Source organism: Rhodococcus sp. DMU2021 (assembly GCF_019641445.1).
In the GTDB taxonomy this organism is placed as follows: domain Bacteria; phylum Actinomycetota; class Actinomycetes; order Mycobacteriales; family Mycobacteriaceae; genus Rhodococcus; species Rhodococcus pyridinivorans.
Genome location: NZ_JAIFKB010000006.1, coordinates 1 through 56,423 on the forward strand (window position 1 = coordinate 1; position 56,423 = coordinate 56,423).

General features: G+C 68.0%; 54 protein-coding genes and 1 pseudogene (1 of these 55 running past the window's edge). 26 read left to right on the forward strand and 29 right to left on the reverse strand.

Annotation, left to right across the window (positions count from 1 at the left end; translation table 11 throughout):
• Positions 1 to 107: 107 nt before the first annotated feature.
• Positions 108 to 305, reverse strand: a complete 198-nt coding sequence (locus K3M35_RS11435; RefSeq protein ID WP_019291151.1) for a hypothetical protein — start codon at positions 303 to 305, stop codon at positions 108 to 110.
• 449 nt (positions 306 to 754) lie between these two features.
• On the opposite strand from K3M35_RS11435, the gene K3M35_RS11440 reads away from it, so the two are divergent.
• Positions 755 to 1,111 (forward strand): hypothetical protein, encoded by a 357-nt coding sequence (locus tag K3M35_RS11440; protein ID WP_019291150.1) that lies wholly within the window; start codon positions 755 to 757, stop codon positions 1,109 to 1,111.
• A 137-nt stretch (positions 1,112 to 1,248) separates the two neighbouring features.
• Positions 1,249 to 2,502, forward strand: coding sequence for a glycosyltransferase (locus K3M35_RS11445; RefSeq protein WP_019291149.1), 1,254 nt, complete (start codon positions 1,249 to 1,251; stop codon positions 2,500 to 2,502).
• Positions 2,503 to 2,534: 32 nt separating this feature from the next.
• Here the strand turns inward: K3M35_RS11445 and K3M35_RS11450 are convergent, their stop codons facing one another.
• Positions 2,535 to 3,026, reverse strand: a complete 492-nt coding sequence (locus tag K3M35_RS11450) for a hypothetical protein (protein WP_006553573.1) — start codon at positions 3,024 to 3,026, stop codon at positions 2,535 to 2,537.
• 187 nt (positions 3,027 to 3,213) lie between these two features.
• Positions 3,214 to 3,657, reverse strand: a complete 444-nt coding sequence (locus tag K3M35_RS11455; RefSeq protein ID WP_006553574.1) for an STAS domain-containing protein — start codon at positions 3,655 to 3,657, stop codon at positions 3,214 to 3,216.
• Between the two features lie 308 nt (positions 3,658 to 3,965).
• Between K3M35_RS11455 and K3M35_RS11460 the strand changes: the two genes are divergently transcribed.
• Positions 3,966 to 4,385, forward strand: a complete 420-nt coding sequence (locus K3M35_RS11460) for an ATP-binding protein (RefSeq protein WP_064061982.1) — start codon at positions 3,966 to 3,968, stop codon at positions 4,383 to 4,385.
• On the forward strand, positions 4,382 to 5,164 hold the full coding sequence (locus K3M35_RS11465) for a SigB/SigF/SigG family RNA polymerase sigma factor (RefSeq protein WP_006553576.1): 783 nt from the start codon (positions 4,382 to 4,384) through the stop codon (positions 5,162 to 5,164). The genes K3M35_RS11460 and K3M35_RS11465 overlap by 4 nt, the downstream gene beginning before the upstream one ends.
• A 43-nt stretch (positions 5,165 to 5,207) precedes the next feature.
• Here the strand turns inward: K3M35_RS11465 and K3M35_RS11470 are convergent, their stop codons facing one another.
• From K3M35_RS11470 to aceA, 4 genes are all read right to left on the reverse strand, one after another.
• Positions 5,208 to 6,266: an NAD(P)-dependent alcohol dehydrogenase gene (locus tag K3M35_RS11470; RefSeq protein WP_039585432.1), complete on the reverse strand. Its 1,059-nt coding sequence runs from the start codon at positions 6,264 to 6,266 to the stop codon at positions 5,208 to 5,210.
• A 79-nt stretch (positions 6,267 to 6,345) separates the two neighbouring features.
• Positions 6,346 to 8,646, reverse strand: coding sequence for a 5-methyltetrahydropteroyltriglutamate--homocysteine S-methyltransferase (gene metE / locus K3M35_RS11475; RefSeq protein WP_121209265.1), 2,301 nt, complete (start codon positions 8,644 to 8,646; stop codon positions 6,346 to 6,348).
• A 105-nt stretch (positions 8,647 to 8,751) separates the two neighbouring features.
• On the reverse strand, positions 8,752 to 9,648 hold the full coding sequence (locus K3M35_RS11480) for a 3-hydroxybutyryl-CoA dehydrogenase (RefSeq protein ID WP_019291147.1): 897 nt from the start codon (positions 9,646 to 9,648) through the stop codon (positions 8,752 to 8,754).
• A gap of 168 nt (positions 9,649 to 9,816) precedes the next feature.
• Positions 9,817 to 11,106: an isocitrate lyase gene (aceA, locus tag K3M35_RS11485; protein ID WP_006553580.1), complete on the reverse strand. Its 1,290-nt coding sequence runs from the start codon at positions 11,104 to 11,106 to the stop codon at positions 9,817 to 9,819.
• Positions 11,107 to 11,640: 534 nt separating this feature from the next.
• On the opposite strand from aceA, the gene K3M35_RS11490 reads away from it, so the two are divergent.
• The 3 genes from K3M35_RS11490 to K3M35_RS11500 are packed head-to-tail and all read left to right on the forward strand — an operon-like array spanning position 11,641 to position 14,673.
• Complete coding sequence (locus K3M35_RS11490; RefSeq protein WP_006553581.1) at positions 11,641 to 12,786, forward strand: globin domain-containing protein; 1,146 nt, start codon at positions 11,641 to 11,643, stop codon at positions 12,784 to 12,786.
• Between the two features lie 53 nt (positions 12,787 to 12,839).
• On the forward strand, positions 12,840 to 14,252 hold the full coding sequence (gene ramB, locus K3M35_RS11495; protein WP_006553582.1) for an acetate metabolism transcriptional regulator RamB: 1,413 nt from the start codon (positions 12,840 to 12,842) through the stop codon (positions 14,250 to 14,252).
• 19 nt (positions 14,253 to 14,271) lie between these two features.
• Entirely contained in the window at positions 14,272 to 14,673 is a 402-nt protein-coding gene (locus K3M35_RS11500; protein WP_024101771.1) for a PPOX class F420-dependent oxidoreductase, read from the forward strand.
• A gap of 67 nt (positions 14,674 to 14,740) precedes the next feature.
• Here the strand turns inward: K3M35_RS11500 and K3M35_RS11505 are convergent, their stop codons facing one another.
• Complete coding sequence (locus tag K3M35_RS11505) at positions 14,741 to 15,634, reverse strand: type IV toxin-antitoxin system AbiEi family antitoxin domain-containing protein (protein WP_232512577.1); 894 nt, start codon at positions 15,632 to 15,634, stop codon at positions 14,741 to 14,743.
• A gap of 332 nt (positions 15,635 to 15,966) precedes the next feature.
• On the opposite strand from K3M35_RS11505, the gene urtA reads away from it, so the two are divergent.
• The 8 genes from urtA (at position 15,967) to atzF (ending at position 23,865) form a co-directional block, all read left to right on the forward strand.
• Positions 15,967 to 17,241 carry an urea ABC transporter substrate-binding protein gene (gene urtA / locus K3M35_RS11510; protein ID WP_220666434.1) on the forward strand — a complete coding sequence of 425 codons (1,275 nt, stop codon included), beginning with the start codon at positions 15,967 to 15,969 and terminating at the stop codon, positions 17,239 to 17,241.
• A gap of 26 nt (positions 17,242 to 17,267) precedes the next feature.
• Positions 17,268 to 18,152, forward strand: a complete 885-nt coding sequence (gene urtB / locus K3M35_RS11515) for an urea ABC transporter permease subunit UrtB (protein WP_039585437.1) — start codon at positions 17,268 to 17,270, stop codon at positions 18,150 to 18,152.
• Positions 18,152 to 19,288, forward strand: coding sequence for an urea ABC transporter permease subunit UrtC (gene urtC / locus K3M35_RS11520; protein ID WP_121208865.1), 1,137 nt, complete (start codon positions 18,152 to 18,154; stop codon positions 19,286 to 19,288). The genes urtB and urtC overlap by 1 nt, the downstream gene beginning before the upstream one ends.
• Entirely contained in the window at positions 19,285 to 20,067 is a 783-nt protein-coding gene (urtD, locus tag K3M35_RS11525) for an urea ABC transporter ATP-binding protein UrtD (protein WP_033096148.1), read from the forward strand. The genes urtC and urtD overlap by 4 nt, the downstream gene beginning before the upstream one ends.
• On the forward strand, positions 20,067 to 20,759 hold the full coding sequence (urtE, locus tag K3M35_RS11530) for an urea ABC transporter ATP-binding subunit UrtE (RefSeq protein WP_121209263.1): 693 nt from the start codon (positions 20,067 to 20,069) through the stop codon (positions 20,757 to 20,759). Before urtD ends, urtE begins: the two co-directional genes overlap by 1 nt.
• Positions 20,759 to 21,445 carry a GntR family transcriptional regulator gene (locus K3M35_RS11535; protein WP_064852214.1) on the forward strand — a complete coding sequence of 229 codons (687 nt, stop codon included), beginning with the start codon at positions 20,759 to 20,761 and terminating at the stop codon, positions 21,443 to 21,445. The genes urtE and K3M35_RS11535 overlap by 1 nt, the downstream gene beginning before the upstream one ends.
• Positions 21,446 to 21,499: 54 nt before the next feature.
• The gene (locus K3M35_RS11540) at positions 21,500 to 22,030 is read left to right on the forward strand and encodes a carboxymuconolactone decarboxylase family protein (RefSeq protein WP_121209262.1); all 531 of its coding nucleotides are present in this window, start codon (positions 21,500 to 21,502) and stop codon (positions 22,028 to 22,030) included.
• A gap of 110 nt (positions 22,031 to 22,140) precedes the next feature.
• A complete protein-coding gene (gene atzF, locus K3M35_RS11545; RefSeq protein ID WP_050993574.1) occupies positions 22,141 to 23,865 on the forward strand; it encodes an allophanate hydrolase in 1,725 nt (574 codons plus the stop codon).
• Between the two features lie 74 nt (positions 23,866 to 23,939).
• Here the strand turns inward: atzF and K3M35_RS11550 are convergent, their stop codons facing one another.
• The 4 genes and pseudogenes from K3M35_RS11550 to K3M35_RS11565 form a co-directional block, all read right to left on the reverse strand.
• The gene (locus K3M35_RS11550) at positions 23,940 to 25,376 is read right to left on the reverse strand and encodes an acyl-CoA desaturase (protein WP_308257072.1); all 1,437 of its coding nucleotides are present in this window, start codon (positions 25,374 to 25,376) and stop codon (positions 23,940 to 23,942) included.
• Positions 25,377 to 25,404: 28 nt separating this feature from the next.
• A complete protein-coding gene (locus K3M35_RS11555; protein ID WP_220666435.1) occupies positions 25,405 to 26,502 on the reverse strand; it encodes a ferredoxin reductase in 1,098 nt (365 codons plus the stop codon).
• Positions 26,503 to 26,570: 68 nt separating this feature from the next.
• Positions 26,571 to 26,903, reverse strand: coding sequence for a hypothetical protein (locus tag K3M35_RS11560; protein WP_006553595.1), 333 nt, complete (start codon positions 26,901 to 26,903; stop codon positions 26,571 to 26,573).
• Positions 26,903 to 27,717 (reverse strand): annotated as a pseudogene (locus K3M35_RS11565) (methyltransferase domain-containing protein). Before K3M35_RS11565 ends, K3M35_RS11560 begins: the two are co-directional and overlap by 1 nt.
• 179 nt (positions 27,718 to 27,896) lie before the next feature.
• On the opposite strand from K3M35_RS11565, the gene K3M35_RS11570 reads away from it, so the two are divergent.
• A complete protein-coding gene (locus K3M35_RS11570; protein WP_259443927.1) occupies positions 27,897 to 28,586 on the forward strand; it encodes a metalloregulator ArsR/SmtB family transcription factor in 690 nt (229 codons plus the stop codon).
• A 74-nt stretch (positions 28,587 to 28,660) separates the two neighbouring features.
• Here the strand turns inward: K3M35_RS11570 and lpdA are convergent, their stop codons facing one another.
• The 3 genes from lpdA to K3M35_RS11585 all read right to left on the reverse strand — a co-directional run bounded on the left by lpdA (position 28,661) and on the right by K3M35_RS11585 (position 31,902).
• A complete protein-coding gene (gene lpdA / locus K3M35_RS11575) occupies positions 28,661 to 30,064 on the reverse strand; it encodes a dihydrolipoyl dehydrogenase (protein WP_006553599.1) in 1,404 nt (467 codons plus the stop codon).
• A 63-nt stretch (positions 30,065 to 30,127) separates the two neighbouring features.
• Positions 30,128 to 30,949, reverse strand: a complete 822-nt coding sequence (locus tag K3M35_RS11580; protein WP_006553600.1) for an ABC transporter permease — start codon at positions 30,947 to 30,949, stop codon at positions 30,128 to 30,130.
• Entirely contained in the window at positions 30,946 to 31,902 is a 957-nt protein-coding gene (locus tag K3M35_RS11585) for an ABC transporter ATP-binding protein (protein WP_248690854.1), read from the reverse strand. The genes K3M35_RS11580 and K3M35_RS11585 overlap by 4 nt, the downstream gene beginning before the upstream one ends.
• A gap of 103 nt (positions 31,903 to 32,005) precedes the next feature.
• Between K3M35_RS11585 and K3M35_RS11590 the strand changes: the two genes are divergently transcribed.
• Both K3M35_RS11590 and K3M35_RS11595 read left to right on the forward strand, forming a co-directional pair.
• The gene (locus K3M35_RS11590) at positions 32,006 to 32,731 is read left to right on the forward strand and encodes a TetR/AcrR family transcriptional regulator (RefSeq protein WP_259443928.1); all 726 of its coding nucleotides are present in this window, start codon (positions 32,006 to 32,008) and stop codon (positions 32,729 to 32,731) included.
• A 146-nt stretch (positions 32,732 to 32,877) separates the two neighbouring features.
• Positions 32,878 to 33,537 (forward strand): hemerythrin domain-containing protein, encoded by a 660-nt coding sequence (locus tag K3M35_RS11595; RefSeq protein WP_033096360.1) that lies wholly within the window; start codon positions 32,878 to 32,880, stop codon positions 33,535 to 33,537.
• 13 nt (positions 33,538 to 33,550) lie between these two features.
• Here the strand turns inward: K3M35_RS11595 and K3M35_RS11600 are convergent, their stop codons facing one another.
• Genes K3M35_RS11600 through K3M35_RS11615 form a run of 4 tightly spaced genes read right to left on the reverse strand, consistent with a single transcriptional unit; the run spans position 33,551 to position 37,153 of the window.
• A complete protein-coding gene (locus tag K3M35_RS11600) occupies positions 33,551 to 34,189 on the reverse strand; it encodes a response regulator transcription factor (protein ID WP_220666436.1) in 639 nt (212 codons plus the stop codon).
• Complete coding sequence (locus tag K3M35_RS11605; RefSeq protein ID WP_051121656.1) at positions 34,186 to 35,421, reverse strand: sensor histidine kinase; 1,236 nt, start codon at positions 35,419 to 35,421, stop codon at positions 34,186 to 34,188. The genes K3M35_RS11600 and K3M35_RS11605 overlap by 4 nt, the downstream gene beginning before the upstream one ends.
• 26 nt (positions 35,422 to 35,447) lie before the next feature.
• A complete protein-coding gene (locus K3M35_RS11610; protein WP_220666437.1) occupies positions 35,448 to 36,248 on the reverse strand; it encodes an ABC transporter permease in 801 nt (266 codons plus the stop codon).
• Positions 36,245 to 37,153, reverse strand: a complete 909-nt coding sequence (locus K3M35_RS11615; protein ID WP_085469682.1) for an ABC transporter ATP-binding protein — start codon at positions 37,151 to 37,153, stop codon at positions 36,245 to 36,247. The genes K3M35_RS11610 and K3M35_RS11615 overlap by 4 nt, the downstream gene beginning before the upstream one ends.
• Before the next feature lie 181 nt (positions 37,154 to 37,334).
• On the opposite strand from K3M35_RS11615, the gene K3M35_RS11620 reads away from it, so the two are divergent.
• Entirely contained in the window at positions 37,335 to 37,625 is a 291-nt protein-coding gene (locus tag K3M35_RS11620) for a hypothetical protein (protein WP_059384294.1), read from the forward strand.
• A gap of 43 nt (positions 37,626 to 37,668) precedes the next feature.
• On the opposite strand, the gene K3M35_RS11625 is transcribed toward K3M35_RS11620, so the two are convergent.
• Positions 37,669 to 38,514 carry an SDR family oxidoreductase gene (locus tag K3M35_RS11625; RefSeq protein WP_220666438.1) on the reverse strand — a complete coding sequence of 282 codons (846 nt, stop codon included), beginning with the start codon at positions 38,512 to 38,514 and terminating at the stop codon, positions 37,669 to 37,671.
• Positions 38,515 to 38,544: 30 nt separating this feature from the next.
• Positions 38,545 to 39,879 (reverse strand): wax ester/triacylglycerol synthase domain-containing protein, encoded by a 1,335-nt coding sequence (locus tag K3M35_RS11630; protein ID WP_220666439.1) that lies wholly within the window; start codon positions 39,877 to 39,879, stop codon positions 38,545 to 38,547.
• Here K3M35_RS11630 and K3M35_RS11635 point away from each other — a divergent pair.
• Entirely contained in the window at positions 39,878 to 41,896 is a 2,019-nt protein-coding gene (locus tag K3M35_RS11635) for a prolyl oligopeptidase family protein (RefSeq protein ID WP_121208858.1), read from the forward strand. The genes K3M35_RS11630 and K3M35_RS11635 overlap by 2 nt on opposite strands.
• Before the next feature lie 52 nt (positions 41,897 to 41,948).
• Here the strand turns inward: K3M35_RS11635 and K3M35_RS11640 are convergent, their stop codons facing one another.
• Positions 41,949 to 42,953, reverse strand: a complete 1,005-nt coding sequence (locus K3M35_RS11640; protein WP_121208857.1) for a LacI family DNA-binding transcriptional regulator — start codon at positions 42,951 to 42,953, stop codon at positions 41,949 to 41,951.
• A 101-nt stretch (positions 42,954 to 43,054) separates the two neighbouring features.
• Between K3M35_RS11640 and K3M35_RS11645 the strand changes: the two genes are divergently transcribed.
• The 4 genes from K3M35_RS11645 to K3M35_RS11660 are packed head-to-tail and all read left to right on the forward strand — an operon-like array spanning position 43,055 to position 47,572.
• Positions 43,055 to 44,413 carry an MFS transporter gene (locus K3M35_RS11645; RefSeq protein WP_064852224.1) on the forward strand — a complete coding sequence of 453 codons (1,359 nt, stop codon included), beginning with the start codon at positions 43,055 to 43,057 and terminating at the stop codon, positions 44,411 to 44,413.
• Positions 44,410 to 44,880: a type II 3-dehydroquinate dehydratase gene (gene aroQ, locus K3M35_RS11650; protein WP_220666440.1), complete on the forward strand. Its 471-nt coding sequence runs from the start codon at positions 44,410 to 44,412 to the stop codon at positions 44,878 to 44,880. Before K3M35_RS11645 ends, aroQ begins: the two co-directional genes overlap by 4 nt.
• The gene (locus K3M35_RS11655) at positions 44,877 to 45,743 is read left to right on the forward strand and encodes a shikimate dehydrogenase (protein WP_220666441.1); all 867 of its coding nucleotides are present in this window, start codon (positions 44,877 to 44,879) and stop codon (positions 45,741 to 45,743) included. The genes aroQ and K3M35_RS11655 overlap by 4 nt, the downstream gene beginning before the upstream one ends.
• The gene (locus K3M35_RS11660; protein ID WP_220666442.1) at positions 45,743 to 47,572 is read left to right on the forward strand and encodes a sugar phosphate isomerase/epimerase and 4-hydroxyphenylpyruvate domain-containing protein; all 1,830 of its coding nucleotides are present in this window, start codon (positions 45,743 to 45,745) and stop codon (positions 47,570 to 47,572) included. Before K3M35_RS11655 ends, K3M35_RS11660 begins: the two co-directional genes overlap by 1 nt.
• On the opposite strand, the gene K3M35_RS11665 is transcribed toward K3M35_RS11660, so the two are convergent.
• Positions 47,558 to 48,415 (reverse strand): alpha/beta fold hydrolase, encoded by an 858-nt coding sequence (locus tag K3M35_RS11665; protein ID WP_220666443.1) that lies wholly within the window; start codon positions 48,413 to 48,415, stop codon positions 47,558 to 47,560. The two genes, K3M35_RS11660 and K3M35_RS11665, sit on opposite strands and share 15 nt — an antisense overlap.
• Positions 48,416 to 48,583: 168 nt before the next feature.
• On the opposite strand from K3M35_RS11665, the gene K3M35_RS11670 reads away from it, so the two are divergent.
• Entirely contained in the window at positions 48,584 to 48,925 is a 342-nt protein-coding gene (locus K3M35_RS11670; RefSeq protein ID WP_006553618.1) for a hypothetical protein, read from the forward strand.
• Positions 48,926 to 48,938: 13 nt separating this feature from the next.
• Here K3M35_RS11670 and K3M35_RS11675 read toward each other — a convergent pair whose 3' ends face one another.
• On the reverse strand, positions 48,939 to 49,787 hold the full coding sequence (locus K3M35_RS11675; RefSeq protein ID WP_220666444.1) for an NADPH-dependent oxidoreductase: 849 nt from the start codon (positions 49,785 to 49,787) through the stop codon (positions 48,939 to 48,941).
• A gap of 197 nt (positions 49,788 to 49,984) precedes the next feature.
• Between K3M35_RS11675 and K3M35_RS11680 the strand changes: the two genes are divergently transcribed.
• Positions 49,985 to 50,188: a PspC domain-containing protein gene (locus K3M35_RS11680; protein WP_006553621.1), complete on the forward strand. Its 204-nt coding sequence runs from the start codon at positions 49,985 to 49,987 to the stop codon at positions 50,186 to 50,188.
• Positions 50,189 to 50,806: 618 nt separating this feature from the next.
• Here the strand turns inward: K3M35_RS11680 and K3M35_RS11685 are convergent.
• From K3M35_RS11685 to htpG, 5 genes are all read right to left on the reverse strand, one after another.
• The gene (locus K3M35_RS11685; RefSeq protein WP_006553622.1) at positions 50,807 to 51,826 is read right to left on the reverse strand and encodes an alpha/beta hydrolase family protein; all 1,020 of its coding nucleotides are present in this window, start codon (positions 51,824 to 51,826) and stop codon (positions 50,807 to 50,809) included.
• A 259-nt stretch (positions 51,827 to 52,085) separates the two neighbouring features.
• Positions 52,086 to 53,711, reverse strand: coding sequence for a chaperonin GroEL (gene groL, locus K3M35_RS11690; RefSeq protein ID WP_024101799.1), 1,626 nt, complete (start codon positions 53,709 to 53,711; stop codon positions 52,086 to 52,088).
• A gap of 280 nt (positions 53,712 to 53,991) precedes the next feature.
• Positions 53,992 to 54,516, reverse strand: a complete 525-nt coding sequence (locus K3M35_RS11695) for a DUF6764 family protein (RefSeq protein WP_016691625.1) — start codon at positions 54,514 to 54,516, stop codon at positions 53,992 to 53,994.
• Positions 54,517 to 54,657: 141 nt separating this feature from the next.
• Positions 54,658 to 55,434 (reverse strand): HAD-IIA family hydrolase, encoded by a 777-nt coding sequence (locus K3M35_RS11700; protein WP_024101800.1) that lies wholly within the window; start codon positions 55,432 to 55,434, stop codon positions 54,658 to 54,660.
• A gap of 44 nt (positions 55,435 to 55,478) precedes the next feature.
• Positions 55,479 to 56,423, reverse strand: partial view of a molecular chaperone HtpG gene (gene htpG, locus K3M35_RS11705; protein ID WP_033096166.1) — the 3' end only. It continues 981 nt past the right edge of the window; the window shows 945 of its 1,926 coding nt (coding positions 982-1,926); its start codon lies off the right edge, out of view — the gene reads right to left on this strand; the stop codon is at positions 55,479 to 55,481.

Here is a 56,423-nt window from a genome sequence, read left to right on the forward strand (position 1 = left end):
ACACACTCTTTCCCTACACGACGCTCTTCCGATCTCTCCGACATCTGTCGGAAGAGGACCCGCACGCTCCGCACCTCGAACAGCGACAGACCCGAAGGAATGCGGACCTACCCGCTCGGCTGCGGCACCTCGCACTCGACCTGGGGATTGACGCCCGCGTAGTTGAGCGGCCCGGCCACCACCGTAACTGCCACCGTCGCGAGACTGCTGCAATTCTGGTCCGAGTCGCTGAAGTAGCCGCGCTGACCGGCCGCCACCGCACCGATGATCAACCAGATCAGGACCACGAGACTCACCAATCGCACGACCTCACCTCGATCCGTCTCATATGCCGGACCGTCCGGCCGGGTAGCAATACCCGAGGGGGAAACCGAACAAACGCACCGAGCGCCCTGATCCGGCCTTAACGGACAAAACTCTCCAAGGCCGGATCGGGCGGGGATGAATCCGGGTCCGGCGGCGCCTGGCGCTCGCAGGAGACGGACGTCGAACTGCGGGCACTGGCCGAACGACTCGTACACGAGATCACGTCCTTGCCGGCCCTCGCCGAACAGCATCGGAGTCACTTCGACCACGTCTTCATGACCGTGCACCAGCACGCCTGACGCCCGGCTCACCCCACCTCTCGTGGGGCGACCACCGCACATCCGGATTGGGCGACCTAGCCGGGGGTACTCGGAGAGCGAGTCACGCCGGCCGTTACGCGCGTGCGCCGCCATCGCGCGTGCACCGTTCGGCCACGAGAAGGAGAGCCATGACCCAGGATGTGGAGAAACGCTGGAACGACCCCCGGACGGCCCGTAAGGCCACGATGTACGCGGGGGGCGTGATCGTCGCTGCGCTCGTGGTGATGGGCGTCGCCATCCTCTGGGGCACGAACTCCGGACAGGACTGCAGCGACGCCGCATTCGCGGTGTGCACCGATCCCGCCCGCCAGATCCTGGTCTTCGGACCCACACTCGTGCTCCTGCTCGGCGGACTCGGCGCACTGCTGACGGCCTACCGCACGTGGAAGCGCGGCGGTCGCTGGCCGATCTGGCAGGGTGCGGGATGGGTACTGCTGGTGCTGATGGTCGTCTACGCCACCATCTCCGCCCGCGCCATCATCTGATCCGGGACCGGTCGTCCCGGCCCGGTGCGGCCGGAGCCACCGACCCACACGAACGAACAGGTGGGGCAGCAGCGTATTCCGGTTCGTACCGGCGCGCCGTGACCGGTTTATCCCCCACCACACACGGGAATACCGCTGTGGTGAAGATCGCGATGGTTGCCGGACAAGTGAATCCCCTGCTCGGTCACGGCGCGCACGCAGATGCGCCGCCGCAAGGACTTCACGTCCACCTGGCCGAACTGTCGTCCGCCCTCGCCGGGGCCGGTCACGAGGTGGTGGTCTACACACGCCGCGAGGACCGCGACGACCCCGACCGGATCTCCGCCCCTGGTGGATACGAGGTGGTGCAGGTACCGGCAGGACCACCGTCCCCGCTGCGTCCCGACGAAACCGCCTCTGCGATGGGGGAATTCGGGAGTTTCCTGGATCGGGAGTGGCGCCAGCGGCCACCGGACATCACCCACGCCCACTACTGGCTGTCCGGACTGGCCACGCAGCTCGCCACCCGTTCGCTGGGCATCCCCACGGTTCAGACCTTCCATTCCCTCGGCACGGTCGAGCACCGGATCCGGGAGAAGACTGCGATGGACGCGTCCGCGCGCGACCGAATCCGCTTGGAGCGGCTCCTCGCCCGGGGCGCGACACGCATGATCGCGACGAGTTCCGACGAGGTGTTCGAGCTGGCGCGCATGGGACTTCCCCGCACGCGGACCACGGTGGTGCCGAGCGGCGTGGACGCCGTGCACTACAGCACCGCTGCCGCTCCCGACACCACGAGGACCCGCAAGCATCGTCTGCTCGCAGCCGGCCCTCTCGAACTGGGCTCCGGATTCGACATCGCCATCGAAGCGCTGGCGGGCATTCCCGACACCGAGTTGATCATCGCCGCGCATCCCGCTCCCCCGTACTTGTCGCGCCGAGCGGACGAGCAGGAGAAGTCCCGTCTCGTGAAGCTCGCACGCGTACGCGGTGTGCAGGGACGCGTCCGGATCCGCCGCGATGTCGGGCGGGACGAGATGCCCGGTCTGCTCCTGTCCGCCGACGCCGTGGTCTCCACTCCCTGGCACGATCCGTCGGGGATGCTCGCCCTGCAGGCGATGTCGTGCGGTCGCCCGGTCATCGCAACTGCTTCCGGTGGAATGCTCGACACCGTGCTCGACGAGGCGACCGGCCTTCTCGTGCCCACCCGCTCCCCCGAGGCCGTCGCGGCCGCCGCGCGCCGGCTTCTCTCCGATGCGACGACACGCGCCACCTTCGGTATCGCCGGACGCGACCGCGTTCTCGCCCGGTACACCTGGGATCGCGTGGCGGAGGACACCCTTCGCGCCTACGAACGCTGCGTGCCGGTCCGGCGTACTGCACACCGGACCGCACGGACCGGCGTGCAGTAGCGCCCGTCGAACCTCTACAGACGCCGGAACGATCAGCGACGGAAGTCCTGATCGTTCCGGTGTGCGCCCGCTGGGCCGGCCTCGTCGCCCGGCACGGTGTTCGGGACCTGATCCGACGAACCTGCCGTCCGCGGAACCGGATCCGCGCGGTGATCACCGCGCTCGGCGTGTTCCGCCGAACGGGGATCCAGCTCTTCCGCCCGGCGACGACGCTCGTCGAGTTCGGCTCGTGCCGCTTCGGCGGTACGACGTTCCTCCTCGGAGCGGGCGCGCAGCCGCTCCGCCTCGGCCGCCTTCGCTTCGGCGTCCGCCGCGGCGCGACGGGCCTCCGCTTCGGTGCGTTCGGCCGACGCCGCCCGCTGTTCGACTCCCGGCCTGTTCTCCTCGACGCTGCGACGCAGACGTTCGGCTTCGGCACGCCGGCGCTCGGCACGCCGGTTGCGGAGCGTCCACCCCAGCACCGCCACTACCACCAACGCGACGACCACCGCTATCACCAGCAGAATCCAGTCGTTCGTGCTCATCTCGACCTCCTCGGGTTCACCAGCGGGTTCCCCCGGGTCGAAGTGACGAAACGGGCACCTCGGGCCGAGCGGCGGATCGGAGATGCCCTCCGAACAGAACCGTTGCCGCCCGGGAAACCCGAACGGCAACGGTATGGAGGGGCGTGGCGGATTGCGGCCACGCCGTATGGTCGGCTCTCCCGGCCTGTTACTTCACGCGAGCGAGCGCAGCAAGCGCTGCTTCACGTGTTCTGCATGCCTTGGAAGCGATGGTCGCGTCGGCGACCCGGAGCAACCGTTCCACCGGTCGCCCACTCAGAAGTGCCCAGCGGACGTTCAGGGCACGCGCACGTTCGTCGAGATCGTCGAAGACCGACAACCCGGCCGCACCGAAGAATTCGACTGCTCCGAGATCGACGACCATACGGATCGATTCTTCGAGCTGCCGATGGGTGAACGCGTGTAGAGCGTGTGCGTTGCGGATGTCGATCTCGCCTCGCACGTCGATCCAGACGAGGTCCGGTTCGATCTTCTGCGCGCTGAATTCTGCGCCGACGACCCGTTCTGCGGGAATGTCGGACCTGATCGGCCGAGCCGACCACCCGGATGGGACGGAATCTACCTGTGCGGCAATTCGCTGAGGAACTGTCATAGCACTTCCCAACATCGAAAATTGCAGGAAGCACGACCTACGAGACAGGCACAACCGGTGACCGATCGGAACCCTCCCGAAACAGGGGTGCTTCCGTGTTCTCGGCTGTGTGCTCAACCTTCTGCCGCCACAGTAGTCCACGAACCACGGGCACTCAACACGCCGATCGTGCATTTCGGGAATGTTGCGGCCCCCTGCCCAGGTCACGGTGGATGGATTGAATTCGCGGTATCTGGGTAATCTCTCCGACGACCAGACAGACACGACCCGCTCGTACCCCCACTCCCCGTACTGGAGACATCAGGCTCATGGCAAAATCCGCGTCGATCGAATCGGCACGCGACCACAATCCCCCGGTAGTCGAACTTCGAGTAGAGGCCCATCCCGACCAGCTCGCAGTGCTCCGAGCGGTAGCCGCCGCGATCGCGCTGCAGCACGACTTCGACCTCGATACCGTTGCGGATGTGAAGCTCGCCGTCGACGAAGCGGCCACGCGGCTGATCATGGGCGCACCCGAGGACGCGATCCTGGCGTGCTCGTTCCGGGCGGCTCTCCCGCTGCTGCAGATCAGCCTGTCGGCGCCCACGAACGACGCCTCCGAGATCGGGCAGCCGCGCTCCTTCGGATGGCACGTGCTCAACTCGCTGACCGAGTCCATCTCGGTGACGAGCGACGACTCGCGCGCCACGATCGACATGTCCATCGCCGAAGGCAGCGCCGATCGGTGACGCGCAACACGGGTAGGTCGAGCGACGAGTACGCCGACGTCACCGAAACGTTGAGAACACTCCTCGCACTCGAGGAGGGCGACCCCGGTCGCATCCGCATCCGCGACGCAGTGGTCGAGCGGTGCCTGCCGCTCGCCGAGCACATCGCCCGGCGCTTCGACGGCCGTGGTGAGGCCTTCGAAGATCTGCTGCAGGTCGCGCGCCTGGGCCTGGTGAACGCGGTCGACCGTTTCGACCCCGAACGCGGTTCGGATTTCGTCTCCTTCGCGGTCCCCACGATCATGGGCGAGGTGCGCCGGCACTTCCGTGACGCCGGCTGGGCGGTTCGTGTGCCGCGACGCATGAAGGAACTGCATCTGTCCCTGAGCAAGGCCACGTCCGAGCTCTCCCAGCAGCTCGGACGTGCACCCACCGCCTCCGAGCTCGCCGAGGTACTCGGCATCGATCAGGAGGAGGTGCTGCAGGGTCTCGTGGCCGGCAACGCCTACCAGACCGTGTCGGTCGACCGGTCGTCCCCGTCCGGCGACGACGGGCTCACCCTCGCCGACACGCTCGGCGACTACGACGCCGCGCTCGACGAGGTCGAGAACCACGAGGCGCTGCGTCCGCTGCTCGAGGCCCTTCCGGCCCGCGAACGCACGGTCGTGCTGCTGCGCTTCTTCGGCAACATGACGCAGACGCAGATCGCCGAGCGCGTGGGTGTCTCGCAGATGCACGTGTCGCGTCTGCTCACGAAGACCCTCGCGCAGCTCCGCGATCAGCTCGGCGACAACTTCTGACGGGTCGACGTCCCGGGCTCCCGTGCCCGGGACGTCGACGCGGTCAGAACGTCGAGGCGTCGATCACGAAGCGATAGCGCACATCACTGGCGACCACACGGTCGTATGCCTCGTTGATACGGTCCGCGGAGATCAGCTCGATCTCCGCACCGATGCCGTGCTCTGCGCAGAAGTCGAGCATCGCCTGCGTGTCGGGGATTCCGCCGACATTCGATCCGGCCATCGCACGATCGTTCATCGCGAGCGAGAACGCCCGCACCGACAGCGGCTTCTCGGGCAGGCCGAGGCCGACGAGGGTGCCGTGCAGCCGCAGCAACGACAGGTAGCGGTCGAGGTCGAGGTTGACCGAGACGGTGTTGAGGATCAGATCGAACTTCCCGCGCAACTCCTTGAAGGTCGACTCGTCCTCGGTGGACCGGTAGTCGACCGCACCGAAGCGCAGGCCGTCGTCCCGCTTCGACAGCGAGTGACCGAGCACGGTCACCTCCGCACCCATCGCTGCCGCGATCTTCACTCCGACATGCCCGAGACCGCCCATGCCGATGATCGCGACCTTGCTCCCCGGCCCGGCATTCCACCGCTTCAGCGGCGAGTACAGGGTGATTCCCGCGCACAGCAGAGGCGCCGCGGCGGCCGGGTCGAGTCCGTCGGGAATCCTCAGGACGAAGTGTTCTGTGACGACGATGTGTGTCGAGTAGCCGCCCTGGGTGACGGAGCCGTCGCGGTCGACGGAGTTGTAGGTTCCCGTCACCCGACTGGTGCAGTGCTGCTCGAATCCTGTTCGGCAGGGCTCACATTCACCACAGGAGTTCACGAAGCAACCCACGCCGACGCGGTCTCCGACGGCGTGCTTCGTGACACCGGAACCGACGGCGGCGACGGTGCCGACGATCTCGTGGCCCGGCACGATCGGGTACTTGGTTCCGCCCCACTCGTTCCGGGCGGTGTGGATGTCGGAATGGCAGATGCCGGCGAATTCGATGGCGATGAGCACGTCGAGCGGGCCGAGGGCACGTCGTTCGACGGTGGTCTTCGACAGGGGCGCGTCGGGCGCGGTGGCGGCGTATGCGGCGACGGTGGTCGTACCGGTTGTGGACGTCATTCCTCCACAACTACTCCGCCTCGCGACGACGTGCACCCGCGGGGGACTCCCGCAGGTGCACGTCGTGGAGACGGTTCGACTATCCGGCCTGGTCGGACCGGTGTGTCGCCCGGCGGCGCAGTCGTCGCGCCGCAGCGACGAGGTTGCGCAGCGACGGCTCGAGCTGCCAGTGGTGACGGGTCTTGAGACCACCGTCCGGATTGGCCCACAAGCGGTCGAGTTCCACCGATTCCGCCGCCTCGCTGAGCAACTCGTCGAGCTCGTCGATGTCCGGGATCCGGGCCGAGCGGGACTCGTAGACACCGGGACCGACACCGTGGGACAGCGCGCGGTCCTTGATCGCCTCGAGCACCCAGCGGATCGAGCGTGTCGCCACGATCGCCGTGACGTCGGCGTCGAGCCGCTCGATCGCGTCGACCACCGACACCTGACCCGAATAGGTCAGGTGCGTGTGGATCTGCGTCTCCGGCTTCGCGCCACCGGTGGCGAGACGGAAGGCGTCGACGGCCCAGTCGAGGTACTCGGAGCGCCCGTCCTGCCGCAGCGGCAACAGTTCCCGGATGGCCGGTTCGTCGACCTGGATGATCGCGATGCCCGCCCGCTCGAGATCGGCGATCTCGTCGCGGATGGCCAGCGCGAGCTGGTCGGCCGTCTCGTGGAGCGGCTGATCCTGACGCACGTAGGAACGCGCCAGCATCGTCACCGGACCGGTGAGCATGCCCTTGACCGGCTTGCCGGTCAGCGACTGCGCGAACGAGATCCACTCGACCGTCATCGGCTTCGGCCGCACGATGTCGCCGTAGAGGATCGGCGGACGCGTGCAGCGCGAACCGTAGGCCTGCACCCAGCCGAAGTGCGTGGTGGCAAAGCCCTCCATCAGCTCGGCGAAGTACTGCACCATGTCGTTGCGTTCGTGCTCGCCGTGGGCGAGGACGTCGAGACCGATGTCCTCCTGCAGACGGATGGTGGACTCGATCTCCTCCTGGATCCGCTTGACGTACTCGCCGTACGACATCCGGCCACGACCGAGTTCCGCTCGTGCCCTGCGGATCTCCGCGGTCTGCGGGAACGACCCCAGGGTTGTCACCGGCACCGGCGGCAGATCCAGTCGCTTCTGCTGCGCGGCGCGGCGCTCCTCGTACGGCGCGCGCACCCGATGGGCGGGCGTGACCGCGTTCAGACGTGCACGGACGGTGTGCTTCTGCTTGAAGTGCACCGACACGGGCGGCTTGCGCCACCGCTCCTCGGCTCCGGTCGTGAGCGCCTTGGCAAGGGAGACCACCTCCCCCACCTTCTGCTTCGCGAACGCGAGACGGTCGGCGACGTCGCCGGGGATGTCGTACTCGACGAGCAGGTCGTAGGGCACGTGCAGCAGCGAGGACGAGGTCGACACGACGAGATCCGGTGCGACCGCGGCGAGCGACTTCAGGTAGTCGAGGGTGCGGTGGCGGTCGACCTTCCACACGTTGCGGCCGTCGACGACACCGGCGTAGATGCGCTTGCGCTTGAGTCCGGGCACTGCGGCCAGTTCGTCCGCGCTCATGCGGCCGTTGACCAGGTCCAGGCCGATCGCCTCGATCTTCGACGCGGCCAGGATCGGCAGTGCCTCACCGAGATGCCCGTACGGGCCGGTCACGAGCAGACGCGGACGCAGCGGAGCGTGCGAGAGCGCGTCGTAGGTACGCGCGAGGGCTGCGAGCTCCTCCTCGCTGCGGTCCTCGGTGAACGACGGCTCGTCGAGCTGCACGCAGGTGGCACCGGCACGGGCGAGCTGCTCGAAGAGCTTCTCGTATTCGGGGAGCAGCGCGTCGAGCAGGTCGAGGGTGCGGAAACCCTCCTTCGTCGACGTCGGTGCGATCTTCGACAGCAGCAGCAGCGAGACCGGGCCGAGCACCACCGGCCGCAGCTCGATACCCTCGGCCTTCGCACGCTCGAACTCGTCGAGTACGGCCGCCGAATTCAGCTCGAAGACGGTGTTCTCGTCGAGTTCGGGCTGGCGGTAGTGGTAGTTGCTGCCGAACCAGCGCACCAGCTCGAGCGGCGGGAAGTCCTCGCGGCCACGGCACAGCGTGAAGTACAGATCGAGCGGGTCGAGCTCATCGGCCAGTGGACGGAACCGCTCGGGCAGCGCGCCGAACAACAGCGCGTTGTCCAGGACGTGATCGTAGTAGGAGAACGTGTTGCCGGGTACCTGGGTCAGACCCGTGGCTGCGAGCTCGCGCCAGGTGTTCTCCTGGAGCTCGCGAGCGACCGCGACAAGTTCGTCGCGCGTGCCCTCACCGTGCCAGTAGGCCTCGAGGGCGAACTTGAGCTCGCGGCGGGGCCCGATGCGCGGGTACCCGAGGATGCTCGATCCGTATCCGTCGGCGAGAGTTGCCATGTCGGCGTCGACCTTTCCCTCATGCACGTCGCGCCCGTGCACCGGTGACCAGTGTTCGGAACACTGTCGCCGGGCACGGGCGCCGTGTGCGGTGGTGCTACCTGGCTAGCCGGCCTTCTTGACCGTGCGACCGTTGTCGGCGTACTCGTAGAAGCCGGCGCCCGACTTCTTGCCGACGAGTCCCGCCTCGACCATGCGTTGCAGCAGCGGCGGGGCCGAGTACAGGGGCTCTTTGAACTCCTCGTACATGGAGTCGGCGATCGACTTGACGGTGTCCAGACCGACCAGGTCGGTCAGGGCGAGCGGACCCATCGGGTGGGCGCAACCCAGGACCATCGTCTTGTCGATGTCCTCCTTGGTGGCGAAGCCGGACTCGACCATCCGGATCGCCGAGAGCAGGTACGGCACCAGCAGTGCGTTGGCGATGAAACCTGCACGGTCGGAGGACCGCACGACCTGCTTGCCCAGTACGTCGGCTGCGAACGCCTCGGCGCGCTCGGCGACGGTGGGGCTGGTCTTCAGGGTGGTGACGAGCTCGACGAGCGGGAGCACCGGAACAGGGTTGAAGAAGTGCATGCCGATGACACGCTCGGGCGCACCGGTCGCGATACCGAGCTTCATGATCGGGATCGACGAGGTGTTCGAGGCGAGCACCGCGTTGGGATCGGTGACGATCTTGTCGAGCTCCGCGAGGATCTCGCTCTTGACCTTCTCGTCCTCGACGACGGCCTCCACCACGAGCTGCCGATCGGCGAAGTCACCGAGATCGGAGGTGAAGCGCAGACGCCATGCGGCCTGCTCACGCTCCCGTTCGGTGATCTTTCCGCTGCTCACGCCCCGGTCCAGCGACCGGAGGATCCGGGCACGTCCGGCAGCCGCGAGTTCGCGGGTCTGCTCGAACACCAGTACGTCGACATGAGCGCGTGCGCACACCTCGGCGATACCTGCGCCCATGATGCCGGCGCCGATCACGCCGACGCGCTGAATCTTTTCGCTGGTCACGTCAGCTCCTTCTCGTTGTGGGGGTCGTGGCCGAGGCCGGAAGTACAAGCGAGGACCCGTCGGGTGCGCGCGTTTCGAACTGCTCCGGATACGCACGCACCCCGCGGCAGGACATGGGGACCTGTGGATCCCGCCGCGGGGTGGTGGACCTCGGGGTGGCGCTGGTTCCTAGTGGAACTGGCCTTCCTCGGTGGAGCCCTTCAGGGCAGCCGTGGAGGTGTTGGGATCGACGGTGGTGGCGATGGTGTCGAAGTAGCCGGCACCGACCTCACGCTGGTGCTTGATGGCGGTGAAGCCGCGCTCCTTGGCCGCCTTGAACTCGCGCTCCTGCAGGTCGACGAAGGCCGTCATGCCCTCGCGGGCGTAGCCGTGCGCCAGGTCGAACATGCCGTAGTTGAGCGAGTGGAAGCCGGCGAGGGTGATGAACTGGAACTTGAAGCCCATCGCGCCGAGCTCCTTCTGGAACTTCGCGATGGTCGCGTCGTCCAGGTGAGCCTTCCAGTTGAAGGACGGCGAGCAGTTGTAGGCCAGCAGCTGGTCCGGGAACTCGCTGCGGACGCCCTCGGCGAACTTCTTGGCGACCTCGAGGTCCGGAACACCGGTCTCCATCCAGATGAGGTCGGAGTACGGAGCGTAGGCCTTCGCACGGGCGATGCAGGGCTCGATGCCGTTCTTGACGTGGTAGAAGCCCTCGGCGGTGCGCTCACCGGTGATGAACGGGCGGTCACGCTCGTCGACATCGGAGGTGATGAGGGTCGCGGCCTCGGCGTCGGTGCGGGCGATGACCACGGTCGGGACGTCCGCGACGTCGGCCGCGAGGCGAGCCGAGGTCAGGGTGCGGATGTGCTGCTGCGTGGGGATGAGCACCTTGCCACCGAGGTGACCGCACTTCTTCTCCGACGCGAGCTGGTCCTCCCAGTGGGAACCGGCGACGCCGGCCGCGATCATGGCCTTCTGCAGCTCGTAGACGTTGAGGGCGCCACCGAAGCCGGCCTCACCGTCGGCGACGATCGGAGCGAGCCAGTTGTCGACGGAAGTGTCGCCCTCGACCTTGGCGATCTCGTCGGCGCGCAGCAGCGCGTTGTTGATACGGCGGACGACCTGCGGAACCGAGTTCGCCGGGTACAGCGACTGGTCCGGGTAGGTGTGGCCGGACAGGTTGGCGTCGCCGGCGACCTGCCAACCGGAGAGGTAGATGGCCTTCAGGCCGGCGCGGACCTGCTGGACCGCCTGGTTACCGGTGAGGGCGCCGAGCGAGTTGATGTAGTCCTCGTTGTTGACGAGGTCCCACAGGATCTCGGAACCGCGGCGAGCGAGGGTGGCTTCCTCGACGACGTTGCCCTGCAGCTTGGCGACCTGCTCGGCGGTGTAGTTGCGGGTGATCCCCTTCCAGCGCGGATTGGTGTCCCAATCCTTCTGGATCTCTTCTGCAGTCCTCGGGGTGCCGGTGGTCGACATCAAATCTCCACTCTCTAGATCTGCCCCGCTCGGGATGAAGCAGTACGCGTGTACGACTTCACATCCTTTGCGTGCCGTTCGGATGTACAAGAACGACAATGACACAGTCCAAAAAGCCCGTCTACCTGTTGCTAATGCCAATCTCGGCTATTTTCGTCGCAGCCATTGCGAAGATTGCCAATCGATGGTCGGTCCAACTACCCGAATCGGGCACGGGTTTATTACCCGCGAGTAGTAACTACCTCGGCTTTTGCCGCTGCCGTCCGGCCCACACCGCCGGGACGCCTCATCCCGCCGACTCCCCCACCTCGGGACGGATCGGACACCTGCCTGTGACTGCCTTCACAAACGGTGATCGTGGTTTGTGATCCCCATTGACCCCTGGAATCCCATCCGTAACATGTCTCGGGCCGGATCGGGGCCGGTGCATCGTAGCGCCTTCGTGTCTCAGGGCCCCGGCCGAACAGCCCCCGAACACGAGGAGTCGACATTCTCTCGAGTACGTCGCGGTCGATCGTCGAAGCGACCCTGCCGGTGGTCGGCGCCGAGATCGGCACGATCTCACGTGTCTTCTACAACCGGCTCTTCCGGGCCGTCCCGTCCCTGCGGGACACCTTCAACCGCACCAACCAGGCCAACGGGGCCCAGCAACGGGCGCTCGCCGACTCGGTCGCCGCTTTCGCATCACTGCTGGTCACCCACGCACCGACCGACATCGACCCGATCATGGAGCGGATCGCCGCCAAACATGCGTCCCTCGGTGTACAGGCCGCGCACTACGGGATCGTGCGGACCCACCTGTTCGCCGCGATCGCCGAGGTGCTCGGCGACGCCATCACACCGCAGGTCGCCGTGGCCTGGCACGAGGTGTACACGCTGATGGCGAACTCGCTCGTCGAGCAGGAGACGGAGCTGTACCGGCGGGCCGGTGTAACCCCCGGTGACATCTGGCGTCGGGTTGTCGTCACCGAACACGAGTACGACGGCGCGCACGCGGCCACCTTCCACCTCCGCTCCGTCGACGGTCGGCCGCTGCCGGCCTTCCTTCCCGGCCAGTACATCTCGGTGCGGGTCGCGCTGCCGGACGGCTCCGAGCAGATCCGCCAGTACACCGTCTTCCCGGGCAGGACGAGCGGCGAGTGGGCCGTCACCGTCAAGCGTGTGCCGGGCGGACTCGTCTCCCCCGTGCTGTGCGACGGCCTGGGCGTCGACGATCACCTCCTCGTGTCGCCGCCGTTCGGCAGCGTCGTCGTCGACAGGGGCAGCGAGCCGTTGCTGCTCGCCTCGGCGGGCGTGGGCGTGACGATGACTATCGCGGCGCTGCGCGACATGCAGTCCCGGGGCGACGGCCGGAGCGTCGACGTCGTCCACGTCGACCGCACCCCCTACGAGCAACCGCACCGGACCGAACTCGCCATCCTGGTCGACTCGTTGCCGGACGCCCGGCTGCACGTGCGCTACACCGAGTACGACGAGATTCGCAGCGACGGACGAACTCCACTGTCCGGGCTGACGATTCCGGGCGATGCCCGCACCTATGTGTGCGGTCCGATCACGTTCATGCGTGCCATCCGCTCGGATCTCGTCGCGTCGGGGGTATCCCCCGGGTCGATTCACTTCGAGGCGTTCGCGCCGGGCTCGTGGTTCGGCCTCGAGGCCCCACCGGTATCTGTCGATTAACACGCTGCGAACGCTGCCTTGCGAAGGCTGCGAGGCAGTTCTACCCTGGGCGAATGGCCAAGACCTATGTAGGCGCCCGGCTGCGGCAGCTACGCACCGAGCGAGGACTCAGCCAGGCCGCGCTCGCCAAGACCCTCGAGATCTCGGCGAGTTATCTCAACCAGATCGAGCACGACGTCAGGCCGCTGACGGTGCCCGTCCTGCTCCGGATCAGCGAGGTCTTCGGGGTCGACGCCACCTTCTTCTCCTCGCAGGACGACACCCGTCTGATCGCGGAGATGCGGGAGGTCGCGCTCGACCGGGAGATGGGCATCGAGGCCGACGCCCAGGAGATCGCCGAGATGGTCGCAGCCCACCCCACTCTGGCGCGCGCGATGGTCAATCTCCACCGGCGCTTCCGCAACACCACCGCGCAGCTCGCCGTCGCGACCGAGGAGAGGTACAGCGACGGCAGCGGCAGCGGTGCGATCACCATGCCCCACGAGGAGGTCCGCGACTACTTCTACCAGCGGCAGAACTACCTGCACGATCTCGACACCGCGGCCGAGGAGCTGGCCAACCGCATCCGGTTCCACCGCGGCGACGTGGGGGGCGAGATCGCTCGCCGCATGACCACGGTCCACGATGTGCAGATCGTCAAGCGCATCGACCTCGGCGAGAACATCCTTCACCGCTACGACCCCGAGACCCGTGTCCTGGAGGTCGCGCCGCAGCTGTCCGGCGGGCAGCAGGTCTTCAAGCTGGCCATCGAACTCGCGTACCTGGAGTGTGGAGAGCTCATCGACCGCCTCGTCGCGGAGGGTTCGTTCACGAGCGATGCCTCACGCGCGCTGGCCCGGCTCGGGCTCGCCAACTACTGGGCGGCCGCACTGATCCTGCCGTACACGCAGTTCCACGAGATCGCAGAGGACTTCCGCTACGACGTCGAACGCCTGTCGGCCTTCTACGGCGTCAGCTACGAGACGATCGCGCACCGGCTGTCGACACTCCAACGTCCGAAGCTGCGGGGCGTCCCGTTCTCGTTCGTGCGCGTCGACCGCGCGGGCAACATGTCGAAGCGTCAGTCCGCCACCGGTTTCCACTTCTCCACCAGCGGTGGCACGTGCCCGTTGTGGAACGTATACGAGACCTTCGCCTATCCCGGCAAGATCATGACGCAGATCGCGCAGATGCCCGACGGTCGTCGCTATCTGTGGGTCGCGCGCACGGTCGAGCGTCGCGCCGCGCGTTACGGCCAGCCGTCGAAGACGTTCGCGATCGGTCTCGGCTGCGAACTGCGGCACGCGCATCGCCTCGTCTATGCCGACGGTCTCGACCTCGACGAGTCCAATCCCGGCACGCCGATCGGCTCGGGTTGCCGCGTGTGCGAGCGGATGAACTGCCCGCAGCGCGCCTTCCCTCCCCTGGGCAAGGAGATCGACATCAACGAGCACCGCTCGTCGGTCTCGCCGTATCTGGTGCGCTGAGCGTCGGTAGGCTCGTCGCATGGCACGCACCCCCGACTCGATAGGCGCGAAGGCACTCGAGTTCCTGTCCGAGTACCACCTCGCGACGCTCACGACCCTCCGCAAGGACGGCTCGCCGCACGTCGTCGCCGTCGGGTTCACGTGGGACGGCGAGGCCGGCCTCGCCCGCGTCATCACCTTCGAGGGCTCCCAGAAGACCCTCAACGTCGAGCGCGGGGGTTACGCGGTGGTGAGCCAGGTCGACGGCGGTCGCTGGCTCACCCTCGAGGGCCCGGCCCGCGTTACGCGCGAGCCGGCCGACGTCCGCGAGGGCGAGCGTCGCTACGCCGCCCGCTACCGCGAACCCCGCCCCAACCCCCGCCGCGTCGTCATCGAGATCGCAGTCGAGCGCGTGATGGGCTCGGTCCTCGACCCCATCTGACGCATCCGCTCGCTTGTTTGCCATCCGCAGCGGAAGCAGATGCGGCACATAGCTGGGACGGTAGCGGTTACCGCCACGCACGGGCGACGGCACGGTCGAAGCGAGCGAGGACGACGTCGAACCGGGACAGTTCGGGCCACGTCCGCCTGACCACTTCGAAGCCGAGGTCGCGCAGGGCGTCCTCCCGTCGCTTCTCGTTCCGTAGGGCCTCGACGCCTCCCTCGTCGTACTTGCCCATCCCGTCGAACTCACCGACGACTCCTTCGTCCTCCCAGAGGAAGTCGACCCGGGCGACGAACTGCCCGTCGGGTGTTCGTATCTCCTTCTGGAGCGTCGGTGCGGGCATGCCGGCCTGATGCATCCGGATGCGACTCAGCGATTCTCCCGGACTCTCGCTGCGACCGTCGAGAAATGCAGCCACGCGTCGCGCCGCGGCGATACCCCTACGCGGCCCGGACTCGTCGAGACAACAGAGCAACGCGGAGCCGAACTCGGCATCACGAGCCGCAGCACAATCACCCGCGATCACGGCTTCGTCGAAGTCGAGTGTGCAGGCGAGATCCACGACGGTCCGGGCGAGCGAGGTGCACGCTATGCCCGCGACCTCCGACAGGTCGTGAGGACGCAGAGGGGCGACGTGCAGGTGACGGTTCGCGTTCCTCCGACCACCACCCGATCTGCCGCGGGTGACGTGGACCCGCGTGAGATCCGGCTTCCACAGGGCGAGCCCGTGCAGGACGGCGGCGGACTCGTGGCTGATCACCGTGCCGGGCGCGAGCACTGCCCCGACGGATCGCACGCGCACGCGATAGCGATCGAGTTCGTCGAGGGAGTCGTCGCGGTGGAGGTAGACGCCGGGTTCGAGTCGCTCGAGTTCACCGGCGCGTACCGCACGACGGATCTCGGAGTCGGTCATCCCGGAAGCGAGAGCGGTGGTCCGCAGGAAAGGTGTCGGTCGCATGCGGACAACCGTGCCCGATCGTCGTGGTGCAGACGCGGTGCGAACACCGGTATTCGCGTCGCCTGTGGATGATCTCGCCACCTGTGGACAAACAGTTCGCTACACCGTCAGCTATCCGCCGCAGCGATTGCCGTAGCGGATAGCGAAGGTCGTAGCTGATGCTTGTGCGCACTTTGTAACGCCCACGAAATCTGTGTCACGAGACCGTGACCGGAAGATATTCCCGCGCAACAACTCCCTTCTACTGTGTGGCCTCACGGATACAGCGCTGTATACGCCTCCCGGATACACCGGGGTCCCCTCAGGCCACACCTTCGAAGGAAGGGCTCTACATGTCTGTTGTCAGGTCCAGGCTCGCCACCCGCGCCATCGCGGCCCCCGCAGCACTCGTCGCAGTCGGACTCGTGCTGTCCGCCTGCGGAAGCCGCGCAGGTGACGAGGGCAGCACGGCCGCCTCCGGTGCTGCGTCGTGCGTCGACACCTCGGGCGACACCGTCAAGGTCGGCTCGCTCAACTCCCTGTCGGGCACGATGGCGATCTCCGAGGTCACCGTCCGCGACTCGATCGCGCTGGCCGTCGAGGAGATCAACGCCGACGGCGGTGTGCTCGGCAAGCAGATCGAGATCGTCTCCGAGGACGGCGCATCCGAGCCGGCGGTGTTCGCGGAGAAGGCCGAAAAGCTCATCGGATCCGACTGCGTCGCAGCGGTATTCGGTGGCTGGACATCGTCGAGCCGCAAGGCGATGCTGCCGGTCTTCGAGGACCGCAACGCGCTGCTTTACTACCCCGTCCAGTACGAGGGTCTCGAGTCGTCGTCGAACATCTTCTACACCGGCGCGACCACCAATCAGCAGATCGTGCCGGCCCTGGACTACCTGAAGGAACAGGGCGTGACGTCGCTCTACCTCGTCGGTAGCGACTACGTCTTCCCGCAGACCGCCAACCGCATCATCAAGGCGTACGCCGAGGCCAACGACATCGAGATCAAGGGTGAGGACTACACCCCGCTCGGCTCCACCGACTTCTCCACCATCGTCAACAAGGTGCGCACCGCCGACGCCGACGCGGTGTTCAACACACTCAACGGCGACTCCAACGTCGCGTTCTTCCGCGAGTACACCAACGCCGGCCTCAACGCGAAGGACATGCCGGTCGTGTCGGTGTCCATCGCCGAAGAGGAGGTGGGCGGCATCGGCGCGCAGAACATCGAGGGCCAGCTCACCGCGTGGAACTACTACCAGACCGTCGACTCCCCCGAGAACACCTCGTTCGTCGAGGCGTACAAGGCGAAGTACGGCGCGAACAAGCCGACCTCCGATCCCATGGAGGCCGCCTACACCTCGGTCTACCTGTGGAAGAACACCGTCGAGAAGGCCGAGTCCTTCGAGGTCGACGACGTCGTCGAAGCCGCCGACGGCGTGACCTTCGACGCCCCCGAGGGCACCGTCACGATCGATGGCGACAACCACCACATCACCAAGACCGCTCGCATCGGTGAGATCCGCGGCGACGGCCTGATCTACACCGTCTGGGAGTCCGACGGCGCCATCGAGCCCGACCCGTACCTCGAGTCCTACGACTGGGCGTCGGGCCTGTCCGGTAACTGAGCACGGAAGCCGAAGAGGGAGACGACATGGATGTCCTTGTAGGACAGCTCTTCACAGGATTGAGTATCGGATCGATCCTGTTGCTGGCAGCACTGGGGCTGTCGCTGACGTTCGGCCAGATGGGCGTGATCAACATGGCCCACGGCGAATTCATCATGGCCGGTAGCTACACCGCCTTCGTCGTGCAGCAGGTGATCTCCTCGGCCGGGATGTCCCTGTTCGTCTCCCTGCTCGTCGGCTTCCTGGTGGGCGGCGTGATGGGCGTGATCCTCGAGGTCACCCTCATCCGCCGCATGTACCACCGCCCGCTCGACACCCTGCTGGTCACCTTCGGTGTGGGCCTGCTGCTGCAGCAGGCCGCCCGCGACATCTTCGGCGCCCCCGCCGTCAACGTCATCGCACCGTCCTGGCTCTCCGGTGGTGTGGAGATCTTCGGGGCGGTGGTCCCGAAGACCCGCCTGTTCATCCTCGCCCTCGCCGTGGTGTGCGTGGTCGCCCTGATCGCGTCGATGAAGTACACCCCGATGGGACGACGGATCCGGGCCGTGGTGCAGAACCGCGATCTCGCCGAGACGGTGGGCATCTCGTCGCGCCGCACCGACATCACCACCTTCTTCCTCGGCTCGGGCCTGGCCGGCCTCGCCGGGGTGGCCCTGACACTCATCGGCTCGACCAGCCCGACCATCGGCCAGTCGTACCTCATCGACGCCTTCCTCGTGGTCGTCATCGGCGGTCTCGGCCGCATCGAGGGCGCCGTGCTCGCGGCCGTCGCACTGGGCCTGCTCAATTCGTTCATCGAGTACTCCACGACCGCGTCGATCGCGAAGGTCATCGTGTTCGTGCTCATCGTGATCTTCCTGCAGGTCCGTCCGCAGGGCCTGTTCGCCGTCAAGACGAGGAGCCTGGTCTGATGTCGTCGACATTCTCGGTCCGCAGCTTCACGAAACCCGGGCCCGTCCGCACAGCAAGCGGATTCGCGATCGCCGCGATCGTCCTGTTCGGTCTCGCCCCCGCCGTCCTCTCCGATTTCCGTCTCGGCCTGCTCGGCAAGTTCCTGTGCTTCGCGATCGTCGCCGTCGGCATCGGTCTGGCCTGGGGTCGCGGTGGCATGCTCACCCTCGGCCAGGGTGTCTTCTTCGGCCTCGGCGCCTACATCATGGCGATGCACCTGAAGATCTCCGACGCGCAGCTCCGCGGCGACACCGTCCCGGACTTCATGCAGATCGCGGGCATCCGCGAACTCCCCGCCTACTGGACCCCGTTCGCCTCCCCCGCCGTCACGCTGCTGGCGATCCTGATCGTGCCGGCCCTGCTCGCCGCCCTGCTCGGCTTCGGTGTGTTCGCCCGCCGCGTCAAGGGCGCCTACTTCGCCATCCTCTCCCAGGCACTGGCCGCCGCCTTCGCGATCCTGCTCATCGGCCAGCAGTCCACCGGAGGATCCAACGGCCTCAACCGTTTCCGCACCTTCTTCGGCTACGACCTGTCCGATCCGGTCAACAAGCGGATGCTGTTCTTCATCGTCGCCGCGATCCTGCTGCTCGTCGTCGCCGCGACCCGCCAGCTCATGCAGTCCCGCTACGGCGAACTGCTCGTCGCCGTGCGCGACCAGGAGGAGCGGGTCCGCTTCCTGGGCTACGACCCCGCCCTGATCAAGGTGGCCGCCTACACCGTCGCGGCCTTCTTCGCCGGCATCGCCGGGGCGATGTTCGTGCCCATCGTCGGCATCATCTCCCCCGCCGACGTCGGCATCGTCCCGTCGATTGCGTTCCTCATCGGTGTCGCCATCGGCGGACGCACCACCCTGCTCGGCCCGGTCCTCGGCGCGGTGGGCGTGGCGTGGGCACAGACCACCCTGTCGGAGAACTTCCCGTCGGCCTGGACCTACGCGCAGGGCCTGCTGTTCATCGTCGTCGTCGGCTTCTTCCCCGCCGGCCTCGCCGGAGTCATCACCCTGCTCCGCCGGCGCCGCCGCACCACCCCGACCGAACCCACACCCCCGACCGAACCCGAGCCCGCCGACCTTCCCGAGATGGAGCCCGTGCGATGAGCAAACCCGTCTACGGCGGCAACGCCGGAATGAGCAGCGACTACCTCGAGATCCGCGACCTGCGTGTCACCTTCGACGGCTTCACCGCCGTCGACGGCGTCGACCTCACCCTCCTCCAAGGCGACCTGCGGTTCCTCATCGGCCCCAACGGCGCCGGCAAGACCACCCTCGTCGACGCCGTCACCGGCCTGGTCCCGGCGACCGGCTCGATCACCAAATCCGGCGTCGAACTGCTCGGCAAGAAGACCCACAAGATCGCGCGCCTCGGTGTCGGCCGTACCTTCCAGACCGCCTCGGTCTTCGAGGAACTGTCGGTTCTGCAGAACCTCGACATCGCCGCCGGCGCGAGCCGCTCCCCGTGGCAGTTGCTGCGCCGCCGCAACAACGTTCTGCCCGAGATCGAGGAAACACTCGAGACGATCGGCCTGACCGCCCACCGCGACACCCCCGCGGGCATCCTCGCCCACGGGCAGAAGCAGTGGCTCGAGATCGGCATGCTGCTCGTGCAGAACGCCGACGTGCTGCTCCTCGACGAACCCGTCGCCGGAATGAGCGGCGACGAACGCGAGGAGACCGGGCAGCTGCTGCGCCGTATCGGCGCGCAGCGCACGGTGGTCGTCGTCGAGCACGACATGGACTTCATGCGCGCCTTCGCCACCTCCGTCACCGTCCTCGCCCGCGGCAAGGTCATCGCCGACGGCACCGTCGACCAGGTCCAGAACGACCCGCAGGTCCAGCAGGTCTACCTCGGGACCGCCACCACTGCTCAGGAGGCATGATGCTCGAACTCGTCGACGTCCACGCCGGTTACGGTCGCACCGAGATCCTGCACGGCATCTCCCTGACCGTGCCGACCGGCAAGACCGTCGCGGTCATGGGCCACAACGGTGCCGGCAAGACCACACTGCTGCGCGCCGCCGTCGGCCTGCTGCCCGTCACCAAGGGAAAGATCCTCTTCGACGGTGACGACATCACCTCGCTGCGACCATCTGCCCGCGTCACCCGCGGCCTGGCCTACGTCCCGCAGGGGCAACAGTCCTTCGGTCAGCTCACCTGCCGGGAAAACCTGCAGGTCGTCGCCGACACGCGCCGCAACGGCCGTCAGTTGGTCACCGACATGCTCGACCTGTTCCCCGCCCTCGTCCCGCTACTCGACCGCCGCGCCGGCCTGCTCTCCGGCGGTCAGCGCCAGCAACTCGCCATCGCCCGCGCGCTGATCACCGAGCCGCGCATGCTCATCCTCGACGAGCCCACCGAAGGCATCCAGCCGTCGGTGGTCACCGAGATCGAGAACACCATCGTCGAACTCGGCCGCAGCGGCGACCTCGGGGTGCTGCTCGTCGAACAGCACATCGGTTTCGCCCTCGACAACGCCCTGCACTACTACGTCCTCGAATCCGGGCGCATCACCTCGACGGGTGACGGTGGTGTCGACGCCGCCTCCACCGTCCGTGCGGCGATGGCGATCTGATGGCCGCCGACACACGGCGCGAGTGGGTCTACAAGGCCCTGCGCGATCGTCTGATGTCCGGGACCCCCTCCCCTGACGAACGACTCAGTGAAGAACGCCTCGCCGAACAGTACGAGGTGTCGCGCACGCCGGTACGCGAGGCCCTCGCCCGACTGGTCTCCGACGGGCTCGTCGAACGCCGCGACCAGGGGTTGTACCCCTACCGTCCGCGCTTCGACGACCTCGCGGACCTGTACGAACTGCGGACCACCCTGGAGCTGCGCGGGATTCGCCGCGCACTCGACGGCGAGTCGGTGCGGCACGATCCCGACGTCCTCGGTCCCGAGCTCGACCGCTGGTATGAGATCCGCGAGGATCCGCCCGAGCCCGACGCCGGCTTCGTCACGCTCGACGAGCGCTTCCACATGACGTTGCTCGCCGCCTCCGGCAACCGTGCCCTGTGCGACGCGCTGGCCTCGGTGAACGCCAAGGTACGCCCGGTGCGGATGTTCGACTATCTGACCCCCGACCGCATCGTCGCGACCGTCGACGAGCACATCGAGGTCGCCGAGCTGGTTCTCGCCGACAAGCTCGACGACGCCCACGACCTGCTGCTCGCCCATATCGACACCTCGCGATCGGTGGTCGTGCGCCGGGCCGAGGAGGCACGCGCCTTCGCGCGGATGGCCCGGGCCGTCCGAGACTGACACTTCCGGTCGTGTCACGTGACCGGACGGGTCCGGTGCGGCACACTGGCGCTCATGACACCCCGCATCCCGCCCGGACGTTTCAAGGAACTCGGCCCGATCAACTGGGTGACATGGAAGGCCCTGTCCGCCGCCGGCGGCACCTCGGACGCCCACCTGTTCAGCACCCTCGGCCGCACCGGACGGCTGTTCCGCGGGTGGTTGCACTACGCCGGCATGCTCATGCCGCTCGGCCGTCTCGGCCGGTTCGAATCGGAGATGGTCATCCTGCGCGTCGCGCATCTGCGCGAGTGCGGTTACGAATTCGACCACCACACCCGCCTGGGTCGCCGTGCCGGCATCACCGACGAGGTGCGCGAGCGTATCGTTGCCGGACCCGACGCTCCCGGCTGGCAGGCAAGGCACTGCGCTCTTCTCGCCGCCGTCGACGAACTCGTGGCGACGAAGAATCTGTCCGACGAGACGTGGGCGTCGCTCGCGCAGTTCTACGACGACCGCAGGCTCATCGAGTTCTGTCTGCTGGTCACGCAGTACGACGCCCTTGCCACAACCATCGGTGTGCTGCGGATCGAACGCGACTTCTGATCCGTCCGCACCGGCCGGCATCGGTTCGGCGCGATCCCTAACAAGGCTGTTACACAACGTCACAGCAGCGTCATTGCTGGTCCATAGCGTATACAGCCATGTCCACAAAGATGTATACAGCTGCGGCGCCCGTCTCCCCGGTGAGGGTGTCCGCCACCGATCGCGTTCGTGCCGCACTGGGCCGCATCGACGAGGTGGATCGACCCGAGGTGTGGATCACGCTGCGCAGCGCCGACGATCTTCTCGCCGACGCCGCCGAAGTGGACGCACGGGTCGCCGCCGGTGAGTCCCTTCCCTTCGCCGGTCTGGTCGTGGCGGTCAAGGACAACGTGGACGTCGCGGGAATCCCGACCACTGCGGCATGTCCCGAGTTCGCGTACGTCCCGGAGGAAACCGCTTCGGGTGTCGAGCGTCTGGTCGCCGCCGGCGCCGTCGTGCTGGGTAAGACCAACCTCGACCAGTTCGCCACCGGTCTCGTCGGCACCCGCAGCCCGTACGGGGCGGTGCGGTGCGCGTGGGATCCCGAGAAGGTCTCGGGCGGTTCGAGTTCCGGTTCGGCGGCCGCGGTGGCGCTCGGCATCGCCGACATCGGGCTGGGCACCGACACGGCCGGTTCGGGACGGGTACCCGCCGCGCTGCACGGAATCGTCGGCATCAAGGCCACTCTCGGCGTCATCCCGGCGCACGGCGTGGTCCCGGCCTGCGTCGACTACGACTGCCTCACGGTCTTCGCGACGTCGCTCGACCTGGCGGCGACCGCGGTCCGGATCATGGCCGGACCCGAACCCCGCGACCCGCGCAGCAGGACCTGGCCCGCGGATGTACGACTCGCCGCGCCGAACACTCTGCGCGTCGCGGTGCCGCGCGCCGAGGATCTCGAAGCGTTGTGTGAGGAGTACCGCGACGCCTTCGCCCGCACGGTGACCGCGGCACGCGAATCCGGCATCGAGATCGCGGAGGTGGTCATCTCACCGCTGCTCGATGCTGCCCTGCTTCTCTACGACGGTGCCGTGGTGGCCCAGCGCTACGCGGCCGTCGGCGAGTTCCTGTCGACGGCACCGGAGGGTGCCGATCCCACGGTCGCCGCGATCGTCGCCGGCGCGAAGAAGCCTGCCGCCTACGAACTCGTCGAGGATCTCGACACCCTCATCCACGTGAAGGCGTTCGCGCGTGAACTGCTCGCCGGGTTCGACGGGTTGCTGCTCCCGACGACGACGGAACACCCGACGATCGCCGCGGTGCAGGCCGATCCGATCGCCATCAATCGTCGGATGGGCACCTACACCAACTTCTGCAACCTGCTGGACATGACGGCGGTGGCGGTGCCCGGTGCGCCGACACCGGCCGGTGAGCCGTTCGGGGTCATGGTCGTGGTCCCGGCCTTCGGCGACCAGGTGGCCGTGGACGTCGCGGCCGCGCTGAACGGTGTGGACGCACCGCGCGTGGTCGAGTCCGGCGTCGAACTCGCGGTCTTCGGAGCGCACCTGCGCGGTCAGCCGCTGCACTTCCAGCTCGAGGAACTCGGGGCGCGCTTCGTCGAGGAGGTGTACACCTCCGACGCGTACCGCCTCGCCGCGTTGAACACGACGCCGCCGAAGCCGGGCCTGGTGCGTCACGCACCGGGCGAGGGCGCCGCCATCGTCGGTGAACTGTTCCGGTTGTCGGAGGCCGGACTGGGTCGGTTCCTCGCCGCGCTGCCCGCCCCGATGACGTTGACGAGTGTCGAACTGGCGGACGGACGGTGGGTCGTCGGCTTCGGCTGCACGCAGGACGCAGCCGCCGACGCGGTGGACATCACCGAGTTCGGCGGCTGGAAGGCATACCGGGCGTCCTGACCCCGGCTCCGGAGTGCAGTTCTCATCGGCGAATTCGCGCATCGTCGACGACAACTGCACACCGGACGACGTGATCAGCGGGGTGGCGGATCGACCTTCACGCCGCCGCCCTCGTGTTCTGGTCCGGCGTCGGGATGGTCGGCGGGCAGACGGTCGCGGAACCGCGCGGCCTCGCTGGGAACGGGACCGCCGGTGGGGTCCTGCGAACGACGATACGGTCCGGGCTTCGGACGGGGCTTGCCGCCCGGGAAGGCGAGCCGGGCGATGGTGCGGTGCACCATGAACCACTGCTTGCCCAATCGCCCCGAGTTGTAGGGCAGTTCGTAACGCTCGCAGATGTCCTTGACCTTCGGCGCGACCTCCGCGTAACGGGTGCTCGGCATGTCGGGGAACAGGTGATGCTCCACCTGGTAGCCGAGATTGCCGCTGAGGATGTGGAACAGCGGGGTGCCTTCGATGTTCGCGGCGCCGACGAGCTGCCGCACGTACCACCCTCCACGCGACTCGTTCTCGACCTCCTTCTTCGAGAAGGTATAGGTCTGGTCCGGGAAGTGCCCGCAGAAGATGATCGCGTGCGCCCACACGTTGCGGATGATGTTGGCCGTGATGTCGGCGAGAACCGTCGCGAGGAAGGTCTTCTCGACACCGGGCAGATACCGGTCGGCGAGATGGGCTGCGGTACGAAACTTTCCGGACCGGCCCTTGCCCATCGGTCCCTTGCTCATCGACCGCACTCGCCGGCCCAGACGCGAGGTCTTCGGCTGGGGCAACCGGCCCTGCAGCGCGACCTGCGCGAGACCGAACAGCGCGGCGCTCACCAGCGGCCAGCCGACGTAGTCCTTGACGAACTGCGCGCGGGCCTTGCCGAAGATGCCCTTCAGCTCCTCGATCACCTGACCGGTCGACTTCTCGCCGGCCCACAACGCCTCGAGGTCGAGGTCGTGCAGCGCCACACCCCATTCGAAGAGCACGGTGAGCAGCGCGTTGTAGAGAGGTTGCGCCAGGTAGACGGGGTGCCACTTCTGGTGCGGGTCGATCCGCATGATCTCGTAGCCGAGATCCTTGTCGAGGCCGCGGATGTTCGTGAACGTGTGGTGGATGTAGTTGTGCGAGTGCTTCCACGCCTCCGCGGTGGAGGCGGTGTCCCAGTCCCACACCGACGAGTGGATGTCCGGATCGTTCATCCAGTCCCACTGGCCGTGCATGACGTTGTGGCCGATCTCCATGTTCTCGAGGATCTTCGCCACTCCGAGACAGGCTGTCCCGGCCACCCAGGCGGGCTTGTACGACGACGCGAAGAGCAGTAACCGCCCCGCGACGACCAACTGCCGTTGCGTGGCGATGACGTTCTTGATGTACTGCCGGTCCTTGTCGCCGAGACTCGAGTACACCTCGTCGTGGATGGCGTCGAACTCCTTGGCGATCTGCTCGAGATCGTCGTCGCTCAGATGCGCGAGCGGACTCTGTGGTTCCCGTGTCCCGGTGTCGGTCCTGTCGATGCTTCTCGTCACGACGCCCCCTGCTTCGAAGCCGGTTGCTTCACAGTTCTATTTCGATGTCACCCTCCGCGGTGTGGATACAGGTACGCACCGCAGCCCCGGTGGGCTCGCTCACCTCGTCGGTCCGCAGGTCCCGGAGTTGCCCGGATTTCAGCGTTCCGACGCACGTGTGGCAGATGCCGATACGGCAGCCGTATGGCAACTTCAGGCCGGCGTTCTCGCCTGCGACCAGGATGGGTGTTCCCCCGTCGCACTCCACCTCTTTCTCGCTGTCGAGGAAGTGGATGGTGCCGCCCTCGCCGCTCCCGGCATTCCCACCGATGATCGGCTGGAAACGTTCGAGGTGGAATCTTTCGGGATCACCGTGTTCGTCCCAGTGTTCTTCGAGGGCGTCGAGCAGGTCGCGCGGGCCCGAGCAGAAAGCGTCGCGTTCGCGCCAGTCGGGGCAGAGATCGCCGAGGTCGTCGGGGGTGATGCGGCCGCGGTCGCCGCTGAGCCACAGCTCGAGACGCATTCCGGGATGCCGCTCGTCGAGGCCGCGCAGGGTCGAGCCGAAGATCACCTCGTCCTCGGTGTGGGCGGAATGCACGACGACGACGTCGTCGATGCGGTCGCGGTGGTCGAGGCTGCGCAGCATGCTCATGATCGGGGTGATCCCGCTGCCCGCGCTGATGAACAGCATCTTCGCGGGCAGCGGGTCGGGCAGGGTGAACACGCCCTCGACCTCACCGAGGCGGACGATGTCGCCGGGCTCGAGTTTGCGGACCAGGTACGGCGAGACCACGCCGTTCTCGACGAGTTTGGGCGTGACGCTGATGAGCCCGTCGACCGGATCGGGGTCGGAGGTGAGCGAGTACGCGCGCCAGTGGTAGACCCCGTCGATGACCACCCCGAGCCGCACATACTGGCCCGGCTCGTGACCGCGCCACTCGTAGGCCGGGCGGATGAGCACCGATGCGGCGTCGCCGCCCTCGGGGACGACCCGCTCCACACCGCCGCGCAGTTCGCGGGTCGTCCAGAGCGGGTTGATCATCTCGAGATAGTCGTCGGGCCGCAGAGGTGTGAACAGGTGCCGCACCGTTCGCAGCAACCATCTCCGAACCGGGTGCACGTGTGGGCGAGCGCCGCGTTCCGCCATGGCGCAACACTACGCGGGCGCGCACACCTCACGTGCACATTCGTCGCCGATGTGGGATCGGTGACAGCTCAGCGCAGGATCGTCAGCTGCACCACGGAATCGGCGTTCGCGACGAGGCGGTGCACGATGCCGGCGTCGACGTGGACGGCGGTACCCGGTACGAGCGACACGGTCTCGTCGGCGGTGCTGAACGAGATGTCGCCGGTGACGGCCTGCACGAGGATCGGAGCGCCGGCCTTGTGGTCGTCCATCGTCTGCCCGGCGACGAAGGACAGACGTACCACGGTGGCACCGGTGACCGCCGCGAGCTTCTCGATGCGTGGCCCGCTCCCCTCGCCCGCGTTGAGCTCCGCGAGCCCCTCGATACGGGTGAGCTTGCCCTCGACCTGCTGTGTACTCATCACGCTTCCTTCTTCGTGGCGACGATCTCGATCGCGACCAGATGCTTCTTGTACTTTGTGAACGTCGACCGCATCTGGAGCACCCGGCTGCGGGCGTCGGAGTCGCGAAGGACGTTGCGAACGAACTTCAGGGTGCCGGGCAGGCCCTCGTCGGCGAGGATGCGCTTGGGTTCGAGCAGCGCCATGGGAGCGAAGCCGATCTTCTCGACCTCGAATCCGTTCTCCTCGAACAGGGTCCGCCATTCCGCCGCGGTGAGCGGGCGGGCGTTGACCTTGATCGAGCGCGCGAGCGACGTGCGGATCTCGGTCTTGACCTCGTCATCGACCTCGTCGGGTTCGATCGCGAGTTCGTGGATGGCGTACCGGCCGCCCACACGGAGCACCCGGCGGGCCTCCTGCACGATCTCCGCCTTGTGCCTGTCGGTCTGCATGGTCAGCATCGCCTCGCCGACCACGACGTCGGCGACCTCGTCGTCGAGTCCGGTCTTCGACGCCTCGCCGCTGACCACACTGCCTCCGCCGGCGATGGCCTTGCGCGTCAGTTCGGCTGCCGTCTCGTCGGATTCGACTCCGGTGTAGCTGCCGGGCGAGTAAGCGAGGATCTCCTGCGCCGTCCGGCCGAGGCCGGGCGCGAACTCGACGACGTCCGCGCCACGCAACCTCGCGTCGGCGAGCACGCGTGCCGTCAGTTCCTTACCGCCGGGCCGCAGCACACGCTTGCCCAGGCGGGCGAGCAGCCAGTGTCCCGGCAGGTGGGCGGTGTCCCTCTACCCGCAAGGGGGAGAGCGTCTTCCGATGCGTGCTTGTCCGCCATGTTCTGCACTCCTTCTCGCGAGGGCAAGGGTGGCTACGGTTCCGAGGCTCTCCGGACCGGTCGTAACGTGGACGGTGCGTCGGTCGTCGCCTCCATGGCGCCGACTATAGAGGATTTTCCTCCTTTTAATAAGGTGACCCTCACCTGAGAGTCACCGCGGGCGCGACGGGAGAGCGGACTTGGCACGGCGGGTGAAGCAACGCGAGCGGATTCTCGGCCTGTTGCGGGAGTCCTCGGGCCCGGTCGACGCCCATCATCTCGCCGCCACGCTCGACCTGCACGTCACGACCGTCCGCTTCCATCTCGCGAGCCTCGGGGAGGAAGGTCTCGTCCGCACCCGGCAACTTCCGATCGAGCGGGTCGGGCGCCCGCGCCTCGGCTACGTCGCGGTGAAGGAACCGTCCTACACCGATCTCGTCGCGCTGCTCGCCGCGCGGATCGGGGGCACCCCCACCGAGCGCGAGGACAGGGCGTTCGAGGTGGGCTCGGACTGGGCGGGCATGCTCGCCCTCGCCCTCGCCCTCGCACCCGCGCCGACCGTCGACGCCGGCACGCTCGTCATCGACGCCCTGCAGCAGTTGGGTTTCGAGACGCAGAGCGCGACGAACGCCTTCGGCACCCACAGCCTCACGTTGTGCACGTGCCCGCTCGCGGAGATCGCCCGCACGAATCCCGAAGTGGTGCGCGGCATCCAACGCGGATTGATCCAGCGTGTCCTCGACGACCACGCCGACCTGCTGCGCAGCCGCTACGCCGTCGACGTCCGGCCCGACCCGCAGGACGGTAACTGTCTCGTGCAGCTGGTGCTGCGCCCGGAGAAGGACGGAACGACGTCAGCCCGCGACGACGGTCGAGTCGTCACGGGCTGAGCCGGTACATCCGAGCGGGGATCCGCCCACACGGAAGAAGGGTGAACGCGGGGCCTCGGGTCGGCCCCGCATCCTCAGAAGTTGATCATGTGTCCTGCGAGACCGTGGATGGCCTCCTGCAGCGCCTCGCTCAGAGTCGGGTGCGTGTGGACGTTGCGCGCGAGCTCGTTGACCGTGAGGTCCCACTTCTGGGCCAGGGTCAGCTCGGGCAGCAGCTCCGAGACGTCGGGGCCGATGAGGTGGCCGCCGATGAGCTCACCGTGGGTCTTGTCGGCGATGAGCTTGACGAAGCCGTTGGGATCGCCCAGACCGTGCGCCTTGCCGTTGGCGGTGAACGGGAAGGTCGCGACCTTCACGTCGTAGCCCTCGGCCTTCGCCTGCTCCTCGGTGAGACCGAAGGAGGCGACCTGCGGCTGGCAGAAGGTCGCCCGCGGCATCATGCGGTAGTCGCCGAGCTCGAGGGTCTCGGCACCGCCGATGGTCTCGGCCGCGACCACGGCCTGCGCCTCCGCGACGTGCGCGAGCTGAAGCTTCGCGGTGACGTCGCCGATGGCGTAGATGCCCTTGACGTTGGTGCGCATGCGCTCGTCGATCGCGATGGCACCGCGGTCGGTGAGCTCGACGCCGGTGTTCTCGAGGCCGTAGCCCTCGACGCGCGGCGCGAAGCCGACCGACTGCAGCACCTTGTCGACCGTGACGGTCTCGACGTTGCCGGACTTGTTGTCCTTGATCTCGACGGTCACCTTCGAACCGTCGTCCGAGATCTTCTGCACCGCGGCACCGGTCTTGATGGTGATGCCGAGCTTCTTGTACGCCTTGGCGATCTCCTTGGAGACGTCGGCGTCCTCGTTGGGCAGTGCGCGGTCGAGGAACTCGACGATGGTGACGTCGACCCCGTAGTTCTTCAGGACGTAGCCGAACTCCATGCCGATGGCACCGGCACCGACGATGACGATGGACTCGGGGAGGTCGCGGGTGAGGATCTGCTCCTCGTAGGTGACGACGTTGTCGCTGAGCTCGGTGCCCGGCAGCAGCTTGGTGACGGAGCCGGTGGCGATGATGACGTTGTCGAAGGTCACCTGTTCGGTGCCGCCCTTGGTGAGGGTCACCTCGATGGTCTTGGCGTCGACGAACGAGCCCTTACCGTCGTATTCGGTGATCTTGTTCTTCTTCATGAGGAAGTGCACGCCCTTGGTGCGCCCGTCCGCGACCTTGCGGCTGCGGTCGTAGGCGGCACCGAAGTCGAAGGACACGTCTCCCGAGATGCCGAAGGTCTTGGCCTCTTTGTTGAAGAGATGTGCCAGCTCGGCGTTGCGGAGAAGTGCCTTCGAGGGGATGCAGCCGACGTTCAGGCAGACACCACCCCAGTACTTCTGCTCGATGATGGCGGTGCTCAGTCCCAGCTGTGCCGCGCGGATAGCAGCGACGTACCCACCGGGACCGGCTCCGAGGACAACGACGTCATAGTGTGAGGTCACGGATATACAGGGTAGTCCCGCCCGATTCCGGTGTCTGCCGATGGTCCGGTTACCGGCCGGTAGCTACCGGATCCGGTGATCGGCCGTGTATCGGCGCACGGCGAGCGGGACCGTCACGGCGAGCAGCACGACGCACCAGCCGAACGCCGACCACACCGGATGGTGCAGCGGCCACGCCGCATCCGCGGGTACCGGCGCGGACGCCGAGAGCAGCTCGCGCAGCGCACCTACGACGGCACTGACGGGATTCCACTCGGCGATCTGTCGGACGACCACCGGCATCGTGTCGGTGGGCACGAAGATGTTCGAGAACATGATCGTGCCGAAGATCATGGGTGCGCACTGCTGCAGGACCTGTTCGTCCCGGATCGAGACGCCGAGCCACACACCTACCCACGAGAATGCGAACCGGAACAACAGCAGCACCACCGCGGCGAGGGCGATCTCCCCGGCGCCCGCTTCGATCCGCCAGCCGACGAGATATCCGATGCCGACCATCGGCGCCAGCGTGACCGCACACGTCAGGGTCTCGGCGAAGGCGAGTCCGGCGGGCGCGGCCACCGGGGAGGTGGGCAGGGTCCGGAAGCGATCCGACAGTCCGCTGCGCATGTCGGCGTTCGCGGTGGCGGCGGTGGTCGCGAGGCCCATGGCCGCCACCAGGACGAGCACACCCGGCATCAGGTATGCGCGGTAGGCGGCGCCCTCGCCACCGGACAGGGCGCCGGCGAAGACGAATCCGAAGAGCAGCATCATGCCCAGCGGTGCGGCGAGGGTGACGAACAGCAGGGCCGGCGAGTGCCGGTAGGTCAGCAGGACGCGATGCAGCAACGTCCGGGTGCCGGTGAGGGCAGAACTGCCGTGGCCGGACTCGTGGATGGTGGTCATGCGGACTCCTCGATTCGCTCGCGTCCGGTCAGGGTCAGGAATGCCTCGTCGAGACCGACGCGGCGACGGCCGATGTCGTCGACGGGGACACCCGCGTCGTCGAGGGCGCGCAGCACGGGCAGCAGCGGCACCGAGTGGGCGTCGGTCGTGAAGGACAGCCGGACCGAGCCGTTCTCGACCGGCACCTGGATGCCGTTGTGGCGCAGGCCGAATGCGCCGATGACGGCGACGGCCTCGTCGATGTGGGCGGCACCGGGGAGGACGAGGTCGAGTCCGGAGCCGACCGCCTCCTTGATCTCGGCGGGAGTGCCGGTCGCGATCGTCCGGCCCGCGTCGAGGATGGTGATGTCGTCGGCGAGCCGGTCGGCCTCGTCGAGATACTGCGTGGTGAGCAGGACCGCGGTGCCCTCGGCGACCAGTTCGCCGACCATCCCGTAGATCTCGTTGCGGCTGCTCGGGTCGAGACCGGTGGTCGGTTCGTCGAGGAAGAGCACGTCGGGTCGCACGAGCATCCCGGCGAGCAGATCCAGCCGCCGGCGCATGCCGCCGGAGTAGGTGCTCGCCTGCCGGTTCGCAGCATCGGCGAGGCCGAAGCGGTCGAGCAGTTCGACCGCGCGGGTGTGGGCGGCGCGGCCGGCCAGACCGTGCAGGCGAGCGACGATCATCAGGTTCTCGACACCGGTCAGTCGTAGATCCACCGCGTGGTACTGGCCGACGAAGCCGATGCAGCGCTTCACGCGGGTCGCGTCGTGCACCACATCGAAGCCGCGTACGCGGGCACGTCCGGCCGTGGGCCGCAGCAGGGTGGCGAGCATCCGGACGATGGTGGTCTTCCCCGATCCGTTCGGACCGAGGAGCGCATGGACGCGCCCCGGCGGGACGCGCAGGTGGACGTCGTCGACGACGATGCGATCGCCGAACGCCCGGGTGAGGCCTTCCGCCTCGAGTGCCATCTCGATCACGATCCACCTCTCGATTGGGAACACCGTTCGCAGTTCGAGGGTACGCATCTGCGAACATCGTTCGCAACCCGTTCGAGGAGGCATGCTGTCCTGCATGACGGTCTCCGACTCGATCTGGCTGCGGTCCGACACCGGGCGCCCCGGCCCGCGACCGGCCTACACGCTCGACCAGCTCGCAGACGCGTGCGTGCGGATCGCCGACGAGGCCGGCATCCGCGCCCTGTCCATGCGCAGGCTCGCCGACGCCCTCGGCACCGCCCCCGCGTCGCTCTACCGCTACGTCTCCGGCAAGACCGATCTCGTGGACCTCATGGTCGACCGGGCCGGAGCCGAATACCGCTTCGCTCCGCTGACCGGTGACGTGCGCGCCGACGTACTCGACGTCGCCGAACAGTCCCGCGCAATCCACCGCCGGCATCCCTGGCTGAGCCAGGTCACGGCATCGACGCTCGGCCCGAACTCGATGCGGTATCTCGACCACCTCGTCGGCGCCCTCGCCCCCGCCGGACTCGACCCGACCGCGACGATGACCGGAGTCGCCCTCCTGTCGGGGTGGGTCACCAACTTCGCCGCGCAGGAGGCCGCCGGGATGTCTGCAGGGGCGGCCGGCGGCGGAGCCGCGCACATCGCCGCGATGCTCGAGCACGGCGACTACCCGCATCTCACCGCCCTGATGACCGGCGCGTCCGCCGGAGGATCCGCAGGTGATGTCGCAGATGCGGACAGCCGCAGCGGTGCGGACGACGGATCCGATGCGAACGACCGTGCGTTCCGCGCCGGCATCGACGCGCTACTGTTCGGCATCGCGCCGACCCGCTGACATCGCCTGCCGGCTCCCTGCAAGCGCCGGAGTGATGATCACGGACCGAGCGCGGAGACATTCTTGGCGACCACTTGGTGCGCGACGATCTCCGGCGCCCGCTCGGCACCAAGCCGGTTCCAAGTCCGGCCGCGCACGCTACCGACATGACTTCCGCATCCCTCACCCCGCGCCTCACCACCGACGACGACCTGCTCGGAATGCGGCTCGCGCACCGCGTGATCCTCCGCGACGTCACCCGGCTCCGCGAACTGGCGGACCGAATCCTCGCAGATCCGTCGAGCTTCGACAGGGCCCGCTACGCGGCGACCGCCGACTATGTCGGACTGTTCGTCGCGAGTCTCTACCACCATCACAACGTGGAGGACCTCGCACTCTGGCCGCTGATCACCGCGTCGGCCGGACCCCACGTCGACTTCACCGAACTCACCGACGACCACGACGAACTCGACCCGCTCCTCGACGAACTCGGCGAATTCACCCGCGGGCTCCCCGACCCCGCGGCAGTGGCCGGCTTCGCACGCACCCTCCGCACGCTGAGTGAGCACCTCCACGAGCACATCGCGGACGAGGAGCGAACGGTCTTCCCGCTCATCACCGGGCACGTCTCCGCCGACGCGTGGCAGCGGTTCGAGAAGGACGCCCAGCGCGGTGGCCGGGCCGACTTCGACCTCACCCGCTTCTTCGCCGTGATGACCGAGGACGAGACCGAGCGGGTCCGCCGCGAACTGCCCCTTCCGGTGCGACTGATGGTCGCGGTCTTCTCCCGTCGGCAACGACGCCGCGAGCGTGCGGTGTTCGGCTGACCCTGCTGTTCGGCTAACCCAGGATCCCGCGGTCGTAGGCGACTGCGACCGCGGCCGCCCTGTCCTTCACCTCGAGCTTCGCGAAGACATGGGTCAGGTGGGTCTTCACGGTCGCCTCGCTGATGAACAGCTCCTGGGCGATGGCCCGGTTCGAGGTGCCCTTCGCGACGAGCGCCAGCACCTCACGCTCCCGGGCGCTGAGCGCCTGCGGGGCGGTGGGTGTCCGCATGTGGTCCATCAACCGCGACGCGACCACCGGCGACAAGACGGTCCGTCCCTCCGCCGCGGCCCGCACCCCGGCGAACAGGTCGTCCCGCAGAGCGTCCTTGAGCAGGTAGCCGGTCGCGCCGGCCTCGATCGCAGGCACGGTGTCGGCGTCCGTGTCGTAGGTCGTCAGCACCAGGACGCGACTGCGCGCACCTCGCGCGACGAGTTCGGTGATCGCCTGCACTCCCCCGCCTCCCGGCATCCGCAGGTCCATGAGCACCACGTCGGGGTCGAGTTCGAGCGTGAGGGTCACGGCCTCCGGACCGGAGGCAGCCTCTCCGACCACGTCGAATTCCGGGGATGCGGCGAACATTCCGCGCAGGCCGTCCCGCACGACGGGGTGGTCGTCGACGATCAGCACGGTGATCTCGTCCGCGTCGGTCACGACGTCCTCCCGGCCCTGATCAGCGGCACCCGCACCGAGACCGCGGTCCCCACACCCGGTTCGGACTCGACGTCCACGACGCCGGCGATCCGGTCGGCACGGGACTGCATGCCCCGCAACCCGAATCCGTCGCCCGGTGTCGCGCACGGATCGAAACCGCATCCGTCGTCCCGGATGTCCACACTCACTTCGTCGTCCATATAGGACACCGTGACACCGGCACGGTGTGCGGAGGAATGCTTGGCGACGTTCGCGAGGGCCTCCTGGGTGATGCGGAACAACGTCACGCCGATGTCGTCGTGCAACGGTTCGGTGGTGCCCGTGACCGTGAGATCGACCCGGATCCCGTGTTCGGCCGACCATCTCTCCACCTCGTGGGCCAGCGCGTCGTCGAGCGTGCGGTGCTCGAGTGCCTCGGGAGCGAGATTGCGCACCGAGCGGCGGGCATCGCCGAGGCTGCGTCGCGCAAGGTCCGTGGCCCTCTCGACGTGGCGCCGCGCCGCCTCCGGATCGGCGGTGTCCTGTGCCGCCTGCAACTGCGTGACGATCCCGGCCAGGCCCTGGGCGAGGGTGTCGTGGATCTCCGCGGCGAGCCGGCGGCGCTCGTCGTCGATCCCCGCTTCCCGGGCATGCACCAGCAGCTGCGCGTGCAGGGCCTGGTTCTCGGACAGCGCGTTCTCGAGTCGGACGTTGGTGCGTTCGAGTTCGGTGATCGCAGCGAGCCGTTCGAGACTTCGCTGCTCGTCGCGTTCGGCGAGCCTCATCATCAGCATGGAAATCGAGGCGTTGAGCACGACGAGGAGCCCGAATGCGATCCACATCGTCGTGTCGTCCGGCGGCAGACCACCCGCCTGCGAACCCGCCACCGTCACGGCGGTGACGATCAGCCCGAACCGGATCCAGCGGTCCGGCAGCATCGCGTGGGCATCGAAGTAGCCGGAGGCCGCATAGATCGCGAAGAACGGGTTGAGCCAGCTCAGGACGAACGCCAGGGCGGACCGGAGCAGGTAGTAGACCGCGTCGCCCTCCGGCATCGACCGGCGGCGGCGACCGCGCCACAGTTCCAGACCCACCGCCACCGCGGTGAGCACCGCTGCCGTGTACCGCTCGGCGGGACTCATCAACAACGTCGCGGTGCCGACGGACAGGACGGTGCCGGTCGCGAGCATCCCCACCGGCGCCCATCTGTAGGTCCGAAGCCACGGATCGTCGGTGGTCGTCGGTGCCGTCATGGCTTCCAGGATGACGGTCGACGCCGTCACTGCCAACGGAACCACCGGATCGCCACGCCGGTCAGGACGACGGTCCAACCCACCACGACCGCGATGCCACCGAGATTCGGCAGGCCGCCCGCGGCGGTCTCGTCGAGCAGTTGCGCTGCGGCACCGAAGGGTGTCAGCTCCACGATCCGTCGCAGCAGCTCGGGCATCGCCTGCACCGGAAGCCATACGCCCGCACTGAACATCAACGGGAAGAACACGATCGTGCCCAGCGTCTGAGCGATCCGCACGGACGGTGCCACCGCAGCCAGTGTCCCTCCCGCGCTCAGTGCCGCAGCGAGAGTGACGAGTACCGCGAGTGCGTATCCCCACGGCTGGGCGGGGAAGGCGACTCCGAAGGCCGCCCGACCGACGATCAGTGCGAGGAAGACCGACGCCAGGACCGCGATCGCGTGCACCACGATCTGTGCGGTCAGCAGGTGCGACGGACTCGCCGGGGTCACGGCGAGCCTGCGGAGGATTCCCCGTTCTCGGTACGACGACAACACCGCGGGCATCGTCTGGACACCGGCCACGATCATCGCGAGGAGGATCGCCACGGGGACGTACAGATCGATCACCCGCAGACCACCGAGGTCCGGATCCGGTTCCCGGAAACCGGGAATCATGCCGAGGATCACGAGCAACAACGTGGGGAAGACGAGGATCCAGAAGAGCGCCCCGGGTTCCCGCGTGAACAGTCGTGCCTCGGTACGCAGAACGGCGGTCGATGCGGACATCGCCGGGGTGCCCGTCGTCGACGTCTCGACGAGCCTGGTGCGGACGGTCGGGTCGGTCATGACGTGCTCCTGGTGTCGGTGAGATCGAGGTAGGCGTCGTCGAGGGTCGCTTCGGCGATGCGGAGGCGTTCGGCCGTGACGCCGAGGCGTGCCAACAGGCCGAGTACCGCGTGGATCGACTCCTCGCTGCCTTCGACGGCCACCCGTTCCCGGGCGGTGTGCACGGAGACGACGCCGGGCTGGGCTTCGAGGAGCGCGGGGTCGAGCGGACCGGACGGGTGGAACGAGACCACGATCGCTGCGGACGACTGCCCGATCAGCTGGGCCGGCGTCCCCAGCGCACGGATGCGCCCGGAATCGAAGACCGCGACACGGTCGCAGAGGCGTTGTGCCTCTTCCATGAAGTGGGTGACGAGCAGGACGGTGACGCCGGAATCACGCACCTCCTCGATCAGTTCCCAGGTGTCACGGCGCCCACGCGGGTCGAGTCCGGTGGTGAGTTCGTCGAGGACGACGACGCGCGGTGAACCGATGAGTGCCAGTGCGATGAACAACCGCTGTTTCTGGCCCCCGGACAGTTTCGTGAACCGGGTGTCGAGCATGCGGCCGAGCCCGAGGCGTTCGGCGAGCACATCGCCGTCCGCGGGTCGGGCGTAGAAGGCCGTGTACAACCGGAGGGCCTCGCGCACGGTCAGTTTCGGCTGCAGCTCGCTCTGCTGCAACTGCGTGCCGAGCAGTTCGGTGACGGCCCGGTGGTCGCGGACCGGGTCGAGGCCGGCGACGCGGACGGTGCCCTCGTCGGGTTTTCGCAGACCCGAGATGTGTTCGACGGAGGTCGTCTTCCCGGCCCCGTTCGGACCGAGGATCCCGAAGATCTCACCTTCGTGGATCTCGAAGCTCACGCCGTCCACGACGGCGCGACCTCCGTACGACTTGTGCAGATTGCTCACTTCGACGATCGGCATGCATCGAGCGTCGCGCGGAGTTCCGGTCCCGCACATCGTCCGTCCGTCTCGATCGGATGTCCCCCGATCGGATGATGGCGAGGGTCATCCGGGTCGGGCATGATGTCGCCGTGCGTGTTCCCCGTCGAGATCAACCCGCGCGGCGCGAGGCCGCTCGGGTGTTCGACACGGGAGAACCCACATGGAATACAACGCGATGATCGAAATCGACGCCGACCTCGATCGCCTGACCGACGACGAGACCGTCGAGCTCATCGAACCGATCGTCCCGCACCACGGGGCGGTGGGACGCAGCGACAACGGCCGCGCCCAGCTCGTCATCACCGTCGACGCCGTCGATGCGATCCACGCGCTGCGGTTCGTGCGCGACCTGATGCAGACCTCGTACCCGTCGTACCGCGTGAACGCGGTGGACGTGTTGCCCACCAGTGCGTTCGACGCGATCTACGGCTTCGGCGACTACTTCGCCTGATGTGACGGGCCGGTGAGGGTCCGCCCCGGCGCGGACCCTCACGTCACTTCCGGCGCCCGAACCTCCGCATGCCGAGCAGGTAGCCCGGGATCGACCGGAACGGGACCCGCACCGGCCAGTCGTCGGGGCGGAAGTACGCCTCGGTGCCGCCGTCGACCACCACGACGCTGCCCGTCATGAAGTCCGCGGCCGAGGACAGCATGAACTCGACCCACTGCGCGATCTCGTCGGGCTTCCCGAAGCCCCCGAGCGGAACGGGGAAGCTCTCGACCGCCTTCTTGAGCGGGCTCTCGAGCTGCGCGTCGAGCAGCGGGGTGGAGATCGCTCCCGGTGCGAGGACGTTGAGGCGGATGCCGGCACCCGCCCATTCGGGGGTGACCGCGGCGCGGCGCGCCCATCGGGTCACGGCGATCTTCGATGCCGCGTAGGTGAACGGCGGGCCTGCCTGCGGGATGCGCGTGGTGCGCGCGACGCCCTTGTCCATGTCGCCGGCGAGGAATGCCTTCACCGCCGAGTTCGGCACGCCGGGAGTCGTGGTCGTCGAATTGGATCCGAACACCACGACCTTGCTGTTCGCGGAGGCGGCCAGAGCTGCTCGCCATCCGACGAGCAGGTCGATCACGCCGCGCACGTTGACCTGCGCGATGATCTTCTCCTTGCCGGGGGTGGGGCCCAGGCCCGCGGCGAGCACGGCACCGTCGAGACGGCCGCCCGCCAGCTCGAGCGTGGCCCGGACGGCGTGGGAACGACCCTCCGGAGTGGATAGGTCCGCCGTGACCTCGGTGTCCTTCAGGTCGATGCCGATCACCGTGTGCCCGGCGGCCCGCAGCCGCTCCGCGCTCGCCCGGCCCATTCCCGAGGCGGCACCCGTCACCGCATAAGCCGCCATGTGCCCCTCCATCGTCGGATTCGGGGCACGTTACAGCGAGGCGACCGCCTCGTGCAGCAGGGAGACGTACCGAGCGAGACCTGCCGCGTCGAGGACATCCGGGGAGGTCGTCACCGACAGGGTCACGGTGTCGCCGATCCCGTGCACGCCGTGGGTGAGCGCCTGCACGGGCGACAGGCCCGGGAAGCCCGAGGTGAACCGCACCTGCCCGCCACCGAGTTCCAGGTCGGCCGGACCTCGGTAGACGCTCGACACGACGGTGTTGCCCGTGACGGTGGGTGGGACGACGGACAGGTCGAGTCGGTCGGTACCGAACCGCAGCAACGGTGCGGGGACGTGGTCGTCGGTGCGGACCCGGATCGCCATGGCGGGGTGCCGCGCACGGATCCGTTGCAACGCCAGGTCGGCGGCGATCGCCGCGGCACGTTCGTGCGGGTCGCGGAGCGCGCAGTGCAGGTCGACGCCGACGTTGCGGTAGCTGTTGCGGGCCGTGCCCGGCGCCACCGCGACCGGCACCTCGGCGGACAGTTCGTCGACGCCGAGGAACTGCGACAGGGCGGCGCCGATGGCCGTGAGCGCGCCGATGGTGACCGTGCCGACGCTGCGCAGGGCGGCGGAGTCGAACACGAGTGTGCGGACCGTCCGCCGCGGCCCGGGTGCGGTGTTCACAGCGACCAGCGGCCTCCCCGGGGTGGGTGGCGGCACCGAGGGGTCGGCGAGCTGTCGCGCCGCATCCACCGACCGCCGCCCGTCGGCGATCACCCGTGGAATCGAGAACGGCAGCCGCAGGACGGCACGCGTAAGCATCCCGGCGGGCGAGAGGGCGCGCGGCGGTGTCGTGGGTGTCGCGGTGCCCGCCAGCAGATCGCGGGCGAGCGCGGAGGTGCGCACCCCGTCGGCGAAGGCGTGCGACATCTGCAGGACGACCACGAGGGCGGGACCGTTCCCGCGCGGAGCACCCGTGACATGTGGGAAGACGTGCAGTCGCCACGGCGAGACGGTGACGTCGACGCGGGTCGCGACGAGCCCGGACAGCGCGACGAGCATCTGTTCGTAGCTGCCGGATTCGTGGACGACGAACCGGTCTTCTGCTGGGGTGTGCGCTGCCCAGTAGGGATAGTCGAGACCCGCGGGTACCTCGACCATCCGCACCTGCAGCTCCCCCATCACCGCCGCCCGCGACCGCAGTTCGTCGAGCACGTCGGCGACCGGAGTCGCGGGGGCGTCGAAACAGTAGAGGGCGAACAGGTCGCCCGGGATGCGGTCGCCGAGCCATTCCCGGCGCGCGTCCGACGGATGCATCTGCACGAGGTCACAGTCTGCCTGCCGCCGGAGGCACGTGCGGGGCGGGTATGAATGGATCATGAGCGACGACACGACCGATCCGTACCTATGGCTCGAGGACGTCACCGGCGAGGAACAACTCGACTGGGTGCGTGCCCGGAACGACCGAACGGTCGAGGAGTACACCCGCACCGAGAGCTTCACCGACCTCGAATCCCGCATCCGCGAGATCCTCGACACCGACGCCCGCATCCCCTATGCGCGTCGGCGGGGCGAGTACCTCTACAACTACTGGCGGGACGCCGAGCACGTACGCGGCCTGTGGCGTCGCACGACGATGGAGCAGTACCTGCGCGACGAACCCGAATGGGACGTCCTCGTCGACCTCGACGCCGTCGCCGAGGAAGAGGGCGAGAACTGGGTGTGGTCGGGTGCCCAGGTGCTGCGGCCCGATCAGACCCGCGCGCTCATCAGCTTGTCGCGCGGTGGTGCCGACGCGAGTGTGATCCGCGAGTTCGATCTCGTCGAGCGACGATTCGTCTCGGGCCCGGACAGTTTCGAACTACCCGAGGCGAAGACGGACATCGGGTGGATCGACGCCGACACCGTCTATGTGGGAAGCGATTTCGGCGACGGGTCGCTCACCGACTCGGGTTATCCGCGACTCGCGAAGCGTTGGCGGCGCGGCACTCCGATCGATGAGGCCGAGACGGTCTTCGAAGGTGAGCGCACCGATGTTGCTGTCTCCGCCTGGTACGACAACACTCCCGGATACGAGCGCAGCTTCGTCGACCGCGCGATCGACTTCTACCGGGCGCAGCGTTTCGAACTCACCGCGGACGGCGAGCTCGTCGAACTGGATGTTCCCGACGACGCGCGGGTGAGCGTGTACCGCGACCACCTGCTCGTGCGCACCCGCTCCGAATGGCTCGGCCATCCCGCCGGCACGCTGCTCGCCGCGAACTATCCGGCCTTCCTCGCCGGCTCGCGTGAGGTGACGGTGCTGTTCGCCCCGGACGAGCACACCTCGCTCGAGCAGTACGCGTGGACGCAGAATCACCTGCTCGTCGTCACACTGCGCGACGTGCAGACCCGCGTGCGGGTGCTCACACCGGGTGAGGACGGTTGGTCGGACGAGGAACTGCCCGACGTCCCCGATGCCACGTCGACTTCGATCATCGACGTCGATCCGCTCAACAGCGACGACTTCTTCCTCAACTCCAGCGGTTTCACGATCCCTGCGACCCTGCTGTCGGGGACGGTCGGCGGCCCGGTGGAGGCGATCAAGCAGGCCCCGTCGTTCTTCGACGCCGAGGGCATCACCGTCGAGCAGTTCTTCGCGACGTCCGACGACGGCACGCAGGTGCCCTACTTCGTGGTCGGCAGCAACACCGGAACCCCGTCGCCCACACTGTTGTACGGGTACGGCGGGTTCGAGAACTCGATGGTGCCGGCCTACAGCGGCGGCGTCGGGCGGGCGTGGCTCGAGAAGGGCTACACCTACGTCATCGCGAACATCCGCGGTGGCGGCGAGTACGGACCCAGCTGGCACACGCAGGCCCTGAAGGAAAACCGGCACAAGGTCTTCGAGGACTTCGCCGCGGTCGCGAAGGATCTCGTCGCGCGCGGGATCACGACGGCCGAGCAGCTCGGCACCCAGGGCGGCAGCAACGGCGGTCTGCTCATGGGCGTGATGCTCACCCGCTATCCCGAACTGTTCGGGGCGATCGTGTGCCAGGTGCCGCTGCTCGACATGAAGCGCTACCACCTGCTGCTCGCCGGTGCGTCGTGGATGGCCGAGTACGGCGACCCCGACAACCCCGCGGAGTGGGAGTTCCTGTCGAAGTACTCGCCGTACCAGAACACCGACCCGGATGCCGACTACCCGCCGATCCTCGTCACCACGTCGACGCGCGACGACCGGGTGCATCCCGGCCATGCGCGGAAGATGGTGGCGCGGCTCGAAGGGCAGGGTCACGAGGTCCGGTACTACGAGAACATCGAGGGCGGCCACGGCGGCGCTGCCGACAACGCCCAGGCGGCGTTCAAGTCGGCGCTGACGTTCACCTTCCTGGCGGACAAGCTCGCGAACCGGTGAACTTCGGGGAGGCTGTGTGCGTTCTCGTCGAGAAAGACGCACACAACCTCCCTCATCTCGCCGGTCCGGTGGACTCGCGGACGACGAGCTGCGTCGGGAGCACGAGTTCGTCGGCCACCGCGACCCGCTCGTAGGCCTGCCGGGCGAGCGTCTCGATGGCGCGCGCCCCGGCGTCCTCGGTGCGTTCGGCGAGCGTGGTGAGCGACGGCCGGCACAGGTCGGAGCCGAAGATGTTGTCGAATCCGACCACGCTCACGTGCTCCGGGACGGACACCCCGCGTTCCCGCATCCGGCGCAGCACCCCGATGGCGAGCATGTCGTTGTGGCACACCACCGCGGTGGCACCGGCCGCCACGGCGGCGTCGGCCGCGGCGGCACCGCCACCGAGCGTCGGCGAGTAGGGGCCGAAGCGACGCACCGCGATGCCGTGAGCCTGCGCCGCGGCCTGCAGACCGGCCCAGCGCCGCGCTCCCGACCACGACTCGGGCGGACCGCCGAGGAACAGCAACGAGCGGTGCCCGAGCGACGCGAGGTGGTCGACGATCTGCCGCGTGCCCGTCTCGTAATCGGCGACAACGCAGGAGATTCCGCGGATCGCCCGGTTCACCAGGGTCACGGCGTCGAATTCGGCGACGCGCCGCAGCTCGTCGTCCGGCATACGGGCGGCCGCCAGGACGAAACCGTCGACGGCCGGCCCCAGCCGCCGGATGATGTGCGCTTCGGTGGTCGCGCTCTCCTGGGTGTCGGCGAGGACGAGGGTCCGGCCGGAGGCGACGGCGGCGCGTTCGGCCCCCTTGATCACGCCCGAGAAGAAGGGGTTCGTGATGTCGGGGACCAGCAGCGCCAGGGTGTTGGTGCGTCCCGATTCGAGGGCGCGGGCCGCGGGGTTGGGTGCGTAGCCGAGCCGGTCGGCGACCTCGAGGATGTGGTCGCGAGTGGCGGCGTTGACGCGACCGGGCTTGGTGAACGTGCGCGAGACCGTCGACGCCGCGACCCCTGCCTCGCGGGCGACATCGGTGATGGTGGCGCGTTTCCGTGAACGCGGAGAGGCCGACATACGGACAGTATGGCAAAAAATGGCAAACGATTGTCGTGGGCTGCGCCACACACATAACGTCCGTGTATCCGATACTGAAGACCCACCCCCCGAGGCATCCGATGACTGAAAACACCACGGTGCAGCGCACGCCCCGCAAGGCGGCCCTCGCCGCGTGGAGCGGCAGCGCACTGGAGTACTACGACCTGGCGATCTACGGTACCGCCGCTGCGCTCGTCTTCCCGAAGATCTTCTTCCCCGAGGGCAACCAGGCGGTCGCGACCGTCGCGTCGCTCGCGACCTTCGGCGTCGCCTACGTCGCGCGCCCCTTCGGCTCCGTCCTGATGGGCCACATCGGTGACCGCTTCGGCCGCAAGCTGATCCTCGTCGGCACGCTGCTACTGATGGGTGTCTCGACCTTCCTCATCGGCTGCCTGCCGACCTACGGACAGGTCGGCATGATCGCGCCGATCCTGCTGGTCGTGCTGCGGCTGCTCCAGGGGCTGTCCGCCGCGGGTGAGCAGGCCGGCGCGAACTCGATGTCGTTCGAACACGCCCCCGACGACAGACGTGGTTTCTTCACCAGCTGGACACTGAGCGGCACGCAGGGCGGCCAGGTGCTCGCACCTCTGATGTTCCTGCCCGTGATCGCGCTGCTGTCCGAGGAGCAGTTGCAGTCGTGGGGCTGGCGCGTGCCCTTCTGGATCAGCGCCGTGATCGTGCTGGTCGGTTTCCTCATCCGGCGCAGCCTCGACGAGACCCCCGAGTTCCACGCCGAGAAGGCGCACGACGAGGCCCCCAAGGCACCGCTGGCCGTGCTCTTCCGCCACCATTGGACCGGCGTCCTGCGCGTCTTCTTCGCGGCCTTCATCGCCATGGTCAACACGGCCTTCCAGGTGTTCGCCCTCAACTTCGCCACAGCCGACGAGTACGGCATCGGCATCAGCGACACCACGATGCTGTGGCTGGCGATCGTCGCCAACATCATCGCCGTGGGCACCATCCCCATGTGGGCCCTGCTGTCCGACCGCATCGGTCGCAAGCCGGTCTTCGTCTCCGGCCTGATCGGCAGCGCCGTGATGGTGACGGCCTTCCTGTGGTCGATCTCGCGGGGCGACGTGCCGCTCGTGCTCATCACCGGAATCCTGCTCGCCGGCGTGGTCTACAGCATGCCGAACGCGGTGTGGCCCGCCACCTACGCCGAGTACTTTCCCACCAGCGTCCGCCTGTCGGGCATGGCGATCGGCACCCAGTTCGGCTTCGCGCTCGCCGGTTTCACCCCGGCCATCGCCGGCTCGCTCATGGACGGCAACGCCGACAACTGGTACCGCGTGGCCCTGTTCTGCGTCGGCGCCGTCGCCATCTCGCTGATCGCGGTGGCCACCGGACCGTCCGGAACCCACAAGATCCCCACCCGTGAGATCGGCCTGCTCCCCCACGATCGGAACACCGCGCCGGTCCCCGCCGGAGCGGCATCGTGAGTGCTCGTCCGACGATCGCCGTTCTCAACGGGCCCAATCTCAACCTGCTCGGCACGCGCGAACCTCATCTCTACGGCACCGCGACGCTGACGGACATCGAGAAGTCGTGCCGCCGCACCGCCGACGACCTGGGCTTCGACATCGACTTCCGGCAGAGCAACCACGAGGGCGAACTCATCGACGCCGTCCACGAACTCCGCGAATCGGCAGCCGGTTTCGTCGTCAACGCCGCGGCCTACACGCACACCTCGGTCGCACTGCACGACGCGCTCGTGACCGTCGCGGCACCGATCGTGGAAGTGCATTTGACCAACGTCCACGCCCGCGAGGAGTTCCGGCACCGTTCGGTCGTCGCTCCCGTCGCGAAGGCCGTGATCGCCGGATGCGGCCCCGACGGATACGAGTTCGCCGTCCGTCACCTGGCCGCACTCGCACTCGATACCGAGAAGAAGGAAAGCTCCCGATGACCACCGCAGCGCCCGCACGTACGTCCTTCCTGCTGGGCCTGTTCGGCGCCGGGATCGGCGGTTCGCTCACCCCGGCCATGCAGGAACGGGAGGGCTTCGCCTCGGGACTGAACCTGACCTACCGCCTCGTCGACGCCGAGCGCCTCGGCTACGGCGCCGAGAGCCTGGCCGAGATGCTCGACTGGGCACAGCGTTTCGGCTTCGACGGGCTCAACATCACGCACCCCTTCAAGCAGGTCGTCATCCCCCTGCTCGATGAGTTGTCCGACGACGCCCACGATCTCGGCGCGGTCAACACGGTGGTGTTCCGGGACGGTCGCGCACTCGGCCGCAATACCGACTGGTCCGGCTGGGGGCGCGCGTTCCGCCGCCGGCTGCCCGAGGCCGTCTCCGACCGCGCCGTGCTGGTCGGGGCCGGCGGTGCCGGTTCGGCCGTCGGGTACGCGCTGCTCGAACAGGGCTCCGCGCACGTGTCCATCGTCGACGTCGACGTCGAGAAGGCGCAGGCCTGCGCGACCCGCCTGGCCAAACGCTTCGGCGACGACCGGGTCCGCGCGACCACCGATCTCGCCGGCGCTCTGGCCTCGGCGCAGGGTCTGGTCAACGCGACCCCCACAGGCATGACCGGTTACCCCGGCCTGCCCGTCCCCGCCGAGCTCGTCCGCGAGGACCTGTGGGTCTCCGACGTCGTGTACTTCCCGCTCGAGACCGAACTGATCCACCTCGCCCGCTCCCGCGGATGCCGCGTGGTGCCCGGTGGCGGCATGGCCGTCTTCCAGGCCGTGGGTGCCTTCGAGTACTTCACGGGCGTCGAACCCGACGCCGAACGAATGGTCCGACACTTCGAGGAGCTGACCAGCTGATGCGCCGCGGAATCGCCACCGTCTCGCTCTCCGGTGTTCTCGCCGACAAACTCGACGCGATCGCCGCTGCAGGATTCGACGGGATCGAAATCTTCGACAACGACCTCATCGCGTCGCCGCTGTCACCCGCCGAGGTAGCGCGGCGCTGCGCCGATCTCGGTCTGTCGATCGACCTGTTCCAGCCGATCCGCGACATCGAGGGCGTCGACCCGCGGCGATTCCCCCACGTCCTGCACCGCGTCCGCCGCAAGCTCGAGGTGATGAACGAGCTCGGCGCAACGACCTTCCTGGCGTGCTCGAACGCGCTGCCGACCGCGATCGACGATCCGGAACTGTCCGCCGAACAGCTGCGCGCCATCGGCGATCTCGCCGCCTCGCACGGGGTCACCTTCGCCTACGAGGCCCTCGCCTGGGGACGCCACGTCAACCGGGTCGGGCAGGCGTGGAATCTCGTCGAACGCGCCGACCACCCGGCCGTGACGCTGGCCGTGGACACCTTCCACATGCTCGCACGCGGCGACGACGGACGCGCCCTGGCCGGCATCCCCGGCGAACGCATCGGCTTCCTGCAGGTCGCCGACGCCCCGGTGCTCGACATGAACGTCCTCGAATGGAGCCGCCACTTCCGGTGCTTCCCGGGGCAGGGCATGCTCGACGTCTCGGGGGTGGTCGCGGCCGTGCTCGACGCCGGTTACGACGGTCCGCTCTCGCTCGAGGTCTTCAGCGACGTGGTGCGCGAAGCGGATCCGCATGTGACCGCGCGCGACGCGATGCGGTCGCTGCTGTTCCTCGAGGACCGGCTCGGTGCGCGGGTCACCGGGCCCGCACGCGAGAAGGTGACGGTCGCACCGCCGCTTCCGGCGCACACCGACGCGGCGTTCGTCGAACTCGCCGACCCCGACCGCACCGACTACCCGGCGCTGCTCACCGGACTCGGATTCCATGTCGCCGGCCGGCACCGCAGCAAGCCCGTCGTGTGGTGGCGCAACGGCGGCGCGAACGTCGTCCTGAACGAGGAGCCCGCGCCGGGCCCCGCCGCGACCGCGCTGGGTCTCGTCGCCCCCGACGTCGCCGCGGTGGCCGAACGCGCCGCGAACCTGCTGTGGCCCGCGGTCGACCGCACCCGAGGGGAGGGCGAAGCAGGCCTGCCGGGCATCACCTCGCCCTCCGGTCTGCACGTCTTCGTCAGTGCCGAGCCGGGGCAGACCGACGACTGGCACAACGACTTCGTGTCCGACGACGCGGCAGCCACTCCCCCGGCCGACGAGGGATGGCTCGGTCTCGACCATGTCGACGTGACGGTCGCGGCGGACGACCTGAACCAGGAGCTGTCGTTCTTCCGCACCCTGTTCGGACTGCGGCCGGAAGACCCCGAGGAGTACATCCAGCCGCAGGGCCGCCTGCGCATCCGCGCACTGCGCGCGGAGAAGGGGGACCTGCGGGTCGCGTTGAGCGTCTCCGAGACCGGTGCGACGCCCCAGCCGCACGGGGTGACCCAGCTGGCCTTCGCCACGGCCGACGTCGTCGACTCGGTACGCCACGCACGTGCGCGCGGCGTGGAGTTCCTCCGGCCGCCCACGAACTACTACGCCGATCTCGACGCGCGGTTCGCGCTCGACCCCGACCTGCTCGCCGTCCTGCAGAGCAACGGCCTGCTCTACGACCGCAACGACGACGGCGGCGAATTCCTGCACGCCTACACGCTCCCGGTGCAGGGCAATTTCCAGGTCGAACTCCTCGAACGGCGCGGCGGCTACACCGGATACGGCTCCCCCAACGCCCACGTCCGGCTCGCCGCGGCCGCCCGCGCGGGCTCAGCGGTCGCGTAGCCAGGCCACGATCGTCGCGACGGTGTCGTCGTTGTCGCGGATCCAGCCGTTGTGGCCCAGTGCCCGCGGATTGTGCCACCGGGCGACGTCGGCGGAGGGCAGCTTCTCGAGCAGGTGCTGCGCCGACGCGACCGGGGTGAGGTCGTCGTCTTCGATCGTGATCGACAGGACGGGCAGCGTGAGACGCCCGACCCGTTCCTCGTAGTCGATGTCCGCACCGGCCGGTTCGAACCGGCCGGTGCGGGCCAGTCGCGCCCAGTCGGAGATCAGCGCGCGCGACTGCCGGCCGAAACCGGCGACGTCGATCCGGTCGCCGGGCCAGAATCCGGCGACCGCGGCGGTCAGCGACATCGCCGTCGATCCGAGCCACAGTCCCGGGCCGCGGACGCCCCCGTGATGCCGGTAGTAGGGCGTGCCCGACGCGACGAGGATCAGTCCGCCGAGCCGCCCGCGGATGCGCGCGGCGTAGAGCGCGCCGAGCTGCCCGCCCATGGAGTGACCGAGCAGGTAGGGCGTCGAGTCGGGGAAGCGCTCCCGCACCACCTCGAAGACGGCGGGGAAATGCGTCGCGACGATCTCGTGGTAGCCGTAGGTGCTGTCGGGTCCGGGCCTCGGACGGCTGTCGCCCTGGCCGGCCAGTTCACAGATCGCCGCGTCGAATCCGTGCTCGGTGATCGCCTGCCCGAACGGCTCGTAGTAACCGGCAGGGATGCCGAGCCCCGGCACGATCACCACGACGGCGCGGGAGGCGTCGCGGCGTGTCTCGTGCTCGTGGTCGGGTCCCGCGAAGAGGCGCACCGGGGCCGTGGTGCCCCCGGGAAGCTGGATCGGTACGGTCTCCACCGGCCCAGACTAGGCCGATCCGGACGCGGCGGGTGCCGGTTTCCCCAGTGTCCCTGCCACCCCGAGTCCGGAATTCAGGGTCGGGATGGGGGTCGTGCCCGGATGTGCTCGGGCCGGGTCGCGGCGGACGATCGAAATGTCCGGTCCAGCACCCTTTCGGAGGAACCCATGCGTACTCTTGTCACCCGCTCCCGTCTTGCGACCGCCGCCGTCCTGTCGCTCGGCACCGCCGCAGTACTGCTCGGAACAGGAACTGCCACAGCACAACCCGCGCCCGGTGTGGTCGGCTCGAGCGAGCAGGCCGCGGTCGCCGTGCTCGCCGCGGAGGGTGTGCCGTACTCGATCGTCAACCGGTCCGGTTCCGCCGGCGGCGACTGCACCGTGACCGCTCAGCGCGACCGGGGATACCGGACCGAGGTCGAGTACGAATACGACAGTGACGACAACGAGTTCGATCGTGTCGAACGTCAGGTGTGGCGCGGGGTCGGCCTGACGGTCGTGTGCCGCTGACGCCTCCCTGCGGTCAGTCCAGACCGAAACCTCGCTCCCGCAGAGCTTCCCGCATCTGTTCCCTGCTCCCGAGCGCGCCGGGCGACGCGAAGCGCCCGAGTACACGTTCGACCCAGCTCTCCGCCAGACCCTGATCGCGGTAGAAGCCGGAGATCCCCTCCTCATAGGCGGCGAGGCCGGCATCCCGTTCCTCGGTCGAGTACTGCTCGCGATGCAGCACCACGTCCTGACCCAACCGCGGCTTGACCTCCGACTCCACCTCGGGATCGGGACGGCCCACCACCAGCCCGACCACAGCGAAACTGTGGTCGGGCAGAGCCAGTTCTGCGGCCACGTCACGCGGATGGTTGCGGATGGCCCCGATGTAGACGGTGCCGAGGCCGAGCGATTCCGCGGCGAGCACCGCATTCTGTGCGGCGAGCGCGGCATCGACCACCCCGAGCAGCGCGGACTCCACGTAGTCGACGTTGACGAGATCCTTGCCGTGCTGCTCGGCGACCCGCGCCGCCCGGGCGAGGTCGGCCACCCACACGAGCAGCAGTGGAGCGTCACGCACCGCCGGCTGGTTGCCGGCGAAAGTCGCGATCCGGGCGAGCCGGTCGCGGTCGGTGACGGCCACGACGCTCCACAACTGCAGGTTGCTCGAGCTCGCGGCGGACGAAGCCGCGGCCACGATCGCGCACAGATCATCCTCGGAGACCGCTTCGGGAAGGAACTTTCGCACGGAGCGATGCGCCAGTTGGAGAGCGATGACGTCGTTCCACGCGCCGGAACCACCGCGTCCGGCCACCTGCTCGGCGGCCCGGGTGCCGTACCTGCGGCGCAGTGCGGCGAGCTGTTCGTCCAGGACGACGTCGGTCATGACGGGAGATCTCCTTCTGATCGGCAGTACCGACGGTCGAGTCTGCCTCCTCGCGCCCCGGTCGCCGAGCATTGCCCTCAGCGTGATTTCTGCGTTGTTCGGGCCGGCTCGTCCGACCGACCCCGAGACGAAGATCAGGGTGAAGATCCGGGCCGTTCCCGGATGTGCCGAGGCCGTTACGGCGACAGGATGAATACATGAACTTCGAGAACCAGGCTCCCCGTCCCTTCACCCGCTCCTCGTCCCAGCGCATGCTCGGTGGTGTGTGCGCCGGACTGGCCGAGTACTTCAACGTCGACCTCAACCTCGTGCGTGCAGGCGCAGTCCTCGCAGCCTTCGTCACGGGCGGCACCGCCGTGTTGCTCTACCTCGCCCTGTGGATGCTGATCCCCGAGAACTGATCCGGGTCACGGGGTCGGCCGAGACGACGACACCCCCGGCGGAGATCCGCCGGGGGTGTCGTATTCCGCTGCGAGGCAGCGGCACAGCTGTTCAGCTCAGCAGGAACTACTGGCCGAGGCCGAGAACGGCACTGCCGGTCTCGAGCAGGGTGCCGAGCAGTTCGGTGCCGCCGAGCAGTTCGAGGGCAGAGCCGATGAGTTCGATGACGTCCATGTGAATCTCCTTCGTCCGATCACATACCGGACGGGTCTCGTCCGATTGCTTTTCGCCTACCCGGAATTCCGATCGGAATTCCGTCGGGCTCGCATCAATTCTCAACACACTCGACGTGTATGCGCGACCCGAGAGTGCGCAAATCGGGATGTGATGACATTCACAATAGCAGGGAAGCTAGGACGAGCCAGCATATGACCAGCTCACAGCGTCAAGGAAAGAAAACGGAACGTCCGTACCCATTTATTTCTGTTTGAATTCGATATTTCCGTTCGGCCCGATTCATCCCGTTCACCGACCGATTACGGCCAATCGACCGATCTATCGGTTGAAAAACGACCGAAAGAAGATGCCCGATTCGACCGGGATCGAATCGGGCATTTCCGGTGGATTGTGCGGGACCTCTACAGTCCGACCGCCTGCGACAGAAGCGGCCACGAGTTGCGCAGATCGTCCTCCCAGTAGTCCCAGGAGTGCGTACCCGCCGGACGCAGGTCGATCCGGGCGGGGATGTCCAACTCCTCGAGTCGCTGGGCCATCCGCTGGGTGCAGTGGTGGACCGCCGCCTCGATGCTGCCGCCGACGACCACCTGCCCGACGAGCCCGATCGGGTCGTTGTTCACCGACCGCGATCCGAGCCGCTCGTACTGCCCGGGCAGACCCGAACCCGACGAGATGTACAGGTCGATACCGCGGAGCTTCTCGGCCTGGAGGTAGGGATCGTTCTCGATCCAGGCCGGATCACCGACCGGGCCCCACATGTTCTCGGGGTCGCCACCCTTGACGCGTACGACGGCCTGCACGTAGGACTGCCCCAGCGGCGTGCTCGTCTCGGCGCATCCGCTGTACGCCCCGACCGCCTCGTACAGCTCGGGGGCCGTCGTGGCGAGGCCGAGCACCGACGTCCCCGACATCGACACTCCCGCAATGGCGTTGCGTCCCGATGTCCCGAACTCCGTGTCGATGACCGGCGGGAGTTCGTGCGTCAGGAAGGTCGTCCACATGTTGCGGCCGAGTGCGGGATCGTCGTTGCGCCAATCGGTGTAGTAGCTGTAGCCGCCGAGGAGCGGCGTGACGACGTTGATGTTCTTGTCCGAGAAGAAGTCCTCGACGTCGGTCTGCTTCTCCCAGGTGGCGATCCCCTGCCCGCCTCCCGAGCCGTTGATCAGGTAGAGGGTGGGACGCGGTTCGCTCGAGTCGGCGGGCGTCCGGATCCGGAGGGGGATCACCTTGTCCATCGACGGTGAGTAGACGTTCGCGATGACGGTGCGGTCGCTCTCGTGCTCGACAGAGGTCAGCTCTCCCACCGGTCGCTGGTCGTCGGCTTCTACCGACTGCGCGAGAGCGCCTCCGGGAGCCGCGAGGACCATCGACGTTCCCATCGCCACCGTGAGCAGTACCCGCCGTAACCAGGACGACCGCATATTCTCTTCCCCTCGTCGATGCGTCTGGCTGCGCACCTCGGACCGGTTGCGGATCGGCACGAACCTCCGGAACCGGATGAAGTGACACTTTCGTGACATTCATCGTCCGCGGAGCCCCTTTCGTAACGAATATGTGATCGTTCCGTACCGGAGGCCGGAATCGTCGGGGAACAGCACGAGGCCCGACCCCACCGGAGTGGGATCGGGCCTCGTGTGGCTCAGGGGCGGATCAGAAGTCCTCTCCGCCCGCAGGGGCGGATCAGAAGTCCATGCCGCCCATGCCGCCGGTCGGGTCGCCCACGGGAGCGGCGGCCTTCTCCGGCTTGTCGGCGACGACGGCCTCGGTCGTCAGGAACAGGGCCGCGATCGACGCAGCGTTCTGCAGCGCCGAGCGGGTGACCTTGACCGGGTCGTTGATGCCCGCTTCGAGCAGGTCCTCGTAGTCGCCGGTCGCAGCGTTGAGGCCGTGGCCGGCCTCGAGGTTGCGGACCTTCTCGGCGACGACGCCGGGCTCGAGGCCGGCGTTGAAGGCGATCTGCTTCAGCGGCGCCTCGAGGGCGACCTTGACGATGTTGGCACCCGTGGCCTCGTCGCCCTCGAGCTTGAGGTCGTCGAGAACCGGAGCGGCCTGCAGCAGGGCCACGCCACCACCGGCGACGATGCCCTCTTCGACGGCAGCCTTCGCGTTGCGGACGGCGTCCTCGATGCGGTGCTTGCGCTCCTTGAGCTCGACCTCGGTCGCGGCACCGGCCTTGATGACGGCGACGCCGCCGGCCAGCTTCGCGAGGCGCTCCTGCAGCTTCTCACGGTCGTAGTCCGAATCCGACGCCTCGATCTCGGCGCGGATCTGGTTGACGCGACCGGCGATGGCGTCGGGATCGCCCGCGCCCTCGACGATGGTGGTCTCGTCCTTGGTGACGACGACCTTGCGGGCCTGGCCGAGCAGCTCGATGCCGGCGGTCTCGAGGGAGAGGCCGACCTCTTCGCTGACGACCTCGCCACCGGTGAGGATGGCGATGTCGGCGAGCTGGGCCTTGCGGCGGTCGCCGAAGCCCGGAGCCTTGACGGCGACCGACTTGAAGGTGCCGCGGATCTTGTTGAGGACCAGGGTGGACAGAGCCTCACCCTCGACGTCCTCGGCGATGATCAGCAGCGGCTTGCCCGACTGGATGACCTTCTCGAGCAGCGGCAGCAGGTCCTTGACCGTGGAGATCTTGGAGCTGACGAGCAGGATGTAGGGATCCTCGAGCACGGCCTCCTGACGCTCTGCGTCGGTAGCGAAGTAGAGGGAGATGTAGCCCTTGTCGAAGCGCATGCCCTCGGTCAGCTCGAGCTGGAGGCCGAAGGTGTTGGACTCCTCGACGGTGATGACGCCTTCCTTGCCCACCTTGTCGATGGCCTCGGCGATGAGCTCACCGATCGCGGGGTCGCCGGCGGAGATGCCTGCGGTGGCGGCGATCTGCTCCTTGGTCTCGACCTCCTTGGCGGTGTCGAGCAGCTTGGCGGTGACGGCCTCGACGGCCTTCTCGATGCCGCGCTTCAGGCCGAGGGGATTGGCGCCCGCAGCAACGTTGCGCAGACCCTCGCGGACGAGCGCCTGGGCGAGCACGGTAGCGGTGGTGGTGCCGTCACCCGCGACGTCGTCGGTCTTCTTGGCAACTTCCTTGACCAGCTCGGCGCCGATCTTCTCGTACGGATCCTCGAGCTCGATCTCCTTGGCGATGGACACACCATCGTTGGTGATCGTGGGGGCGCCCCACTTCTTCTCGAGAACGACGTTGCGACCCTTGGGGCCCAACGTCACCTTGACTGCGTCGGCGAGGCTGTTGAGGCCCCGCTCGAGGCCGCGACGGGCCTCTTCGTCGAACGCGATGATCTTGGCCATTGCGAAGTGATCCTCCGGGTATGGGGGTGACACCGGAGCGATCGCTCGTCGGATCGCTCCATGTACGCCTTCGGCCGGAAGCAGTGCCCGCGACGGACGACCAGGGGTGTCGAAAACCCGGTCTCACCCTACCGACCTGGCACTCACGTGTTGCGAGTGCTAAGTGCATTTTTAGCACTCGGGGGTGGCGAGTGCAAGACTACCGGCACCTGCCACCCCCGTCACGAAATCCGCGAAAGACCGACTACACGGTCGTCCGGATCATCGGTGCCGCGCTCGCTCAACGCGGCGTCGAACCGACCCCCACGGCGCACCACTGTCCCGTCGCGGTGTTGACCGCGAACGACTGGGCTCCGACGCACGTGACGCCGGTGGTGTCGGCCGTGGCGCCCGACCCGTAGCCGGCCACCGACAGGGTCGTCGCCGGACCCTGAGCCCACGAGTGGCTCAGTCCGCCGCCGAGCGCGTAGGCGAACGACCGGCCGCCGTCACGGGCTGCACTGAGCGCCGTGCCGAAGCCCGTCGCGTGGGCTTCGGCGGCACCGGCCGACTCGGCGACCGACACCGCGGTGCCGCTGTCGGCGGCATACGCGCGAGCGAAGGCGTCCTCGGCGGTGGCGCCGCAGCTGGCGGTATCGGACACCAGGATGTCGTTGGCAGAAGGAGGCGACACACAGGTCACCGGCGCCGCTGCGGCGGTACCCCCACCGAACAGCGCGGCCGAGGCCACACCGACGGCGACGAGTACACCGGCCCGGAACGAACGGCGCGCGGTGAGAACGGATCGGAAGGAACGAATGGACAAGAACGGGCTCCTCTGCACTGGAGTGCCTCTTCGCGAAAGGCTGCGTCTGCGCGAACTGGGGAACGAGCGCCCCGCGCGAACGGGGGGCCGGCGCCCCGGCGGTAGGGTACCGATCACATGCGTCTCACGCGAGACCGCCTGTCACAGACTGTCGAGGAGCCCCGGGAGAGCGGCGACGGAGTCGATGACGTGGTCGGGACGATCGACCGCCAGGTCCAGGACGGATTGCCGAAACTTTCCGGTACGCACCAGGATTCCCGTCATACCGAGGCGTTGCCCCGGGACGACCTCGCCCGCGATGTCGTCGCCGACGACCACCATCCGATCCGGTTCGACACCCATCCGCTCCGACGCGACGAGGAAGCCGCGCAGCGACGGCTTGCCCACCGCCACCACCGACCGGCCGGTGAGCTCCTCGAGTCCGGCCAGGTAGACCCCGGTGTCGATGCGCAACTCGTCGGCGGCCTGCCACGCGAGCGCCCGGTGCATCGCGACCACCGGAACGTCCTCGAGCATCAGTTCGGCGACGCGACTCATCGCCCGGTGCGTGAAGGCATCCCCCGCGCCACCGAGGATCACCACTTCCGGATCGTCCTCGTCCAGCACGAGACCGTCGAGATCCGCGGCGATGTCGCCCTCGTTGAGGACCCAGCAGCGCAGACCCGGATAGGTCTGCCGGACGTGGTCGACGGTGAGGGACACCGCGGTGACGATCTCGTCCGGCGACACCTCCATCCCGAGATCGGTGAGCCGCTGCGCGATCTCGGCGCACGTCCGGGAGGTGGTGTTGGTGAGGAAGGCGCGGCGGACGCCGTCGGCACGCAGTCGTGCCAGGACATCCGCCGCGCCCGGGACGGGCTGCCACTCGGTGACGAGCACGCCCTCGATATCGAACAACACCCCGTCTACACGCGTCATGCATCGAGCCTATCCGCGTGCGTGCCTACGGCGACAGGCTCGGCTCACACGCTTCCGGCGAGACGCTCGGCGAGCAGGCGGGTGAACCGCGCCGGATCCTCCACCTCGCCGCCCTCGGCGATCAGCGCCATGCCGTGGAGCAGCTCGGCGACGTCGGCGAGCGAGGCGTCGTCCGGACGCTGTTCCCGGGCCGTGCGCAGACCCGACACGAGCGGGTGATCGGGGTTGAGTTCCAGGATCCGCTTGACCCGCGGCACCGGCTGACCGGACGCCTTGTACATCCGCTCGAGGGCGGGCGACATGCTGAAGGTGTCGCCGACGATGCACGCCGGGGAGGACGTCAGGCGCGACGAGAGCCGCACGTCCTTGACCTGCTCGTCGAGGGTCTCCTTCATCCACGACAGCAGGTCGCCGAACTCCTTCTCCTTCTCCTCGCGTTCGGCTTCGGCGGCCTTCTTCTCGTCCTCGGTACCGAGGTCGACGTCGCCCTTGGCGATCGACTGGAAGCGCTTGCCCTCGAATTCCGGAACGGAGGTCACCCACATCTCGTCGACGGGGTCGGTCAGGAGCAGCACCTCGATGCCCTTGTCGCGGAACGCCTCCATGTGCGGGGAGCTCTCGAGCAGCTGCCGCGACTCGCCGGTGAGGTAGTAGATCGCGTCCTGGCCGTCCTTCATGCGCTCGACGTAGCCGGCGAGCGTGGTCTGCTCCTCCTCGCTCGCCGTCGAGTCGAACGACGAGATCGCCAGCAGTGTGTCGCGGTTGTCGGTGTCGGAGATCAAACCTTCCTTGACGACCCGGCCGAACTCGCGCCAGAACTTCGTGTACTTCTCGGGTTCCTTCGCAGCCATGTCCTTGACGGTCGCGAGGACCTTCTTCGTCAGGCGGCGGCGGATGGCCCGGATCTGCCGGTCCTGCTGCAGGATCTCACGAGAGACGTTGAGCGACAGGTCCTGCGCGTCGACCACACCCTTGACGAAACGCAGGTA

Bases quoted from the DNA above. Each gene is read 5' to 3' on its own strand.
- K3M35_RS11440 (WP_019291150.1), top strand. From the start codon at position 755: ATGACCCAGGATGTGGAGAAACGCTGGAACGACCCCCGGACGGCCCGT.
- K3M35_RS11450 (WP_006553573.1), bottom strand. From the start codon at position 3,026: ATGAGCACGAACGACTGGATTCTGCTGGTGATAGCGGTGGTCGTCGCG.
- K3M35_RS11455 (WP_006553574.1), bottom strand. From the start codon at position 3,657: ATGACAGTTCCTCAGCGAATTGCCGCACAGGTAGATTCCGTCCCATCC.
- K3M35_RS11460 (WP_064061982.1), top strand. From the start codon at position 3,966: ATGGCAAAATCCGCGTCGATCGAATCGGCACGCGACCACAATCCCCCG.
- K3M35_RS11470 (WP_039585432.1), bottom strand. From the start codon at position 6,266: ATGACGTCCACAACCGGTACGACCACCGTCGCCGCATACGCCGCCACC.
- metE (WP_121209265.1), bottom strand. From the start codon at position 8,646: ATGGCAACTCTCGCCGACGGATACGGATCGAGCATCCTCGGGTACCCG.
- aceA (WP_006553580.1), bottom strand. From the start codon at position 11,106: ATGTCGACCACCGGCACCCCGAGGACTGCAGAAGAGATCCAGAAGGAT.
- ramB (WP_006553582.1), top strand. From the start codon at position 12,840: ATGGCCAAGACCTATGTAGGCGCCCGGCTGCGGCAGCTACGCACCGAG.
- K3M35_RS11500 (WP_024101771.1), top strand. From the start codon at position 14,272: ATGGCACGCACCCCCGACTCGATAGGCGCGAAGGCACTCGAGTTCCTG.
- K3M35_RS11505 (WP_232512577.1), bottom strand. From the start codon at position 15,634: ATGCGACCGACACCTTTCCTGCGGACCACCGCTCTCGCTTCCGGGATG.
- urtA (WP_220666434.1), top strand. From the start codon at position 15,967: ATGTCTGTTGTCAGGTCCAGGCTCGCCACCCGCGCCATCGCGGCCCCC.
- urtB (WP_039585437.1), top strand. From the start codon at position 17,268: ATGGATGTCCTTGTAGGACAGCTCTTCACAGGATTGAGTATCGGATCG.
- urtC (WP_121208865.1), top strand. From the start codon at position 18,152: ATGTCGTCGACATTCTCGGTCCGCAGCTTCACGAAACCCGGGCCCGTC.
- urtD (WP_033096148.1), top strand. From the start codon at position 19,285: ATGAGCAAACCCGTCTACGGCGGCAACGCCGGAATGAGCAGCGACTAC.
- urtE (WP_121209263.1), top strand. From the start codon at position 20,067: ATGCTCGAACTCGTCGACGTCCACGCCGGTTACGGTCGCACCGAGATC.
- K3M35_RS11535 (WP_064852214.1), top strand. From the start codon at position 20,759: ATGGCCGCCGACACACGGCGCGAGTGGGTCTACAAGGCCCTGCGCGAT.
- K3M35_RS11540 (WP_121209262.1), top strand. From the start codon at position 21,500: ATGACACCCCGCATCCCGCCCGGACGTTTCAAGGAACTCGGCCCGATC.
- atzF (WP_050993574.1), top strand. From the start codon at position 22,141: ATGTATACAGCTGCGGCGCCCGTCTCCCCGGTGAGGGTGTCCGCCACC.
- K3M35_RS11555 (WP_220666435.1), bottom strand. From the start codon at position 26,502: ATGGCGGAACGCGGCGCTCGCCCACACGTGCACCCGGTTCGGAGATGG.
- K3M35_RS11560 (WP_006553595.1), bottom strand. From the start codon at position 26,903: ATGAGTACACAGCAGGTCGAGGGCAAGCTCACCCGTATCGAGGGGCTC.
- K3M35_RS11580 (WP_006553600.1), bottom strand. From the start codon at position 30,949: ATGACCACCATCCACGAGTCCGGCCACGGCAGTTCTGCCCTCACCGGC.
- K3M35_RS11585 (WP_248690854.1), bottom strand. From the start codon at position 31,902: ATGGCACTCGAGGCGGAAGGCCTCACCCGGGCGTTCGGCGATCGCATC.
- K3M35_RS11590 (WP_259443928.1), top strand. From the start codon at position 32,006: ATGACGGTCTCCGACTCGATCTGGCTGCGGTCCGACACCGGGCGCCCC.
- K3M35_RS11595 (WP_033096360.1), top strand. From the start codon at position 32,878: ATGACTTCCGCATCCCTCACCCCGCGCCTCACCACCGACGACGACCTG.
- K3M35_RS11605 (WP_051121656.1), bottom strand. From the start codon at position 35,421: ATGACGGCACCGACGACCACCGACGATCCGTGGCTTCGGACCTACAGA.
- K3M35_RS11610 (WP_220666437.1), bottom strand. From the start codon at position 36,248: ATGACCGACCCGACCGTCCGCACCAGGCTCGTCGAGACGTCGACGACG.
- K3M35_RS11615 (WP_085469682.1), bottom strand. From the start codon at position 37,153: ATGCCGATCGTCGAAGTGAGCAATCTGCACAAGTCGTACGGAGGTCGC.
- K3M35_RS11620 (WP_059384294.1), top strand. From the start codon at position 37,335: ATGGAATACAACGCGATGATCGAAATCGACGCCGACCTCGATCGCCTG.
- K3M35_RS11625 (WP_220666438.1), bottom strand. From the start codon at position 38,514: ATGGCGGCTTATGCGGTGACGGGTGCCGCCTCGGGAATGGGCCGGGCG.
- K3M35_RS11635 (WP_121208858.1), top strand. From the start codon at position 39,878: ATGAGCGACGACACGACCGATCCGTACCTATGGCTCGAGGACGTCACC.
- K3M35_RS11630 (WP_220666439.1), bottom strand. From the start codon at position 39,879: ATGATCCATTCATACCCGCCCCGCACGTGCCTCCGGCGGCAGGCAGAC.
- K3M35_RS11640 (WP_121208857.1), bottom strand. From the start codon at position 42,953: ATGTCGGCCTCTCCGCGTTCACGGAAACGCGCCACCATCACCGATGTC.
- K3M35_RS11645 (WP_064852224.1), top strand. From the start codon at position 43,055: ATGACTGAAAACACCACGGTGCAGCGCACGCCCCGCAAGGCGGCCCTC.
- K3M35_RS11655 (WP_220666441.1), top strand. From the start codon at position 44,877: ATGACCACCGCAGCGCCCGCACGTACGTCCTTCCTGCTGGGCCTGTTC.
- K3M35_RS11660 (WP_220666442.1), top strand. From the start codon at position 45,743: ATGCGCCGCGGAATCGCCACCGTCTCGCTCTCCGGTGTTCTCGCCGAC.
- K3M35_RS11670 (WP_006553618.1), top strand. From the start codon at position 48,584: ATGCGTACTCTTGTCACCCGCTCCCGTCTTGCGACCGCCGCCGTCCTG.
- K3M35_RS11675 (WP_220666444.1), bottom strand. From the start codon at position 49,787: ATGACCGACGTCGTCCTGGACGAACAGCTCGCCGCACTGCGCCGCAGG.
- K3M35_RS11680 (WP_006553621.1), top strand. From the start codon at position 49,985: ATGAACTTCGAGAACCAGGCTCCCCGTCCCTTCACCCGCTCCTCGTCC.
- K3M35_RS11685 (WP_006553622.1), bottom strand. From the start codon at position 51,826: ATGCGGTCGTCCTGGTTACGGCGGGTACTGCTCACGGTGGCGATGGGA.
- groL (WP_024101799.1), bottom strand. From the start codon at position 53,711: ATGGCCAAGATCATCGCGTTCGACGAAGAGGCCCGTCGCGGCCTCGAG.
- K3M35_RS11700 (WP_024101800.1), bottom strand. From the start codon at position 55,434: ATGACGCGTGTAGACGGGGTGTTGTTCGATATCGAGGGCGTGCTCGTC.